The organism is Streptomyces sp. NPDC014995, assembly GCF_043080745.1.
In the GTDB taxonomy this organism is placed as follows: Bacteria; Actinomycetota; Actinomycetes; order Streptomycetales; family Streptomycetaceae; genus Streptomyces.
The window spans coordinates 1-57,200 of the sequence record NZ_JBIBVX010000012.1; the positions used below are offsets into that span (position 1 = coordinate 1).

Sequence of the window (57,200 nt, forward strand, 5' to 3'; positions counted from 1 at the left end):
ACTCCGGCGGATAGTGCTTCATGACCACGGGACATCCGTTCTCCTGGACTCAAGATCCAAGTGTCTCGGGTGTCCAAGATCCGGGGTCAAGCCCCGTTTGCCCTCGGCCGAGGCCGGCAGCCTGCTGACGCTGGGGAGTCAGGGGGAGAACGACGGGCCGGCCGAGCCTGCCTATCGAGGACCTGATGGGCCCAGTGATCGGCGTCATGCTGTTGGCGGTGGGCATCGAGACCTACCGCAAAGGTGGATCCATGGGCTGGCCCATCGCAGGGGCGGTCCTGCTTGTGATCAATCTCTGGGTGGCCTGGCGCCGCCTCGCCAGGCGCCGGAGAGCAACCCCGCGCCGTAGCGACGCCACGCAACCGCAAGCTTCTGATATCCACGGCTGACATCAACGACGCCGGATGGGGGTGTACACCAGCACCCCTGTCCGGCTGTCGCACCAGTCGACGACAGCCGTCTGAGCGGGCTCGGATCGAACTCCTGAAGCGGGTGTCGCAAGTTCGAATCCTGCCGGGGGCACCAGGCAAAAGGCCCGGGACCGATCATGGTCCGGGGCCTTTTGAACGGCAGCCGTTGACGGCAGTCGCCTCAGCTACCCGACTAAGGCTTCACGTTCGACGTCGGCGATCCTTCGGGATTGCAGAGGCGCCACCTGCCGTCGACCCCAGCCGTCGCGCAGACGCCTCTGCACGCGCCGCTGCTGCCGGGCACGGAGGGCTGCGCGGCGCTGGTGACGTCCCGGGTGCGGACGAAAAGCGCTCCCCCGTCGAGCGTGAGCCCCCTGCCGCTCTGGTGACGGGGGGCTCCCCACAGCTGAGGTTGGTGCCTGGCGTCGGAGCATGAGACGTCGAAGCGGCTCCTCGCGGCCTGAGCTCCAAACAAAGACGCCCCCAGACCGCACCAACCCGCAGCCCTCAGCGGCCGTCTGCGGACCCGTCGTCTTCCTCAGCCTCTTGAGTTTCGGCAGGTATGCGGCCACGCGGGTTGCCTATCCCTACAGCTTCGGCGGATGCCTTGCCACGCCCGCTTCGACTTGGGTCCTCGTCAGCTTCGGCGGGTACCTTGCGACCCGCGTCTGTGAAACGTTCTTCCGGATCTCTCTTGCTCATGACGGACCTCCTCAGGAGCTGATCCGATGGGCCTTACACACGTGAGATTCGCACGGCAGATGAATCACTGCATGTCGATCACGGATGTGGCTGCCCAGAGGCCTGCCCCGGCCGTACCCAGGTACGGCCAGGGCCTCTCTGTGTGACTTTTAGACGCTGGGCAGGCGGCGTTTGAGCAGCCGGTCCATGTGGCTGATTGCTTCCCGCTGCGTGTCGTGCACGACGTGCGTGTACACGTCCATCGTGATGCTGATCCGGCGGTGCCCCAGGATCTCCATGATGACCATCGGTGCGACACCGGCCGTCGTCAGCAGCGTCGCGTACCCGTTCCGTGCGTCGTGCAGCCGGACCACCCGCAGCCCCGCATCGGCCGCAACCCGCGTGAAGGACCGGTAGACGTTCCGCGGCTCGACCGGTCGGCCGTTCCGCGTGGCGAAGACGTAGCCCTTCTCTGACCACTCAACCCCGGTGCGCACGAACGCCTCCCGTTGCCGCAGCCGGTGCCAGCGAAGCGGCGCGAGCTTGCTGTCAGCCCACCCCGTTATCCCGTAGCCCTACAGCAGCCAGGCGATGACCATCAGGTCGAGGACGAGCAATGCCGTGCTGACGCCAACCTGCTGGCCGGTCGACGGTTCACCCCCGGGCCTCATGCTCACCACATCCCCTCCGCAGGCGACGATCTGTTGATCGCATGCGGCCGAGCATGCTGGCTTGGCGGGTGTTGGATCCCTCGTCGTTGGACGCCCTCGGCTTGGCCGATCCCGTCGTTGAGGTCCTGCTCCGGGCGCCCGCGGCGGACGTGGCACGCATGCGTGAGGTGCTGCCGCGCATCCTGGCGCACGGGCGCCCAGACGCCCGCCCAGGACTGATCAAGCTGTAGCGAGCACAGCAGCGGGGTACGGCAACCACAACAGCCGATTAAGGTGCCGCGCGTGACCGCGTCTGCTGACCGCGTGAGCAGTAGAGAAGACCTCGTGTCCTTCGTGCGTGCCCTGCACCGCAGCCAAGCCGAGGAGGGCGACTCGTGGGAGAACCGGGACCTCGCTGGGTTCCTGGAGGCCCTGGCTGCGTGGATCGACGATGCGGACGGCTGGTACGGCAATGCCGGCCGCGAGTTGCCCGTCAACGGTGACTGGCGTTTCTTTGCCCGGGCCCTGCGGGCGGCGACGGTGTACGAGTAGGACCCGCACGCCTGGCCGGCGTCCGGCGAGGTACCGCTCACGGAACCGTTCAGACAGCGTCGAAGGACGGCTCGAGTACGGCCTGAGCCACCGAGTAGGGCCGGAAACCGGGATCGGTGAGGATCCGGTACAGGAACTCCGTGGCGGGCATCTCGTAACGGTCCCACTCCTCGGCGTCCTCCATCCTGGCGAGGACCGGCCACGCGTCCACCGCGCCGTCCGTGACCTGCCAGAAGAACATGTCGGCCGCACGCGAAGTTCCCCATGGAATCAGGCCGCCTGTCGTCCCGGGCACGTGGATCGGATACGGCGCGAACGGGCCGGCCAAGGGGTCGTCGTCCTCCAGCAGAACGCGCCACATCCTCAGGAGATCCGTCACGCGGGTCCCGTCGGCGCACCACACCGACACCACCTGCGAGAACTCGCCGACGCCGAAGGCCTCGCACAACTGCTTGTAGTCACTGGGCAGTTCGGTCCCCATCTCTGCTTCGATCTCCGCCCAGGGCTGCGCGGCGTCCCGCGTGTCCCGACCCGTGACCCGGAGGAGGGAGTCCACCCAGGACCCCTCTGGCGGTGCAGCCGGCGACGGTGGAGCCTGCTCCGCCACGAGCACCACCAGTTGTTCGCCGTCACCGGCACGGACCGCGCCGCAGCCGATCCACCGACTGCCCGACGCCCACCCGCGCAACTCGACCATCTCCCCGGCGAAGGGGGCAAGGAGCGGCAGCCCGGTCCGCTCGGTCACCGTCGGATCGACGTAGCCGCCCATGGCGAGGTTGCGCGGCCGTCCGTACCGGCGGCTGAATTCCTCGAGGACAGTGGGCAGGTCGACTGCGTCGGAGGCCATCAGGCACACATGCCCCGATGGGTGCCCACGCTCGCTGCACACCAACTCCCGTCCGCCCGGCCGGACCAAGGAGGTGACGGCCGTGAGCAGTTCCTTTTCGTCCATGGCCAGAGAGTGAAACAGAGTGGCCCAGAGTGAAACACAGGTCACGGACAACGAGCCGGGACCGCCAACCCGGTGACTTCCACGGCTCCTCAACGAGGACGAAGGACGAGGAAGGGCACCGGACACAGCGCCCTCCTCCGGGTCGAGAAGGCTCGCCAGAGTCCGTCGGGCAGGGCAGGGCAGGGCAGGGCCGGGCCGCCTGCGGATGGAACTCCTGGGGCGGGTGTCGCGGGTTCACATCCTGCCGGGGGCACCAGGCACGGTGCCCTGGATCAATCATGGTCCGGGGTCTTCGGCTTCCGCTTCGGGTCGGCCGGTCGAAGGCCCGATCAGTCGTCGCCGGTCGTCTGGCGGCCGCCCTCGGGGATGACGAGTGGGGTGCCTGCGACCGGGCATGCGATGACCGTCGCCGGCAGGTCGAACACGTCCTGGACGAGTTGTGGGGTGACGATCTCGGACGGCGGCCCGGCGGCCATCACCCGGCCGGCGCGCAGGGCGACGAGGTGGTCGGCGTAGCGGCAGGCGAGGTTGAGTTCGTGCAGCACCATGACGACCGTGCGGCCCTCGGTGCGGTTGAGGTGGGCGACGAGTTCGAGGACGTCGACCTGGTGGGCGAGGTCGAGGTAGGTGGTCGGCTCGTCCAGGAGGAGGACGGGAGTGTCCTGGGCCAGGGCCATGGCGATCCACACGCGCTGGCGCTGACCGCCGGACAGCTCGTCCAGGGAACGGTCGGCGAGGGCGGCGGTGCCGGTGGCCAACAAGACGCGGTCGACGACGGCTTCGTCGGCGGAGGACCACTGGCGCCACCAGCGTTGGTGCGGGGTCCGGCCGCGGGCCACCAGGTCGCGGACGGTGATGCCGTCCGGTGCGGTGGGGGTCTGCGGCAGCAGGGCGAGCTGGAGGGCGAGTTCGCGGGCCGGGAAGTCGGCGAGGTCATGGCCGTCGAGGTGGACGGTCCCGGCGGCGGGCTTGAGGAGGCGGGCCAGGGCGCGCAGGGCGGTGGACTTGCCGCAGGCGTTGGGTCCGACCAGGGCGGTGACCTTGCCCGCGGGGATGTCGAGGTCGAGTCCGTCGGCGACGACGCGGTCGCCGTAGGTCAGACGGAGCCCGGATCCGTCCAGCGAAGTCCCGCGCTTGACAGGCGCGTTGGGCGTGGCGGTCATGTCAGCCTCCCTTTCCGGCCCGGTTGGCGCGGGCGAGCAACAGCAACAGGTACGGGGCGCCGACGGCGCCGGTGATGATGCCGACCGGCAGTTCGGTCGGGGAGAAGACCAGGCGGGCGGTCAGGTCGGCGAGCAGCAGGAGCACGGCGCCGGTCAGTCCGCTGAGGAGGAGCGGGATCCCGGCGGTGCCGGCGAGGCGGCGGGCGATCTGCGGGGCGCCCAGCGCGATGAAGGCGACCGGTCCGGCGGCGGCGGTGGCGAGCGCGGCCAGGCAGGTGGCGAGCAGCAGCAGCGCGATGCGGGCCCGGCCGATGCGGATGCCGAGCGTGAGGGCGGTGTCGTCGTCGAACTGGAGGAGTTGGTAGGCGCGGGCCAGGGCGACGGTGAGGGGGACGAGCAGCAGCAGCGCGAGGCCGACCCATTGGACGTGGTCGTAGGAGCGGCCGTTGAGGCTGCCGGTGAGCCACACCATGGCGCGGGCGGCCTGGTCGATGTCGGCGCGGGCCAGCATCCAGCGGGTCAGGGCGGCGAGGGCGCCGTTGGCGGCGATGCCGACCAGCACGAAGCGGTAGCCGGTGATGGTGCCGCCCCGCCAGGCCAGCAGGTAGATCACCGTGGCGGTGGCCAGCGCACCGGCCAGCGCGCCGAACGGGACCGCGCCGAAGGTGCCCGACCCGGCCGCGGTGACGCCACCGATCAGGATGGCTCCGACGGCGCCCGCCCCGGCGCCGGCGGAGATGCCGATGAGGTCGGGGCTGGCGAGCGGGTTGCGGGTGACGGCCTGGTAGACGGCGCCCGCGGTTCCGAACGCGGCACCGACCAGCAGGGCGGTGAGCGCGCGGGGCAGCCGCAGTTGGTGCACGATCAGGTCGGCGTCACCGGACCCGGTGCCGAACAGCGCGCCGAGTACGTCGGCGACGGGTAGGGAGAAGGTGCCCAGCGACACCGAGGCGACCAGCGTGGCGAAGCCGGCCAGCACCAGCGCGGCGGCGGTGGCGGCGACGCGTGGGCGCAGCCGCGCCCCGAGGGGCCCGGACTCCAGGTGCAGCGGTCTCATCGGGTGTGCTCCTTGAGCTTGCCGCGCTTGACCAGGGCGGCGAGGAAGGGCGCGCCCACGAGTGCGGTGACCACTCCGGCCTCCAGTTCGCCCGGCCGGACCACCATGCGCCCGATCACGTCGGCGCCGAGGAGGAGGACCGCGCCGCCGAGTGCGGAACAGGGCACCAGCCAGCGGGCGTCGGGGCCGGTGAAAGCCCGTACGACGTGGGGCACGACCAGGCCGACGAAGGTGACCGGTCCGGCCGCGGCCACCGCGGCGCCGGTCAACAGGACGACCGCGACGGCGCCGAGGGCCCGGGTGGTGCGGGCCCGGGTGCCCAGGGTGGTGGCGAGGTCGTCGCCGAGGGCGAGCGCGTTGAGCCGGCCGCTCAGGGCGAGTGCGAGCAGCAGCCCGACGACGATGAACGGCAGCAGCTGCACGGCGAGTCGGGCGTCGCGTCCGGCGAGGGAGCCCACCGCCCAGTAGCGGTACTGGTCGAGGGTGCGGAAGTCGAGCAGTACGAGGGCGTTGGTGAAGGCGTCCAGCAGGACGGTGACGGCGGCGCCGGCCAGGGCGAGTTTGGCGGGGGTGGCGCCGCCGTGTCCGGTGCCGCCGACGGCGTACGCCAGCAGGCCGGCCAGTGCCCCGCCGAGGAAGGCGAACCACACGTACTGATAGGAGCTGGTCAGCCCGAGCAGCCCGATGCCGGCGGCGACCGCGAAGGCGCCGCCCGCGCTGACGCCGATGAGGCCGGGGTCGCCCAGCGGGTTGCGGGTGATGTCCTGTGCGACCGCCCCGGCGGCGCCCAGTGCCAGGCCGACGAGCAGCCCCAGCAGGGTGCGCGGCATGCGTAGTTCGCGTACGACGACGGCGTCGCCGTCGGTGCCGCCGCCGATCGCGGACAGGACGTCGGACAGGGGCACGGCCTTGGTGCCGATCGCCAGCGAGGCGCAGCCCACGACGGCCAGCGCGGCGAGCAGTACGGCCGGTACGGCGAACCGCGCGGCGGGACGCCGGGGCGGTTTGGCGGGCGGAGCGAGGGAATCCGCGGGGGCGGCGGCAGGCGTCACAGACACCCGGACAAGGTAAGGCATGCCTAAGAAATACTTTCGGCCACCCCCTGTGATCTTCCTGTACACCGCATGGTTATGCTCACCCAGTCCTTACGCAGGTAAGCCTTGCCTAACCATCCGCTCTGGGAGCCTTCATGTTCACCCGCACCCCTGCGCGCCGTGGCCGGATCGGCGCGCTCCTTCTCACTGCGGCCCTGACCGCGGGCCTGACCGCATGTGGCGGCCCGGACGGCTCGGCGGCCACGACGGACAGCGCCGCGGCCGCCGGCGAGAAGTCCGCCGGCTTCCCGCGCACCATCGAGCACCACAAGGGCAGCACCGAGATCAAGGCCAAGCCGCAGCGGATCGTGGCCCTGGACAACAGCCTGGTCGAGGCGGTCGTCGCGCTCGACGGCAAGCTGGTCGGCGGCATCGGCGCCTACCGTGACCAGAAGGAGTTCCCGCCCTACCTCGGCGACGCGGTCAAGGACACCAAGGACGTCGGCCCGCTGGAGAGCCCGAACCTCGAGGCCGTGGCCGCCCTGAAGCCCGACCTGATCGTCTCCGCCACCGTCCGCCACGACGACCTCTACGAGCAACTCGGCGAGATCGCCCCCACGGTCTTCGTCGAGACCACCGGTCCGCTCTGGAAGGACAACATCACCCTCCTGGGCAAGGCGCTCGGCGAGGAGGCCAAGGCCGAGGAGAAGCTCGCCGCCTACGAGACCCGGGCGAAGAAGATCGGCGACGCGATCAACGCCAAGGAGGGCGACCCGACCGTCTCCATGGTCCGCTTCCTCGACGGTCCGACCCGCATCTACCTGCGCAAGACCTTCAGCGGCATCATCCTCGAGGACATGGGCCTGGCCCGGCCGAAGAACCAGCAGGACCCCGAGCTGTTCAACCTGGAGATCAGCGAGGAGCAGATCGCCCAGGCCGACGCCGACGTCATCTTCTACAGCTCCTACTCCGGCGGCGAGGAGCGCAAGGAGAAGTTCTTCGCCAACCCGCTGTGGAAGCGCCTGACCGCCGTCAAGAACGGCGCCGTCCACGAGGTCAAGGACGAGATCTGGATGACCTCCGTCTCCCTCCAGGGCGCCGACCTGGTCCTCGACGACATGGCCGACATCTTCGAGGTCGACCCGGCGAAGTAGCGGCCCACGCACGGCCGGCGCCTCACCCGGTGTGTCCGCCACTCACCCGGTGTCCGAAACTCACCCGGTGTCCGCCCCTCGCCAGGAGGGACGGACACTCGGCTCGGTGGTCGTCGGGCGGACCTGCCCCGGAGCCGTGGGAACGGCTCGTGTCGGGTCACGCGGCCCTGCCGTGCCGCGCCCATGCCCGCGCCCCCGGTGACGGGACCCGTCCCGTCACCGGGTGGACGAAGTACCCTCCGCTCTTCCGCCCGTAATTCCGGCCCGCGCCATGGCCGCTCCGGCTGCGGGGCGACGTACGGTGGAGGTACCGAGGGCATCGCGCACACCGGCCGCAGCGCCGGGTCGTCCTCGGCGAGAGACGAACCCAGGGCCGCCGCAGCGGTCGGCGCGGAGACGGGTCGGCATCATGTCCGCCGCGGTCGAAGCACCTCCACGCGAGCCCGTCATGGCCGCGCCCCACCGCGTGTCCGTGCCGGCCCGCGCCCCTGTCGAGGGGAGGCGTGATGGCACTTTCCCGGCTGGACATCCACCGACGGAACCGGGGAGAGGGAGCGCTCGTCACGCTCGCCGGTGAGATCGGACCGGCGACGACGCCGCTGCTACGGGCGGCACTGGAGCAGTGCCTGCGCGACGGCGTCACCTTCATCGACGTCGACCTGACCACCGTCGGCTCCTGCGATGCCAGGGGCCTGGACGTCTTCCTCTCGGCGTCACGGCGGGCCGGACGGGTGCACGCCTCCCTGCGGCTGCACCACCCCTGCGCGCAGATCACCCGGCTCCTCGCCCTCACCGGCTCCACTCCCCTGCTCATGGAGGCCCACACGCCTCCCGCGCCGGCCGCCCCGGCCCCCGACTCCCTGGAAACAGCCCCCTCCAGTACGGCGATCCCCGGGGGGATGTGGACGCCTGATGCCCCTGCTCGCGGGCCGGTACCAGTAGCAGTACCGGTCCCGGTCACGGTCCCGGACCTCACGGACGGGATCCGCCTGCGTCGGCTGACCCGCTGGCAGGCCGAGGACATGCGGGAGGACATCGCGGACCTGGCGGTGGCGTCGGTCGCGGGCACCCCGAGCGAGAGGTACCAGGACCGGGACGACTTCCTGCGCCGTCTGGCCGTCAGTGCCCGGCGCCCCGGTTTCGCGCTGCTGATCGCCGAGACGACGGTGCTGGTCGGTTGTGCCTTCGGGTTTCCGGTGGACCCCGGCGGCCCGGGCCGCCAGGGGTTCGACCGTACGCTGCAGGAGGGCATCCAGCGGCTGACCTCCTGCGCCCGCTTCGTCGTCCTCACCCAGGTCGTGGCACATCCGCACGCCCAGCGCCGCGACATCGCCCGCCGCCTGCAACGGCGTCTGCTCGCCGACCGGCACGCCGCCCTCGGAGTCGCCCTGCTCCATCCGGCCGACCGGGCCGGACACGCGGCTTTCCAGTCCTGGGGCTGGCGGAACATGGGAGAGATCGTCGGACTGCCCGGCCCTGTCGCCCCCTGCCTGCTGATCCTGCCCCTGGCAGGCCGGTCACCGGCCGACCCGTCACCGGCAGGCCGGTGATCAGGACGACTGTCGCGGTCGATGAGCCGACGGCCCGGGCGAGCGCCCTTCGGCAGCCGGCACCGACAGCCGAGCCGAGCCACGTCGATCACCGCGCCGCGCAAGGCCCGCGCGCGATAATCAGGGCATGGCCTCACCGTCCTCCGTGTCCCAGTCGCGGCGCGCGCAACACGCCCGGCGGCTGCCCCGGGAGCTCACCGGGCTCCGCGGCCCCGCTCACGGGACGGTTCGTCCGCCCTCGTATCCGGCCCGGTCCGGGGTCACGGATTTCCGGGAAGCCGCCTTCAGCGAACTGTCACCGCACGCCCGGGCCGTTGCGTGGAACTGACCGGTCCGCACCAGCGTCTCCTGGCCGACGTCCTCGCCGTGGGCGCCGACTATCCGCTCGCGCTCAGCGGCAGCCACGCCGTCCAGGCTCACGGCCTGGTGGAGCGCGTCAGCCAGGACGTGGACGTCGCCACCGAGAACCCGGCCGCGATGGAGGACATCGCCACCACGGTCCGGGCCGGCTTGGAGGAACGGGGATGGCTCGTCCAATCGTCGGAGACCGACCCGCTCTCCGCCCGACTGATCGTCAGCGACCCGGCCACGCGTGAGGAGTGCGAGGTCAACGTCTTCAAAGAGGTTCTCTGGCGCCCACCGGTCCGTACGGAACCGGGTCTGGCCCTCTCCCTCGAAGACGCGGTCGGCACCAGGGTCCGCGCGCTGGCCGACCGTGGTCTCGCCCGCGACCTCGTCGACGTACACGCCGCCTCCGCACACTGGAGCCACCCCGAACTCGAAGAACTGGGCCGGCGCCACGCCCCCGAGACCTTCGACCTCACCGACGTCCAAGCCCGCCTGGTCGGCGCGGACTGGATCGACGACAGGGAGTTCGCCGCCTACGGGCTCGACGACCGGGCCATCGCCGAACTCCGCCGGTGGGCGCAGGACTGGGCGGACGACATCGCGGAGCGACTCCTCGAATCGTCTCCTCCGGAGGAGGAGTGAGGCTCCGGAGGAGAACGAGGCCCCCGCAGCAGGACTGACGTCTTCGGAGGAGGACAAGGTCCCCGCAGCAGGACTGACGTCTCCGGCACCGGTCCCCCGAAGGAACTGTCCGTCCGGTCCTGGCCCCGGAGCCCGGAGCCCGCAGCCGGAGCACGCAGCCGGAGCCGCGTCCGCAGTAGCGAAACGACCACCAGCGACACGCCCCGGCATCGAGGCCCCCGGTCAGTTGCCGCGCAGCCGGGCGAGCGTGGCGTCCAGGTCGGCCCGGCGGGGGCGGTTGTGGGGAAGCCTGGCGAGCATGGCCGCCATTCCGCAGGTGTCGGTCAGGGCGGAGAAGACCAGGCCGGCGGCGATGCCGGCGGACAGCAGCTGGAAGGCCGGGTGGACGACCAGGCCGAGCAGGAGGCCGAGCAGAACCACGGAACCGGCGGTGAGCCGGACCTGGCGTTCCATGCTCCAGGTGGCCTTCGTGGTGCCCGTGGGCCGGTGCAGGTCGTGGCCCTGGGCCGCCCATGCGCTGGTGCCTCCGGCCAGCGTGGCGGTGGTGATGCCGTTCTCGGCGAGGACGCGGCAGGCGTTCTCCGAGCGGGCGCCGGAGGCGCAGACGACGAGGATGTCGCCGCCCTCGGCGGCGGTACGGATGTCGGTCAGGGCCCGGTCGAGCTGGTCGAGGGGGATGTTGAGGGCGCCGGGCAGGTGGCCGCCCGCGTACTCGCCGGGGGTGCGCACGTCGATGACGGTCAGCTCGTGGAGGCGGGAGTGGGCCTGGCGGGGGTCGAGGGTGGTGGGCGTGGTCATGGCAGGTGTCTTCCTCTTGGTGTGAACGGGACCTGACGAGTTGTTGTGAACGTGACCTGAGGGGGCCGGGTCGATCGGAACGGGCGGGTGTCGCTCGTCGGGAGCGGCAGCGGCAGCGGCAGCGGCGGCAGCAGCCGAGGGGCCGTCGGCCGGAACTCGGACACTCACCAGCTCAGCCGCTCACCACTCACGCACTCACCCACTCACCCACTCACCCACTCACCCACTCACACGAGTACGTCGATGAGCATGAAGGCGGCCACCGCGAGCAGGACGTGGGCGAAGAGCCTCTGGAGCGTCTCGCCCTCGACCTTCCTCGACAGGCGTTTGCCGTCCCAGGCGCCCAGGATCGCAGCCCCGGTGAAGGGCGCGATCACCGCCCAGTCCAGGTGGGTCCCGGTGCCGGCGCGAGCGGTGAGCGCGGCCAGCGAGTTGATCGTGACGACCAGCAGGCTGGTGCCCGCTGCGGTGCGCATGGCCAGGCCGAGGACGTCCACCAGGGCGGGTACGGCGAGGAAGCCGCCGCCCACGCCCAGGAACCCGGTCACCGCGCCCAGTCCGGCTCCGGCGGCACCGGCCCTTCCGGGACGGACGGGGCCGGACGACTCGGTGCGCCCGGGACGCAGCATCCGCAGGGCCGCCAGTCCCGCGACGACGGCGAAGGCCGTGGTGAGCACAGGCTGCGGCAGCTGGTCGGCGGCCGCCCCGGCAAGCATCGCGGGCACGATACCCGCGGCGGCGAAAAGCAGCCCGGTGCGCCAGGCCACGGTGCCGTCCCGGGCATGTCCGGTCAGGGCCGTGACCGAGGTGAGCGTGACGATGATCAGGCTCGCGGTGGTCGCTTCCGCCGGGGTGAAGCCGAGGAGGTAGATCAGGGCGGGCACCGCCAGGACACTGCCGCCACCGCCGAGGCCGCCGAGGGCGAGGCCGATGACGGCGCCCGCGACGAGTGCGAGAACCAGACCGGTCATGCCGGGGAGCCGCTGTTCCCGCGTTCGTCGACCACCGGGTGACCCGCGGCGGCCCACGCCCGTATGCCGCCCAGGACGTCGACGGCCTCGACGCCGCGTGCGGTCAGCAGGGCGACGGCATGCCGCGAGCGGTTGCCGCTGCGGCACATCACCACCAGCGGCCGGCCCTGGACGGTGGTCGGCAGCGCCGCCCCCGTGACCAGCCGGGACAGCGGGACGTGCACGGCACCGGGCGCATGCCCGGCGTCCCACTCGGGCCTCTCCCGTACGTCCAGCAGGACGGCCCCGGCGTCATCGCCCGCGGTACGCCGGAGGGCCTCGTCGACCGTCACACGGTCGACGCCCAGCGGGACGCCGGTGGCTGCGCGGGGGTCTCCCCACCGGTCCTCACCGTGTCGGAACAGGGACATGCTCGACCTCTCAAAAGCTGGGAAATGGGTTCGGCCGGTGGGTCGGAGAAGGGTTCGGCCTCGGAGAAGGGGTCGGCCGGTGGATTCGGAGAAGGGTTCGGCCGGTGGCGGCCCGGCTCAGCCGGTGACCACGTTCAGTCCGGCCTCGGCGGCGGCGGCGAACCCGTCGTCCACGGCCACCACGTCGCGGCCCGCGGCATCGAGCAGCGAGGCGGCGATCCCGGCGCGCATACCGCCGGCACAGTGCACCCACACCGTGCCCGCCGGTACCTCGTCCAGCCGCTTGTGCAGGTCGTGGACCGGGATGTGCACGGAGCCCTCGATGTGCGCGGCGGCTCGTTCCGAGGCCCGTCGCACGTCGAGGACGACGACTCCGTCCGTGCCCCGCTCGGCCAGCCCGGCGAACGTGGAGCGTGGGAAGGAGGCCGGCCGGACTCCCTCCGGCACCCACTCGTCCGGTGTGCCGGTGGCGGCGGCCGCGGGGCGGTCGATGCCGACCCGGACCAGCTCGCGCTGGGCCGCCGCCAGTTGCTCCGGGGACTCGGCCAGCAGCGTGACCGGCCTGCCCCACGGGATCATCCAGGCCAGGTACGTGGCGATCCTGCCGTCCGCCTCGAAGTTGAACGAGCCGGCGACATGCCCCTCGGCGAACGCGATGCGGCTGCGCAGATCGACCACCCACTCACCGGCGGCCAGCCGGGCGGCGATCTCCTCGGCGTCCGCGACGGCCGGCGGGGTCAGGTCCACCGGGGCGGGGCCGGCGGCATTGGCCGGTCCCATGTGCGTGTAGTAGGCGGGGACGTCGTCGAGTTCGGCCAGCAGGTGGGCGACGAAGGAGTCCACGTCCGCGGTCAGCGCCACGTTCACGGCCTTCTCCTTGCCGATCGTGGTGGCGTCGCCCTCGGCCTGCGCCGAGGAGCAGAAGCTGCCGAAGCCGTGCGTGGGCAGGACGGGCGTCTCGTCCGGCAGCTCGGCCGCCAGCCGGTGCGCCGAGGCGTGCTGGGCGCGCGCCAGTCGCTCGGTCAGACGGGGTTCGACCAGATCAGGACGGCCCACGGTGCCGATCAGCAGGGAACCGCCGGTGAACGCGGCCACCGGCAGGCCTGCCTCCTCCAGCACGTAGGAGGTGTGATGGGGGGTGTGCCCCGGGGTGGCGACCGCCCGCAGGGCCAGTCCCGCGTCGATGTCCGTCACATCGCCGTCGGCCACCGGCACGCGGGCGAACGACACGCGCGCCGCGGCCGGCACCAGATAGGCGGCGCCCGTCACCCGGGCCAGTTCCGGACCGCCGGTGACGTAGTCGTTGTGGACGTGGGTCTCCACCACGTGCGCTATCCGCACTCCGCGCCGGGCGGCGGCCGCCAGCACCTGGTCGATGTCCCGCGGCGGGTCCACCGCCACGGCCGTGTGCCTGCCACCGGCCAGGTAACTGCGGTTGCCCAGCCCCTCGAGCTCGATGGTGTCTACGAAGAACATCGGGACACTCCCTTCCTCGGAAATTACCCCCGGGGGTATACGAATCACCGTAGCACGGGTACCCCCGGGGGTATTCAGAAGAGAGGTGGGGGCGAGAGAGTGCGGACGAGAAGGCGGCGGGGCGGGCGAGAGAGCGGGGGCGGCTTTCGCGCTTCGCCGCCCGAGTACGGCCGCCGGGTAAGATACCCAGCGGGGTATACCGGAGGAGTGCGCGTGGAACTGGAGATGGCGGCGGACGAGCTGAAGGCGGTGGTCAACCGCCTGCGTCGGGCGCAGGGCCAGATCGCCGGGGTGATCAGGATGATCGAGGAGGGGCGTGACTGCGAGGACGTGGTCACGCAGCTCGCCGCGGCGTCGCGCGCCCTGGACAAGGCGGGTTTCGCGATCATCGCCACCGGCTTGCAGCGCTGCCTCACCGACTCCGAGATGGCCGCCGACGGAGACCGGGAGCAGATGCGGGCCCGGCTGGAGAAGCTCTTCCTGTCTCTCGCCTGAGCCGGTCCGGGGCGTCGCGGGGGTGGCGGTCCCGCACGTGCGACCCCTGACGGGGCACGGCGCATCACCGCCCTGACCCCGACGGGCGTCACCGCTCGCCGGGTCCCGCCGTCGCCGGCGAGCGGGCGGTGACCGCGACCATCGAGGTGTCCGGCTCCTACGACGGCGGCCTGAAGCGTTTCCGCGGCGCCGGCGACCTGAGCACGGGCGGCCAGGGGGGATCGGGGACCGCTGTTCGAGCTCGCCGACGGCGCTGTGCTGAAGAACGTGATCCTCGGCGCCCCGCCCCCGTCCCCGCCCCGACGGCGTGCACTGCCTGGGGAGTTGCACGCTGCGGAACGTGGTGGGAGGACGTCGGCGAGGACGCGGCCACCTTCAGAGGACGCGGCCACCTTCGAGGGCACATCCGCCTCGGCCGGGTATCCGGTCGACGGCGGCGGCGCGCGTATCAGCGACGTGCGGGTGACGAGCCCGGGGAAGGTCCTGGCGGGTGTCGACGCCAACCACGGCGACAGCGACACGATCTCGGGCGTGACCTTCGTGGGCGACGGCGGCAGGAGCATCACCGTGTGCGAGCGGTTCCGGGGCGACGACACCGGCGCGGAACCGCGCGAACTGGGCAGTGGCCCGGACGGCACGCACTGCCGCTACAGCGCCTCGGACCTCACCCACCGCTGACCGGCGGCGCGCCCTCCCCCGCGTTCGCGTACGCGGCCGAACGCCGCCAGGACGAAGGTGATGCTGATCAGCAGGGACCAGGCACCGAACTTGTCCACGCCGACCGGTTGCCAGCCGTCCATCTGGTAGGGATAGCGCCACGCGCCGACATAAGTGGCGAGGTTCTCCGCCACCCACAGGAAGAAGCCGATCAGGACGAACGACAACGCCAGCGGCATCCGTCGGCGCACGCCTCTGACCGTGTACCGCACCCAGGTACCCGCGGTGACGGTCAGGAGCAGCGCGGCCAGCGGCCACCGTGCGTCGGGCAGCCAGTGGTGGCTGAAGAAGTTGACGTAGATGGCCGCGGCCACGAGTGCGGTCGCCCGCGGGCGGTAGCGGACGAGTTCCAGGTCGAACAGGTGCCAGGCACGGCAGACGTAACTGCCGACGGCCGCGTAGAGGAAGCCGCCGTACAGCGGGACGCCCGCGAATTTCAGGACGGCCGGCTCCGGGTAGCTCCACGAGCCGAGCGACACCTTCACCAGCTCGAAGGCCAGGCCGATGACGTGACAGGCGGCGACGACGGCGATGTCCCGTCCGTTCTCCCAGCCCCGCATCCAGAACAGCAGCGTGAGGAGCACCCCGTAGGCGACGAGCAGGTCGTAGCGGGCCACGGGGAGATGGGACGGCAGCACCGTGGACGCCGCCACCCCGGACAGCAGGGCGATGGCGAACGCACAGGCCCGGGTCTGCGTCCAGGCGAAGTCGAGCAGCTGGCGAACCGGTGAGGACAACGGGGTGAGCGCACTTGAAGTGAACATGGTGCCCTGTAGGACGGGCCTGCCACCCCTCCGGGTTGCGGCCCGGCCGCATCCCACCCCGAGGTCGCCCCGTAGGGGTCATCGGCAGCACCGAGCGGCGTCAGTGCCCGGCGCCGACTTCAGCGGGGCTCCGGGCGGGGCGCTGGGGGCGGCGCCCGGCCGCGGCCAGGGTCAGTGTGACCGCCATCGACGCGAGCGCCATCACGGTGATCGCCGTGGCCGGGGAGGTGAGTTGGGCCGTCGCGCCCGCCAGGCCCGCGCTCACCCCCTGCATGGTGAGCATTCCGGCGGAGTGCAGGCCCAGGGCGTGGCCGCTGAGTTCGGACGGGGTGAGGGCCATCAGACGCTCCTGCTGCACCAGACCCGCGCCGAAGCCGACGGAGGCCACGGCGGCGCAGAACGCGGCGAGCGGCAGGGCCGGGCCCAGGGCGAAGACGACGTACGGGACGGCGAGCAGCAGGAGGAGAGGGGTGGCGGCACGGGTGCGGACGGCGGGCGGCAGCAGACGGCCGACGGTGAGGTCGCCGACCAGCATGCCCAGTGCCGCGCACGCGAACAGGGTGCCCGCGGCGGCGGGGTCGTACGGCACGAAGAGTGCTTCGCAGCCGACGACCAGGCCGTTGGGGAGCCACAGGCCCAGGTAGGCCAGTCGGCGGGGGCGGGAGGACCACAGGAGGGCGTTGGTGCGCCAGGTCGCGGCGACGGAGGGGCGGCCGGTGGCGCGCGGCGGGCGGGCGGTCAGGCCCAGGCGGGCGGCGACGGCGGCGGTCGCGTGGAGGAGGGCGGCCAGGAGGAGAACCCGCTGCGGGGAGAGGGCGGTGACCAGGGCGCCGCCGGCGGCGTAGCCGGTGATCTGCATGAGGCCGCTCATCATGTTGAAGACCGAACGGCCGGGCAGGTAGCCGTCCTTGGTGAGGATCTCGTTCAGCAGTCCCCAGCGGACGCCGCCGCCGAGGGCCGCGACCAGGCCCTGGGCGAGGACGACGGCGAAGACTGCGGCGACCGGGAGGCCAGGGGCGGCCAGGACGGTCGTGATGGTGGCGAAGGCGAGGGAGAGACCGGCGAGGGCCGTCCTCGGAGGCAGACGGTCGGCACCGGAGAGGAAGAAGGTCGCGCCGAGGACCTGGGCCAGGGACGGGCCGAACATGCTGACCGCGGACAGGAGCGGGGAGTCCGTCGCGCGGTAGACGAGAGTGCCGAGGGCCAGGCCCGCGGCCGTCTGGGCGGCGGTGTGGGCGGCGGTGGAGAGGAGGAGGGGGCTGAACTCCGGGGTGCGGAGGAGCTGTCGGTAGCCGGTCATGCCCGGAGTCTCGGGCGGGGCCGGGAGCGGCGGTTATTGTTTCGCCGGGGCGCGAAAGGTCGTACGGGTCTTACGGGCTGAACGGGTCGTAAGGGTCTACGGGGTCGTGCGGGTCCACGGGTCGTACGGGTCAACAGGTCGTGCGGGTCCACGCGTTGCCGGGATTGCAGGGGTCGTAGGGGGGGTGCCGCTGGTGGGGTGGTGGCAGGTGAACGCCGACACCCTGGCGGGGAGCCGGTTCCTGATCTCGCCGTTCGCCGAGACCTTCGCGAGTCTGAAGCTGCTGCACTCGGGGGTGGCCGCGCATCCCGGGGAGGGGACGTGGCTGCGGGCGCATCTGCCCGGCTACCGGGAGCGGCTGGCCGCCGACCCGGTCACCGCGTCGCTCGTACGGGCCGGGCTCGGACGGGACTGGATCGCGGACTTCCTCACGCCCACGCCGCGGGACGGGGAGAGCTTCCAGGAGGTCCTCGCCCGCGTGCGCCTGACCCGCCCCGCCGACGCGCACGCGCATCTGCGGACCTCCCTCGCCGGCGCGGCGTTGCCGGCGGCTCTGGAGCGGGACGATCTGGGCGAGCGGGCCGCCGGGCTGCTGGAGTACGTGTGGGAGGCCGCCGTACGGCCGTACTGGGAACGGCGGCGGCGGGTGCTGGAGGCGGATGTGGTCGCGCGGACCGCGCGGGTGAGCCGGGGCGGGTGGGCGGCCGTCCTGGACTCGTTGCGGCCGGGGACGCGGTGGCTGGGGGAGAGCCGGTTCCAGATCAATCCGCATGAGTATCCGCCTCGGGAGATCTCCGGGGCGGAGCTTTTGTTCGTGCCGGTGACTCCGCGGACGGGGTGGGTGTCGTGGGAGGGGCGGGAGCGGTATGCGGTGGTGTATCCCTGCGTGGGGCCGCTGGCGTGGGGTGCGAGTGACCGGCCGGTCCCGGCGGGGCTGGGAGCGCTGTTGGGGGCCGGGCGGGCGAGGGTGCTCGTCCTTCTCGGCAGCCCTTTGAGCACGACCCAGTTGGTCGCCCTGACCGGGCAGGGGCTGGGGTCCGTGGGGCGGCATCTGCGGGTGTTGCTGGACGCGGGGTTGGTGGAGCGGCGGAGGGCTGGGCGGTCGGTGCTGTATTCGCGGACGGGGGCGGGGGATGCGGTGGTGGAGGCGAGTGGATCGACGGTTCGAACGCACCGGCGTACGGCAGCACCGCCCCCCGGGGGAACCATGGCTTCTCCGTGGCGGGCTAGCATCCCCGGCATGACTACAGATGCCGGTGCCTCTCCCCTCGATGTCGAGATCGGCGCCCTCAAGGGTGGGTCCGCGGGGCTCTCTCAGTACGTCGGACAGGTCGTTCTGATGGTGAACGTGGCCTCCAAGTGTGGGCTGACGCCCCAGTACTCGGGCCTGGAGCGGCTCCAGGAGCGGTATGCCGAGAAGGGGTTCACCGTGCTCGGGGTGCCCTGCAACCAGTTCCTCGGGCAGGAGCCGGGGAGCGCCGAGGAGATCGCGGAGTTCTGCTCGGCGACGTACGGCGTGACCTTCCCGCTGACCGAGAAGGTCGAGGTGAACGGGGAGGGCCGCCATCCGCTGTACGAGCGGCTCGTCGGGTTCGCCGACGGCGAGGGGCACAGCGGCGACATCCGGTGGAACTTCGAGAAGTTCCTGATCGGGCGGGACGGCAGCGTCGTCGCGCGGTTCTCGCCGCAGACCGAGCCCGAGTCGGCGGAGGTCGTCGCCGCGATCGAGGCCCAGCTGGGCTGACCCCCGCTTGACCTTGCCCCTGGGGCAGGGACGAGCGTCTCCCCGCCGGGCGGAGAAGGCCGCCCGGCGACGGAGGATGACGTGGTGGACGTACGGGACGACGAACTGCTCACCATCGGCGCGTTCGCGGCGCGGGCCCGCCTGTCGGCCAAGGCGCTGCGGCTGTACGACCGGCTGGGGCTGCTCGCCCCGGCGCACGTCGACGAGGCCAGCGGTTACCGGTACTACCGCGCCGGTCAGGTGGACCGGGCGCGTCTCGTGGCCATGCTGCGCCGGCTGGACATGCCGCTCGCCCGGGTCGCCGAGGTGGTCGGCGCGGCGGACGGCACCGAGGCCGCCGGCCTGCTCGCCGCCTACTGGGCGGACGTCGAGGCACGGTTCGCGGCCGGGCGGACGCTCGCCGAGTACCTCCGTGGACGACTGTCGGGGAGGAGCTCCGAGATGTACGGCACGTTCGCGGTCGAGACGGTCGACGTACCCGCGCAGGTGGTGATCACCGAGAAACGGCACACGCTGGCGGACGAACTGCCCGCCTGGATCGGCGCGTCCCTGGGCCGGCTGGAGGAGGGCGCGGCGGCCTGCGGCGGCGTTACGGGGGCGCCGTTCGTCGTCTACTACTCCGAGGTGTCCATGGAGAGCGACGGGCCCGCCGAGTCGTGCGTGCCGGTCGCCGACGAGGCGGCGGCGCGGGCGTGGGCGGCGGAGCAGGGCCGGGGCCGGGACGTCTCGGTCCGGGTGGAGCCGGCGAGGCGGCTCGCCCGCACGCGGATCGCCAAGGCACAGGTCGCCCATCCCCAGATCCTGGCCGCGTTCGAGGCGGTGGAGGCGTGGATGAACCGGGAGGGCCTGGAGTACGACGGCCCGTGCCGGGAGATCTACTTCGCCGACTGGGATGCGGCGGGACCGCAGGACCCGGTGTGCGACGTGGCGTTCCCCGTGCGGTGATCAGGTGGCGCGCGGGGAACCAGCCGAGCCCCCTCGGCAAGGACGGCGAGCTCGTCGAGAGGGCTCTTTCGGTGGTGCGTGTACAGGTGTCAGCCGTGGCATGGGGCGAGGATCGGGGAGATCCTCGTCCTACGCCTTGACCGAGGCGACGAAGAGGTTCCACGCGTCGGCGGGGAAGTCCAGCACGGGCCCGTCCTCGACCTTGGAGTCCCGTACGGCCATGGCCGCGACGACCGGCGACTTGACCTCGACGCACGCGCCGTTGCCGGTCGAGTAGGTGGACTTGGTCCAGGTGTCCGTGATGCCCTGACGGATTGCCATTTTTGCTCCGTATTGCCAGTGTGATGAGTTGCTGTCGCCGTACGCGGGGCACGACTGCGGCCCACGGCACGGTTTCCGCCAACGGTGTTGCTCGATGGCGTGATCGACGCTACTCGCCAACATCGGCTGACGAAGGGACTATTCACTCGACTGGATGGCATATTCCAGGTGGGTCTTCCCTCGCGGCCGGATGAGGGTGTACGGTGCGGCACCTTCCCGGCCAGGGGGCCGATGCAGACCCGGCGACGGACCCGCGGGAGACCGGCAGCGACCCGGCAGAGATCCGGCGACGGACCCGCGGGAGACCGGCAGCGACCCGGCAGAGATCCGGCGACGGACCCGCGGGAGACCGGCAGCGACCCGGCAGAGATCCGGCCTAGCGGGCGTACTCCTTCGCGATGTCGGCGATGAACTGGCGGGACTGCTCCACGTTCAGCGCCTGCGCCCGCAGGTGTTCGTACATCACGCTGTACTTCTGGACGTCGTTCGGCTTCTCCAGGTAGAGGTCGCTGGTGACGCCCTCGATGTAGACGACGCTGGAGTCGGACGCATCGGGGAACTCCAGGATCGCGTACTGGCCGTTCAGGCCCGGGTGCGCGCCCATGTCGAAGGGGATCACCTGCACGGTGACGTGCGGCAGTTGGGACTGCTCGACGAGGTGCTCCAACTGGTCGCGCATGAGGGAGCGATTGCCGACGACCCGCCGCAGGGCCGCCTCGTCCATCACCGTCCACAGGCGCAGCGGGTTCTCCTCCGCGCTGATTCGTTCCTGCCGACGCATGCGCACCTGCACGCGCTTCTCGATCTCGGTGGGCGCGGTCTCCGGCAGCGCTCCCGAGATGAGCGTCTCGGCGTACTGACGGGTCTGCAACAGGCCCGGCACGACCTGCGGGTCGTACACGCGCAGGCTCGCCGCGTCCGTCTCCAGGCCGATGTAGACGCTGTAGGGGACATCCCCGAAGGCATGCCACCAGCCCTGCTGCCGGGAGTCCTTGGCCATCTGCATCAGCGACTCGACGATCCGCTGGTCCTCGACCTCGTAGACCCCGCACAGATCGCGCACGTCGCGCTGGCTGATGCTGCGGCGGCCGTTCTCCAGGCGGCTGATCTTCGACTGGGACACGAGCAGGCGGTCGGCGACCTGTTCGGCCGTCATGCCCTTGTCCTCGCGGAGCTTGCGCAACTCCTGGCCCAGCCGGCGCCGCCGGACGGTGGGATTGACATTGGACGCCACGGGACGTGCACCTCCGGCTGCGTGCCTGTAACTAACACTTTCCGTATCTGCTGTTGAGCAGACTGCCACCAAGGTGCTTCCTACCGCTGGAAAACGGTGGATATGCGGCCGGTACGCGCCAGCTGGGCGTTTCTCCCACTCACCCCCGGACATGCGTCCGCGCGGGGCGGCGGCGCCGTGTGTCCCGGGGGACGTACGGCGTCACCACCCCGCGCGGGCCGCGGCGGCTCCCGAACGGGTCTTGCGGGTCTTGCGGGTCTTGCGGGTCTTGCGCGTCGTACGGGGCGTAGGGGACGGCCTGGTGGATCACGTCCCTCACGGGTCTTACGGTCCTACAGGTCTTACGGTCCTACGGGTCTGACGGTGCTGCGGGTCCTACGTGCCTCACGTTCCTTGAGGCGGTAGGGGTCCTACGGGCCGTTCGGGCCACTCGGGCCACTCGGGCCGTACGGGTGCGTCGTGGAACTGCGGCTCAGTGGGCCACGACGCGCGCCATCGAGCCTCGGTGCGGCTGCGCCGGAACGCCACGGGCGGGTTCCGGAGCGGACCTCGCTCCCGGTCCGGCCTGGCGGCCGGTCTGGGCCGGGCTGCGGCGAGGCTGGGCCACGGCGCCGTTCTGAACGTCCATCACGGCGTGCGCCACGAGCCCGCCCATGGGGTCGTGCCGAATCAGGTCCCGCAACCGGGATCGCGACGAGCGTCCTTCGTTACCCGGGTACAGATGCTTGCCGAGGCCGACCGCGTGCGCCAGCGCGGCGAGCGCCGCGGTCCGCGGGTCCGGCGGTACGCCGGTGCGGATCGCGGAGTCCAGTCGGGCTCTGATCTCCCGGCTGATCTCGGTCTCCGTCGCCTGGTAGCGAGTCGTCGGCAGCACTCCGCACATCTGGCCCGCCACGGCATGCACCATGCCGCACCGCTCCAGATGCGAGAGGTAGGTCTGGCGCAGCCCGAGACGCGGCCCGCCAATCCAGTGGACGGCCCGAACCGGAGCGCCACGCCTTCGCAGCAACTCCAACGCGCAGTCCAGTGTCGGATCTCCAGTCGGCCGTGGGGACACCACGGCGATACGATCCCCGTCTGGGGCTATCCGTCCGGCCAGCGCCAGCTCCACTAGCTGTGCTCCGGCCAGACCAAGGTCGAGCGACTGCGGCTGTGCAGTGGTACCCGTGGCCGGGTCCAGTGCCAGCAACAGAAGCTCCTCCGGAAGTGTTCTGCGGCTCCTGCCCATCCATGCCTCCCCGCGTGGATGAATGACAGGGTGACCCCTCTCACATTCATCTGTCGAGGGTGCGTGACCGGTTCGTAGTGGAACCAGTAGGTATGTCGTTCTCGTCTACCGCAGGAGCCAAGCCCTCTACACAGGACACTGGTACATGGTTCGGACAGCGTCGTACGGCGGTGTCCCGGGCGGCGGTTCATGGGTTCGGCAGGCGCGCGGTGGGCGTGCGGCACATGGAGGAGGCATCGGTGGCGGGCGAGTCCCCCGACAGGTCGAAGCAGCGCGAGTCGTCGGCAGAACCGACGTCGGGGAGCGCGGGCACGGTTCCCGAGGCACGGGATCCTCGGGTACCGGTGACGCGGGAGAGCGAGGCGTCGACTCCGGCGCGCGGCGGGGTGGATACGGCCACTCGGGTGTTCTCCGTACGGGATCTGAAGACCGGGGACCCGGCCGGGGACTCCGACGAGCGTGACGAGCCCGAGCCCGAGCCCGAGGCCGCCGAGGAGCCCGAGGAGGCCGCCCAGGGCGCTTCCGAGGCGGCCGGGGACTCCGACGGCCCCGACAGCGCGCAGAGCCCCGACAGGGCCGCCGAAGCCCCCGAGAACCGGGACGAGCGCCTGCGGGCGGCTGTGGCCCAGTGGGTGACCTCGGCGGACGAGAAGACCGACGAGAAAGCCGGCGATAAGGCCGACAAGGCGGCCGGGGAGTCCGAGAAGGCCGACGAAGCGGCCACCGATGACCGGGCCGAGACCGAGGACGCAGCCGAGACCGAGGACGCGGCCGAGGCTCAGGGGAAGGCCGACGAGGACGCCGACGCCGAAAGCTCCACCGACGCCGACACCGAGCCGGAGGACGAGGCCGAGCCCGCGTCGAAGCCCGCGCCGAAGTGGGCGGTGGACTCCGACGAGGACGCGGACTCCGGGGCCGTCGGCAAGGACGACTTGCCGAAGCCCGAGCCGAAGTCCGCCGTCCCGAAGTCCGACAAGCCCGACCACGAGGACGACGAACACGACAAGGGCGACGAGGACGACGAGCCCAAGGGTGACTCCCCCGTCGACCAGCCCACCGCCGTCTTCAAGGCCGTACGGCCCGTCAAGCCCGCCGTCGACCAGCCGACGGCCATGCTGAAGCTGGGTGGCGCCGCCAAGGCGGCCTCCCCGGCGACGGACACGAAGGCCGACAAGGCCGACGAGGACCAGAAGCCCGGCAAGGACGAGAAGCCCCAGAAGGGCTCAGACCAGGACAAGCCCGCATCCGCGTCCGAGACTGAGGCCAAGCCCGAGCCTGAGCCCAAGTCTGAGGCCCGGCCCAAGCCCGAGCCCGAGGTCGAGCGGACCAGTAAGTTCGTCGCGCTCAAGCCTCTCGACGACCCCGCCATCCGCAGGCCGAAGCCGTCGGGGCCCGCGCAGCCCGCCGCCCCGGCCGACTCCACCGCCGTCGTCCCGCAGATCGGTCCCGAGCGGACCACCCAGCAGCCGCTGCCGCCGAAGCCGCCGCTGGATCTGCTGGCCGAGCTGACGAACACCCCGCCGCCCCCGCCGACTCCGCTGCGCACGCTGGCCCGACGGGTCAAGATCTGGACGCCGCTGGTCATCCTGCTGGCGATCGTGTTTGCGATCGTGCAGGCCGTGCGACCGCTGCCGGCGACCGCGCTGACGCTCACCGCGAAGGACTCGTACACCTTCGAGGGCGGCAAGCTCACGCTGCCGTGGCCGGACGAGGGCCAGGGCGCGATGGACGTCAACGGCCTCGGCACGATGGACGCCTTCGGGGAGCAGAAGCCGGTCGCCATCGGGTCCGTCGCCAAGGCGATGACGGCGTACGTCGTCCTCAAGGACCACACGCTGAAGTCGGGCGAGGAGGGGCCGAGCATCCCCGTGGACGCCACCGCCGAGAAGGAGGGCGGCTACGACCAGCAGGGCGAGTCCACGCTCAACACCGTCAAGGAGGGCGACAAGCTCACCCTGCGTCAGGCGATCTCGGCGATCATGATCCCGTCGGCCAACAACATCGCGCGGCTCCTGGCGCGTTGGGACGCGGGCACCGAGGCGGACTTCATCCAGAAGATGAACGACGCCGCCCGGGACCTCGGGATGACGAACACGACGTACACCGACGCCTCCGGGCTGAAGGAGACCACCGTCTCCACCGCCGAGGACCAGGTGAAGCTGGGCAACGAGCTGGTGAAGATGCCCGCGCTGGTGGAGATCACCAAGCTGCCGGAGTGGACCGACCCGTCCGGTCAGAAGTGGCGCAACTACAACACGCTCGTCCCCTACAACAACGCCATCGGCATCAAGACCGGTTCGACCACCAAGGCCGGCGGCAACCTGCTGTTCGCCGCCACCCAGGAGGTCGGCGGCGAGACCGTGACCCTGGTCGGCGCGGTCCTCGGCCAGCACAGGTCGCCGATCATCGACACGGTCAACGCGGTCAGCAAGACCGCGCTGCTCGCCGCCCAGGACGGGCTGGTCTCGGCGAAGATCCTCAAGAGGGGCGACGTCGTCGGGTACGTGGACGACCAGATGGGCCACCACACCCCGGTCGTGGTCACGAAGGACGTCACGGCGGTCGGCTGGGCCGGGCTGACGACGAAGCTGTCGTTCGCCTCCGGGGACGTCCCGCACACGGCGAAGGCCGGTACCCAGGTGGGGACGCTCACCGTCGGCGACGGCTCCGGCGGCGCGGTCGAGGTGCCGGTCGCGCTTCAGGAGGACCTGGTCGAGCCGGGCTTCTCGGACAAGCTGACGCGCATCGGCTGAGCCACGCGCCGCGTACGACCGTCCCGCACCCCGCCAGGGCAGCCGCCCGGCGGGGTGCGTGCTAGCGTCACGAAACGGGACAGGTCGGCGGTCGCGGCGACGCGGCCGTGAAGCGGGCGCGAACGGGACGCGGCCGAGAACAGAAGACGGGACACGGGGAGTGCCTTCAGGTGGCCACTGCGGAGCCGACACGCGCCGACAACACCGGTCCGGACCCGGACACCGGCCCGCGGGTACGCCTGCCCGCACCTCAGTCGGGCGACCATGACCGCGCCGACGACCGCGCCGACGGTCACACCGGCGACCGGGCCGGCGGCCACGACCGCGGGCGCGACGCGGGCGGGCGGGAAGCCGTCGCCGGGGACGCCCCGGCGCCCCGGGCGTCCCAGGCCGCCCCGGGACCCGTCCCCCCGGTGTCGCGCGTGAGCGCCGTCGCCGAGCGGGTGGGCGGATGGCTCCGGCGCCATCTCGTGCTCTCGATCACAGGCCTCTCCGGTGTACTGCACCTCCTCTGGTTCTTCACGTTCGCGAACAGCGGCGGGGATCTGGCGGCGCAGGACGCGTGGGCCGAGTTCGTCGGCCGGCACCCCGACTCCGCGTACAACCTCGCCTGGTACGGCGGGATGCACCCGGTGTCGTACAGCGTGGTGTCGCCGTACCTGATGTCCGTCCTCGGTGTGCGGACGACGATGATGATCGCCGGGACGCTCTCGGCGGGGCTGCTGACGCTGGTCCTGCTGCGCTGCCGGCCGGTGCGGAACCCGGTGTGGCCGGCGCTGGCGGGGGTCTTCGCGCTGCTGTGCAACGCGGCGTCGGGACGGGTGACGTTCGGACTGGGCAACATGTTCGCGCTCGGCGCGGTCGCCGTGGTGTTCTGCTGGCCGTACCGCTGGCGCTACAAGCGGTGGGCGAAGGCGCTGTGCGCGGCGCCCCTCGCCGCGCTCGCCACCATGGGGTCGCCGGTCGCGGGCCTCTTCGTGGGTCTGGTGGCGGTGGCGCTGTTCCTCCAGAAGCGGCGGCCGGGCGCGTGGGCGCTGGGCCTCGCCCCGAGCGCGGTCGTCGCCGTCTCCGCCTGGCTGTTCCCCTTCTCCGGCACCCAGCCGATGTCGTTCGGCTCGGCGTCGCTGCCGCTGCTGTTCTCGGTCATCGTCTACGCCGTCGTGCCGCGCGACTGGCGGACCGTACGGATCACGGCGGCGGTGTACGGGCTCGCGGTGCTGCTGGTGTGGGTCATCAGCTCGCAGATCGGGTCCAACATCACGCGGCTGTCGATGCTGTTCGCGGGCGTGGTGCTGATGGCGGCGCTGCCGTTCGCGGTGCCGCGCAGCCGCAAGTGGTACGTGATCGTGCTGTCCTCGCTCCTCTTCGTCGGCTGGATCGGCTACAAGTCGGTCGACGACATCGTGCGGACGACGCCGGCCGCGTCCTGGGCGCGTGAGCTGGCCCCGCTGGTCAACGAGTTGCAGGAGGTCGGCGCGGAGAGGGGCCGGGTGGAGGTCGTCCCGGCCCGCTCGCACCGCGAGGCGTCCGCGCTCGCGCCCTACGTCAACCTGGCCCGCGGCTGGAACCGGCAGGCCGACATGGAGCGCAACCCGCTCTTCTACGACGACACCCTCAACTCCGCGAACTACCACCAGTGGCTCCAGCGGTGGGCCGTGCACTTCGTGGTCGTGCCCAAGGACGAGCCCGACGGGGACGGCGGGCAGCGGGAGCGGGAGCTGGTGCAGCGGGGGCTGCCGTATCTGAAGCAGATCTGGGGCGACGCCAACTGGCAGCTGTTCCGGGTCACCGACCCGGCCCCGCTCGCCGAGCCGAACGCGGTCGTGCAGCTGGCGGCGCAGGGTGAGATGACGATCGACGTGCGCAAGGCGGGGCGGATCCTCATCCGGATCCCGTACTCGCCGTGGCTGAGCATCGTCGACGCGGACGGCAAGAGCCTGGAGCCGCCGCAGGAGACGGAGGCGTCCAAGGACCGGCCCGAGGGCGAGCCGAAGACGTACGAGAACGTCAACGGGTGCCTGTTCGAGACGGAGGAGGACGCGGAGGGCGACAAGTGGACCATGCTGGTCGCTCCGAAGGCGGGGACGTACCGGCTGGCGGCGCCCTACCAGGTGCCCCGGGGCACGCCCTGCCCCGACGAGCTCAAGTGATCACCGGAGCCGATCGACGTACCGGTCGGTCCCCGGCACCGTCGGGATGAACGGGGCCGCAAGTTCCACCCTGCCCAGGCCCGACTTCGCCACCGCCTCGCCCAGGCCGGCGAAGTGGGGCTGCCAGCAGTCCCCCGGGTCGGTCTCCAGGAACCACAGCAGGGTCAGGCGGGTGTCGACGCCCTCGACCTGCTTGACGTAGGTCATGCGGTCGCCGGGGAGGGGGGTCGGGCGGAAGACGGTCACCAGCGCGGCCGGGGAGGCGGCGAGGCGTTCGGGGAGGTGGCGGGTGCGGAGCCACTCCAGGAGTTCGGCGCGTCGCGCCGGGGACTCGGTGTCGATCACCTCCAGGACCAGGCCGGCGTAGGGGTGGTCCAGGGCGTGGACGTCGCGGGGGCCCGCCGCGCCGTCCCGGTAGACCGTGGCCTCGTGGTCGTGGAACGCGGTGAAGACGTGGGTGCGGTCCCGGTAGACGCGGGCATCCCGGTTGAGGCGCCTGTTGATGGCGACCGTCCAGCGCATGTGGTCGTCGTAGCGGCCGGCGGTGATCCAGTAGGTGGAGAGGTAGCAGCCGGCGGTGACGGGCCGGGCGACGGCCGACGTGTCGGGGTGGCGGAGGAGCTGGAGGTCGCGGGTGGCGACCCAGCGGCGGCCGGCGTACATCCAGGGCATGGCCATCGCGCCGGCGTAGTAGTGGTCGTCCTCGTACCAGCGGTTGTAGGCGTACTCGTGGCCGGGGTGCGGTTCGACCAGGGTGATCAGGGCGTGGCCGGGGTGGACCCCGTAGGGGCCTACGGCGGCCAGTTCGGCGTACGTCTCGCTGCGGGTCTCCTCGGACACGGCCTTCCCCTTCCGTCCTCCTGCGGTCGCCCATACTCTGACGCTCCGTCAGATGATGCGCCAGAGCCGGGAGGTCCCGCGATGTCCCCGATGTCACTGCTCGCCGGCAGGACCGTCGTCGTCTCGGGAGTCGGCGCCGGGCTCGGTCACCAGGTCGCCGCGGCGGTCGTCCGGGACGGCGGGAACGCGGTGCTGGGGGCGCGGACCGAGGCCAACCTGGCCAAGAGCGCGGCCGAGATCGATCCGGACGGCAGGCACACGGCGTTCCGGGCGACCGACATCACCGACGAGGGACGGTGCGCGGAACTGGCGGAGCTGGCGAGGGAGCGGTTCGGGGGGATCGACGCGGTGGTGCACGTGGCGGCGTTGGACTCCTGCTTCGGCGGGCTGGAGGACGCGGACTTCGCGACCTGGCAGTCGGTGATCGACGTGAACCTGCTGGGTTCGCTGCGGATGACGCGGGCCTGTCTGGGCGGTCTGAAGGCGCGGGGCGGGTCGGTGGTGTTCATCGGGACGCAGTCGGCGGTGGCGGCGCCCTCACAGGTGCGGCAGGCGGCGTACGCGGCCTCCAAGGGTGCGTTGACCAGCGCGATGTACTCGCTGGCGCGGGAGCTGGGGCCGTACCGGATCCGGGTGAACACCGTGCTGCCGGGGTGGATGTGGGGGCCGCCGGTGCGGGCCTACGTGCGGTTCACGGCGGCGACGGAGGGGGTGGCGGAGGAGGCCGTGCTCGGGCGGCTGGCGGAGCGGATGGCGTTGCCCGAGCTGGCCACGGACGCGGATGTGGCGGACGCGGCGGTCTTCCTGGCGTCGGACCGGGCCCGGGCCATCACGGGGCAGTCGTTGCTGGTCAACGCCGGGGAGTTGATGCGATGACCGACTGGTTCCGGCCAACTTCCGCTCCGGCCAGGCGTTCAGATACATAAATCCAGGTCATCACGGAGAACTTTTTTACGTGCTCTTGACCTTCCGCTTTCTTGCCGCGGGCATGCCACCCAACTCAGAGTTCACATGCCTGACCCTGGCGGCGGACCCTGGAAGGGGGCACATGAACGGTCTCGACTGGGCCGTGCTCATCGGCTACTTCGGCGTGATGGTCGCCATCGGCGTCTGGTCCCACAAACGGGTCGACAACGTCAGCGACTTCTTCACCGCCGGCGGCAAGATGCCGTGGTGGCTGTCCGGCATCTCCCACCACATGTCGGGCTACAGCGCGGTGATGTTCACGGGCTACGCCGGCATCGCCTACACGTACGGCGTCACCTCCTTCATCACCTGGTCCTTCCCCATCGCCCTCGGCATCGCCATCGGCTCCAAGCTGTTCGCGCCCCGCATCAACCGGCTTCGGTCCCGACTCCATGTCGCTTCCCCGCTGGAGTACCTGAAGAACCGGTACGACCTGAAGACGCAGCAGGCGCTGGCCTGGTCCGGGATGCTGCTGAAGATCGTGGACGTGGGCGCCAAGTGGGCGGCCATCGCGACCCTGCTGTCCGTGTTCACCGGCATCTCGCTGAACCAGGGCATCCTCATCACCGGCACCATCACCGCCGTCTACTGCACGATCGGCGGCCTGTGGGCGGACGCGCTGACCGAGCTGGGCCAGTTCGTCATCCAGCTCCTCGCCGGTGTCGCGATGTTCGTCGCGGTCGTCATGGAACTCGGCGACCAGGGCCTCGGCATCGTCAGCGCCTGGGACGAGCCGGCGCTCCAGGGCCACGAGAAGCCACTGGTCGGCCCCTACGGCACGGTGTTCCTGCTGGCGTTCCTCTTCATCAAGCTCTTCGAGTACAACGGCGGCATGCTCAACCAGGCCCAGCGCTACATGGCCACCCCCAACGCGAAGGAGGCCGAGCGGTCGGCACGGCTGTCGGCGGCGCTGTGGCTGGTGTGGCCGCTCGTGCTGTTCTTCCCGATGTGGATGTCGCCGCTGCTGGTGGAGTCGCAGAAGCCGGACGGCTCCGACTCCTACGCCCTGATGACCGAACAGCTCCTGCCGCACGGCCTGCTGGGGCTCGTCATCGTCGGGTTCTTCTCCCACACGATGGCCATGTGCTCCTCCGACGCCAACGCCATCGCGGCCGTCTTCACCCGGGACTGCGCACCCGTGGTGTGGGCCAGGGCACGGACGTGGAGCGAGGGCCAGGGCCTGCGCGTGGCCCGCGTCGCGACGGTCGTCTTCCTCGGCCTGTCCATGGCGGCGGCCACGCAGGTCAACTCGCCCGCGTTCCAGGACATCATCACCGTCGTGATCAAGTGGGTGGCCGGGCTGATGGGCCCGATGGCGATCCCGATGATGCTCGGCCTGCTGCGGGTCTTCCGCCGCTCCGGCCCGACGGCCGCCCTGGTGAGCTGGTCGATGGGTCTGCTCGCCTTCTGGCTGGTCAACTACCCGATCAACTGGAACGTCGAGGGCGGGGTGCCGTTGCAGTACCAGGTGTCCGTGCCGCTGGCGGTGTCGCTGGTGCTGTACATCCTGGTCGGCTTCGTGAAGCCGGAGGACACCCCGGAGCGACTCGCGATCATCGAGCGGATCAACTCCGACGGGGACGGCGACTTCTCGGGTGCGGCGGCGGCCGTACCGGAACCGAGGGACGCGGTGCCGACGCCCGTGAAGGACTAGTGCCGCAACAGGCACCGTTCGCCCCGTCGGGCAAACGGTGCCTGCCGCGGCACTAGCACCCGTCCGGGCGCGCCATGGTCTAGGCGCTCCTCGGGTAGCGGGCCAGCCAGCCCGGGGACGCTCCCGCGGGGCCGTGCAGGGCCGGGCCCTGGGTCATCTCCATCGCGAAGTCGTCGGCCAGTTCCAGCAACGTGGGACGGCCCTCCAGCTCGGCCAGCCAGGCCGGCGGGAGGGCCGTCTCGCCGTGCAGGGCGCCGAGCAGGCCGCCGGCCAGGGCGCCGGTCGACGCGGAGGGGGCGCCGTGGTTCACCGCGAGGCGCAGGCCGTGGCGGACGTCCTCGGCGACCAGGGCGCAGTAGACCGCGGCGGACAGCACCGCCGGGGCCGTCCCCGCCCCGGCCAGTTCCTCCACCCGCGCCGGGCCGGGCAGCCCCTGCCGTACGGCGCCCAGCGCGTGCTGCAACGCCTCCGACACCGGCTCGTGCCCCGGGCGCGCGGCCAGCAGGGCGAGGACCCGCTGCACCGCGCCGTCGAGACTGTCGCCGCGGGCCAGCGCGTGCACGGTCACCGCGTACGCGCCCGCCGCCAGGTACGCGGTGGGGTGGCCGTGGGTCTGGGCCGCGCACTCGACGGCCAACTGGGCGACGAGCTGCGGCTCCCAGCCGACCAGCAGCCCGAAGGGCGCCGAGCGGACGGTGGCCTCCGGGCCGGCCTCGCCGGTGTTCTTGGGCTTCTCCAGGGTGCCCATCGTGTCGTCGCCGAGCCCGAGCAGCAGGGCGCGGGTCGGGTCCCGGCGGACGTACAGCCACTCCTCGTGGGCCAGCCAGCCGTCGTCCTTGCGGCGCAGGTCCGGGCCCCAGTCGCGCTGGGTGGCCGCCCATCTCAGATACGCCCGGTGCAGATCGGTCGGCGGATGCCAGGCGCCGGTGTCACGGCGGACCTGGGCGCGGATCAGGCCGTCCACGGTGAAGAGGGTCAGCTGGGTGAGGTGTGTGACGGCGCCGCGGCGGCCGTAGGCGGGGGCGAGGTCGACGAGTCCCTCGGGCCCGTGGGTCTGCCGGATCTCCTCGAGGCCGAGTCCGTCGACGGGGGCCCCGAGCGCGTCGCCGACGGCGGCGCCCAGCAGCGTGCCGCGCACCCGGCTGCGGAAGTCCTGCTGTTCGGTACGGCCCCAGACGGCGCCGGCTGTCGCACCCACCAAGTCCTCCCGGGCACCGTCCGTACGTACGACGCTCGTCACTGTAATCGAGCGAGGACGCGGCGTTGAGGCGTGATCGGGACGACCCTCGGCGGGGCGGGCGCTATGACCTGACTGGGGGTGTTCTGCGACGGGGGCGGGTGGTGAGAGGGAGGTGAAGGTTCGGGGAGTCCCCGCCCCCCGTTCCGGAAGACTCCCCCGGTTCCGGAAGACCCCGCCTCCCGCTCCGAAAGGCCCCCGCCTCCCCTTCGTCCCGCCTCGCCCCGGCGGCCTGCACTCTGGCTCAATGCGCACGGGACGCGCCCACCCCACGGGGAAGATGACCGGCATGACGAACCCCACCTCACGTGCGCTTTACCTCACCGCGACGCTCCTCACCGCCACCGTCGCCCTCTACACCGCCCTCGTCGCCTTCGGGAACATCACCGACTTCGGGACCAACCAGCAGTTCGTGAGACATGTCCTCGCCATGGACACGACGTTCAAGGACGAGGACCTGATGTGGCGGGCCATCACCAGCAAGGGTCTTCAGGACGCCGCGTACGTCGCGATCATCGTCTGGGAGACCGTGGCCGCGCTGGTGCTGATCGCCGGAACCTGGTTGTGGATACGGCGGGACCAGGACCGCGCCCGGCGCGTGTCCACGTACGGGCTGCTCATGCTGATGCTGCTGTTCGGCGGCGGGTTCATCGCGATCGGCGGCGAGTGGTTCGCGATGTGGCAGTCGGGCGACTGGAACGGGCTGGACGCGGCGACCCGGGTGTTCGTCCTCAGCGGGATCGTGCTGCTCGTGCAGTACCTGCCGTTCGGGCAGGCGCCCGCGCGCACGGAGTGAGGCGCTACTCGACGACCCGCACGTTCGTCCCCGTCGCCCCGAACGCCCACAGCGCCGACCCGTCGGCCTTCGGCATGCGGATGCCGCCGGTCTGCGCGCCGGAGGCGGGGGGCGGGGAGGAGCCGTCGACCGCGTTGGAGAAGGCGATGTTGACGCCCGACCTGGCCGAGAAGTAGATGATGTGCTCGATCTCGACGCCGTCCGAGCCCGTGGTGGCGTCCTTGCGCAGGGACACCGTGTAGCTGCCGGGAGCGGGGTCCACCGTGCCCGGCCACACCGTGAACGTGCGCCGGGCCTCGTCGTCCGCGTCGACCAGCCAGACCCGCCGCTGCCCCAGCGAGTAGACGATGCGGCGGCCCGTGCCGGAGCCGTCCGGCACGGGCGCCGCCGTCGGGGTCGCCGAGGCGGAGGAGGCGGGCGTCGCCCCCGCCGCGGCCGACGGGGAGGGCCTGGCCGCCGACGCCGTCGGATGCGGGCCCTTCTCGGCCTGCACCGTCAGAGCACCGACCACGACGATCGCGCCGGCCGTCAGACCGGTGACCCAGGCCCACGAGGGAAGCCGTCGGGCAGCCACGGGCACGCCTCTCCTCAGTCTCCAGCCCCCGGTACCGGGGGTCGGATCATCGTACTGTGAGGCGCCTGTTCCCCGGCTCTCAGTCCAGCACCGGCAGCAGCTCCGGCAACTGGCCGTCCGAGGCCCGAGCCGCCCGTTGCCGTTCCTGCGGGACCTCTCCGTAGAGGGTGGTGCGGGGCTTGGCCGGGCGGCCCGCCGCCTGTGCCACCGCGATCAGGTCCTTGACCGACTTGTAGGAGCCGTAGGAGGAGCCCGCCATGCGGGAGATGGTCTCCTCCATGAGTGTGCCGCCGAGGTCGTTCGCGCCGGAGCGGAGCATTTCGGCCGCGCCTTCCGTGCCCAGTTTCACCCAGCTGGTCTGGATGTTGGGGATGTGGGGGTGCAGGAGGAGGCGGGCCATGGCCGTGACCGCCCGGTTGTCGCGGATGGTCGGGCCGGGGCGGGCGATGCCCGCCAGGTACACCGGGGCGTTGGTGTGGATGAAGGGGAGGGTGACGAACTCCGTGAAGCCGCCGGTGCGTTGCTGGATGCGGGCCAGGGTGCGCAGGTGGCCGAGCCAGTGGCGGGGCTGGTCGACGTGGCCGTACATCATCGTGGACGAGGAGCGGATGCCCAGTTCGTGGGCCGTGGTGATCACCTCGATCCAGGTCGCCGTCGGCAGCTTGCCCTTCGTCAGGACCCAGCGGACCTCGTCGTCGAGGATCTCCGCCGCCGTGCCGGGGATGGAGTCGAGGCCGGCCTCCTTCGCGGCGGTCAGCCACTCGCGCAGGGACATGCCGGTGCGGGTGGCGCCGTTCACCACCTCCATGGGTGAGAAGGCGTGCACGTGCATGCCGGGGACGCGCTCCTTCACCGCCCTCGCGATGTCGAAGTACGCCGTGCCGGGCAGGTCGGGGTGGATGCCGCCCTGCATGCACACCTCCACCGCGCCCACGTCCCAGGCCTGCTGGGCGCGGTCGGCGACCTGCTCCAGGGAGAGGGTGTAGGCGTCGGCGTCCGTGCGGCGCTGGGCGAAGGCGCAGAAACGGCAGCCCGTGTAGCAGACGTTGGTGAAGTTGATGTTGCGGGTGACGATGTAGGTCACGTCGTCGCCGACCGTCGACTTCCGTACGTCGTCGGCCACGTGGCACAGGGCGTCCAGCGCCGGGCCGTCCGCGTGGAGCAGGGCCAGCGCCTCGTCGTCGGTGAGCCGCGTCGGGTCGTCGGCCGCCGTGCGCAGGGCCTGCCGTACGTCCGTGTCGATGCGCTCCGGTGCCATGCCGGGGGCGGCGGCCTCGCGCAGGGCGCCCCAGTCGCCGTACACCTCGTCGAAGTCGTCACGGCGGTCGGACGTACGGCCGTCGGTGTCGATGGTGCGGTGCAGGTCCGTACGGCCGAAGGCCTCGAACGCCTCGTCCGGCTCCTGCCACGGGAGCCCTCGCGGGAGGGCCCCGGACCGGGCCAGGCCCGTCTCCGGGTCGGCGAGGGCGCGGACGTGCGGGAGGAGGCGGGGGTCCAGCCAGGGCTCGCCGCGCGTGACGAACTCCGGGTACACGCAGAGGCGTTCGCGCAGCTCGAACCCGGCGGCCCCGGACCTGGCGGCGAGTTCCTCGATCTGCGGCCAGGGGCGTTCGGGGTTGACGTGGTCGATGGTGAGCGGGGAGACGCCGCCCCAGTCGTCGATGCCGGCGCCGATGAGGCGTTCGTACTCGCTGTCGACGAGGTTCGGCGGGGCCTGGAGGCAGGCGGACGGGCCCATGATGTGACGGGCGACGGCCACCGTGGCGACCAGCTCGTCCAGTTCCGCGTCGGGCATGCCGCGCATCGCGGTGTCCGGCTTGGCGCGGAAGTTCTGGATGATCAGTTCCTGGATGCCGTGGTAGGCCCGCGAGATCTTCCGGAGGGCGAACAGCGACTCCGCGCGCTCCTCGTGGGTCTCGCCGATCCCTATGAGGATCCCGGAGGTGAAGGGGACGGAGGAGCGGCCGGCGTCCTCCAGGACGCGCAGGCGCACGGCGGGCTCCTTGTCCGGGGAGCCGTGGTGCGGGCCGCCGGGCTCCGACCAGAGGCGGGTGGCCGTCGTCTCCAGCATCATGCCCATGCTCGGCGCGACGGGCTTGAGGCGCTGGAAGTCGGTCCAGGTCATGACTCCCGGGTTCAGGTGGGGCAGCAGGCCCGTCTCCTCCAGGATGCGGACGGAGATGGCGCGAACGTAGGCGATGGTGTCGTCGTAGCCGTGCGCGTCGAGCCACTCGCGCGCCTCCGGCCAGCGGTCCTCGGGCTTGTCGCCGAGGGTGATGAGGGCTTCCTTGCAGCCGAGGGCCGCGCCCTTGCGGGCGATGTCGAGGACCTCGTCGGGGGACATGAACATCCCGTGCCCGGCGCGCCGCAGCTTCCCGGGAACGGTGACGAAGGTGCAGTAGTGACACTTGTCCCGGCACAGCCGGGTCAGGGGGATGAAGACGCTCTTCGAGTACGTGATGACGCCGGGGCGCCCGGCTGCCTCCAGACCCGCGTCGCGCACCCGCGCGGCGGACGCGGCGAGGTCGTCGAGGGCCTCGCCGCGGGCCTGGAGCAGAACGGCCGCCTCACTGACGTCGAGGGCGACGCCGTCCCGGGCACGTTTGAGGGCGCGACGCATGGAGTTCTCGGTGGGGCCGGTTCCGGGGGTCGCGGAGGTCGTCATCCTTCGAGCATACGATCACGGTTTCCGGGCGTGGGGCGTGACCAGCGGCGGGGCCGGTCCGGGCAGGACGCGGCCTAGAGGTACTCCGCGTACCCGTCCAGCGCCCGCAGCACCTCCGCCTCCCCCGCCGGGGGGAGCTGCACCACGACCTCCTCGATGCCGAGTTCGGCGTAGTGGGCGAGCTTGCCCGGGCTCGGGTGGACCGCGTACGGCACGACCTGGAGGTCGGCGGGCTCACGGCCCGCGTCGGCCCAGGCGGCGCGCAGCACGGGCAGGGACTCCGACAGGCCCCGTCCGCCGATGGGCAGCCAGCCGTCGGCGTACTCGCAGATGTGGGAGAACAGCTTGGGGCCGGCCGCACCGCCGATCAGGGTGCGCGGGCCGACGACCGGACCCCGCGGCTTGCGGACCGGCTTGGGGTGGGCCTCGCTGGCGCGGACCGAGCCGAAGGGCCCCTCGTGGGCGGTGGGCTCCTCCGACCACAGCGCGCGCATCAACGCCATCCGGTCCCGGACGAGTTCGCGCCGGGTACGCCACTCGACTCCGTGGTCGGCGGCTTCCTCGACGTTCCACCCGTAGCCCAGGCCGAGGGTGAACCGCCCGCCGGAGAGGTGGTCCACGGTCGCGATCTGCTTGGCGAGGTCGATCGGGTCGTGCTGGGCGACGAGCGTGATGCCGGTGCCGAGGCCCAGCGTCTCCGTCACGGCCGCCGCCTGGCCGAGGGCGACGAAAGGGTCGAGGGTACGGCCGTACTCCCGGGGCAGGTCGCCGCCGGCGGGGTAGGGCGTGGTCCGCTCCACGGGGATGTGCGTGTGCTCGGGCAGGTAGAGACCGGCGAAGCCCCGCTGCTCCAGCTCACGGGCGATGCGGGTCGGGGTGATCGTCTCGTCGGTGAGGAAGATCGTGACGGCGATGCGCATGGCGGGCCTTTCGACGACGGCTCTTTCCCGGGGCACGGGCGGGCGGACTGACGCCTCATCTGTACCTGCGGAACGGACATCTGTCCATACCGACTGGTCGGCATCCTCCACGGCCGGTGCACGCCCGCTCCACGGACGGCGGCCGGCTCACCACTCCCCCGCCCCGCCCCCGCAGTCCGCCCACAGCAGCTTCCCGCCTCTCGACGCCCCCGCCGCCTTCGCCGCGCTCCTGGCCTCCGTCAGGGAACGGTGATCTGCGCCTCGCCCGGGGCCAGGTCCGCCACCACCGCCGCGTGGTCCGACGGCCACACCCCGCCCACGGGGCCGTCGCCCGCCCGCCGGATCCGCCGGACGTGGCCCTCGCCGAGCGGGCCCGGTGGGCCCACGTGGATGTAGTCGATGCGGGCGGCGGGCTCCAGCACGCGGGCCGTGTACGGGTTGTCGGGGGTCCAGGTGGCGGCGGGGGCGGACGGGTCGGCGTACTCCCAGGCGTCGTAGAGGACCTGGCCGGGTACGGCCGGCGCGGTCCGGTAGCCGCCGAAGAGACGGATCTCGTCGGAGTCCGGCAAGGCGTTGAAGTCGCCGGTGACGACGGGCGGGAAGTCCGTGCCGCCCCGGTGCCGGGCGACCAGTTCGGCGAGCGCGGTGACCTGGCGGCAGCGCACCGCGGAGGCGTGCAGGGCCGAGGTGAGGTGGGTGGTGAAGAACGGGATGTCGTGGCCGGGGGCGGCGAGGCGGGCGTAGAGGGCCGTGCGGCCGTCTGCCAGTTCGGACGGCGCGGGCAGCGCCAGCGTCTCCTGCTCGGTCACCGGCCAGCGGCTCAGGACCGCGTTGCCGATGTCGACCGACGGGTCGCCGATCCGGCGTTGCCACCGCTCGGGGTCGGGGGACGGGGCCCAGGTCCAGTGCAGGTCGAGTTCGCCGGCGAGCCACTCGGCCTGGTTCTCGCCGCCGGCCGACCACACCTCCTGGAGGCCCACGACGTCGGGGGCGAGATCGCGCAGGACGGACAGGACCGCCTTCTGCCGGTCCCGCCACGGACCGAAACGCCACCACAGGTTCCAGGTCACGACCCGCATCCGCAGCCACCCGCCCTCGTACGCGTGCAGGTCCCCATTGAAGCAACAGTTCGAGCCCGTTGGGTGAAGGAGTGGGGCGGATCTCGGTAGTCGGGGGCTCCGCCGGGTGGCAGGGTGGGGGGACGCGTCCCCGGCCACCCGTCATCGGAAGGCACAACGGATCATGTCCCGTCTCGACGACCTCCGCTTCCGCGCCGCGACCGCCTTCCAACGGCGCGTCGCCAACCCGCTCACGCGCCGTCTGCCGTTCCACACGCTCCTGGAGACCACCGGACGCGTCTCCGGTCTGCCGCGTCGCACGCCGTTGGGCGGGCGGCGCGTCGGGGACTCCTTCTGGCTCGTCTCCGAGTTCGGGGAACGCTCGCAGTACGTCCGCAACATCAAGGCCGACCCGCGGGTGCGGGTGCGGATCCGCGGGCGGTGGCACCCGGGTACGGCTCATCTGCTGCCCGACGACGACGCCGTCGCCCGGCTGCGTTCCCTTCCCCGGTTCAACAGCGCGGGCGTGCGGGCGTTCGGGACGAGTCTGCTGACGGTGCGGGTGGATTTCGACGCGTAGGACCCCCTCGACGCTCAGGACCCCTCACCCCGGCCAGACGATCGCCTGCACCTCGCTGTACGCGTGCAGCGCGTACGACCCGACGTCCCGCCCCACCCCGCTCCTCTTGAACCCCCCGAACGGCGCCTCCATGTTGCGGCCGACGGTGTTGATGCCGACGCCTCCGGCGCGCAGGCGCCGGGCCACCCGGAAGGCCCTCGCCACATCGCCCGACCAGACGTAGTCGATCAGGCCGTAGTCGCTGTCGTTGGCCAGGGCGATCCCCTCGTCCTCCTCCTCGAAGGGGATGACGACGACCACCGGGCCGAAGATCTCCTCCCGGGCCACCCGCATCGCGTTGGTGCAGTCGGCGAGGAGGGTCGGGCCGACCCAGAAGCCCCGGTCCGGCAACGGGCGTCCGGAGCCGCCCGCGACGACCACCGCGCCCTCCTCGCGGCCCAGTTCGACGTACGACTCCACCCGGTCCCGGTGCTCGGCCGAGATCAGCGGACCCACGACCGTGTCCGGCTCCCTCGGATCCCCCACCGGCAGCCGGCCGGCGTACGCGGCCAGCCCCTCCACCACCCGCTCGTACACCCCCCGCTGCGCCAGCACCCGTGTCGGCGCCGTGCAGATCTGGCCGCTGTAGAAGGAGAAGGTCGTGCCGATGCCCGCCACCGCCGAGCCGAGGTCCGCGTCGTCGAAGACGAGGGCCGCGCCCTTCCCGCCCAGCTCCATCAGCTGCCGTTTCATGCCCCGCCCGCACACCTCGGCGATGCGCTGCCCCACCGCCGTGGAGCCGGTGAAGCTCACCATGTCGACGTCCGGGGACGCCACGGCCGTCTCGCCCACCTCCACCGAGCGGCCGGAGACCACGTTCACCACCCCGCGCGGCACGCCCGCCGCCTCCAGCGCCTCCGCCATCCGGTAGACCGACAGGGGGTCCTGCGGGGCCGGTTTCACCACCACGGTGTTGCCCATGGCGAGGGCCGGGGCGACCTTGCCGGCCGTGTTCGCCCACGGGTTGTTGTAGGAGGTGACGCAGGTGACGACGCCCACGGGCTGGCGCACCGCCAGCGCGCCCATCACCCCCGCCCTGCCCATCGGTCCGGCCTCGTTGATCTGCGGCGGGATCGCCCACTCGGCCGGCTCCACGCGCGCGTACCGGCGGAAGCGGGCCGCCGCCACCCCCACCTGCATCCCGCGCGCCGTACCGGTCGTGGCGCCCGTCTCCGCCCGGGCGAGTTCGGCGTACGGCACCAGGTGGCCGCGGATGAGGTCCGCGGCCCGCGCCAGCACCGCCGCCCGCTCCTCCGGCGCCGTACGCGACCACGGGCCGAAGGCCTCGCGGGCCGCGGCGCAGGCCGCGAGCACCTGCTCCCTCGAGGCTTCCGGCGCCCACCCGACGGTCTCCTCGGTCGCCGGGTCGGTCACCGGGTAGTGGCCGGCGGCCGGGTCGACCCACTCGCCGGCCACGAAGAGCCGCTGCCCCTCGCTCACACCGGTCCCGCCGGTCCCGTCGGTCTTGTCCGTCACTTCGTGGCCACCGTCCGCGTGTCCCGGCCCGAGCGCAGCACACGGCCGGGCACCTCGCCCGTCACCACGTCGTTCCGGATGGCCGCGACGCCGTTGACCCACACCGCCCGCACGCCGATCGCCCGGGAGTCCAGGCGCGGACTGTCGCCGGGCAGGTCGTGGACCAGGGTGGCCCGGCCCGCGTCGATCCGTTCCGGGTCGAAGAGGACCAGGTCCGCGTGGAAGCCCTCCGCGATCCGGCCCCGCCCGCCCAGGCCGAACAGCCGCGCCGGGTCGTCCGTCAGCATCTTCACCGCCTGCTCCAGGCCGACCAGCTTCCGGCCGCGCAGACAGTCGCCGAGGAACCGGGTGGTGTACGGGGCCCCGCACATGCGGTCCAGGTGGGCGCCGGCGTCGGAGCCGCCCAGCAGCACGTCCTCGTGCCGCCAGGTCTCCGCCCTGAGCGCCCAGGACGCCGGGTCGTTGTCCGTCGGCATGGGCCACAGGACCGTCCGCAGGTCGTCGGCCGCGCAGACGTCGACGAGGCAGGCGAAGGGGTCCTGGCCGCGTTCCGCCGCGATGTCCTTCACCACCCGGCCGGTCAGGCCGCGGTTCGCCGCGCTGTACGTGTCGCCGATGACGTACCGCCCGAAGTTCGTCAGCCGCCGGAAGACGCCCGCCTCCCGGGAGCCGGCCCGGCGCAGCATCTCCGCCCGTACGGCGGGGTCGCGGAGCCTGGCGATCCGCTCGGGCACCGGCAGGCCGAGGATGTCGCCCCAGCCGGGGATCAGGTTGAGGGCGCAGAAGGTGCCCAGGGACATGTTCATCGGGGTCAGGATGGGCATCGTCAGGGCCACCACCCGGCCGCCCGCCTTCCTGGCCCGCTCGCTCGCCGCGAGCTGGCGCGGGACGCGCTCGGGGACGGCCGCGTCGACGGTGAGGACGTTCCAGTTCAGGGGGCGGCCGGCGGTCGCGCTCATCTCCACGAACAGGTCGGTCTCGGCGTCGCTGAACTGGTCCAGGCAGCCCGCGACGATCGCCTCGATCTGGGTGCCCTCGTGCTCGCCGACGGCCTGTGACAGGGCCAGCAGTTCGGCCGGCCGCGCGTGCCGGGAGGCGACCGGCTGCCCGTCGCCGTCGGAGTGGGTGGAGGACTGGGTGGTGGAGAAGCCCCAGGCGCCCGCGTCCATCGCCTCGTGCAGCAGCCGGACGATCCGCGCGAGCTGCTCCTCGCTCGGCTGCCCGCCGACCGCCTCCGGGCCCATCACGTACCGCCGCAGCGCGCAGTGCCCCACCATGAAGCCCGCGTTGACGGCGATCCGGCCCTCCAGGGCGTCCAGGTACTCGCCGAAGGAGTGCCAGTTCCAGGGCGCCCCCTCCTCCAGGGCGACCAGGGACATGCCCTCCACCTTGGACATCATGCGGCGCGTGTAGTCGGCGTCCTCGGGGCGGTCGGGGTTGAGCGGCGCGAGGGTGAAGCCGCAGTTGCCGGCGGCGACCGTGGTCACGCCGTGGTTGAGGGACGGGGTCGCGTACGGGTCCCAGAAGAGCTGGGCGTCGTAGTGCGTGTGCGGGTCGACGAAGCCGGGGGCGAGGACCAGCCCGGAGGCGTCCTCCCGGGTACGGGCGGCCTCGGCGACCCTGCCCACGGCGGCGATCCGGCCGTCCCGTATGCCGACGTCGGCGGTGCGGGCGGGCGCGCCGGTGCCGTCGACGACGGTCGCGCCTTTGATGACGTGATCGAGCATGGACCTTGCCTCCTTGAACTCCGGCGCGGTGGACGTGCGTCAGGGGCGCGGGGCGGTACCGGCCTGCGGCCGCGCCGCGTGGGCGCGTCCGGCCCCGGACGGCCCGCACCCCGCGACGGTGATCAGGCCCCTTGGCGGAACCGCGTCGTCCGGTGGACGGGGTCCGTGTCGATCTTCGGGATCACGTGCTCCCCGATCAGCCGGATCGTCTGCAACGTCTCCTCCTTCGGCACCCCCACCGGCAGCCCGAAGCTCAGCTGGTCCGCGCCCGCCTGCTCCCACCGCTTGCACTGGCGCAGCACCTCGTCCGGGTCGCCGCAGATCAGCAGCTCCTCCTCGACGAGGAGTTCGACGAACTCGGCGGTGTACTCGGGCAGTGTCTCCGGCCAGGCGGGGAAGCCCTCGGGGCGCGGGAAGGTGTCGTGGTAGCGGAAGACCAGCGACGGCAGGTAGTGCAGCCCGCCGTTCACGGCGATCTCGATCGCCTCGTCGTGCGTGGGCGCGCAGATCGCGGTCGTCGTCACCATCACGTTGTCGTTGACGAAGTCCCCGACGGGCTCGGCGTTCACGACGGCCGTCTTGTACTGCTCGAGCACCCACTCCATGTCGGACACCTTCTGGATGCTGAAGCCGAGCACTCCGAGCCCCTTGCGCGCGGCCATCGCGTACGACGGCGGCGACCCGGCCGCGTACCACATCGCGGGGTGGGACTTTCCGTACGGCTTGGGCAGCACCTTCCTCGGCGGGAGCTGCCAGTGCTTGCCCTGGAAGCCCTCGTACTCGTCCTGGAGCCACATCTTGGGGAACTCCGCGATGGTCTCCTCCCAGATCTCCTTGGTGTGGTTCATGTCGGTGATGCCGGGGAGGAAGCCGAGGATCTCGTGGCTGCCCGCGCCGCGTCCGCTGCCGAACTCGAAGCGGTTGCCGCTGAGGTGGTCGAGCATGGCGACCTTCTCGGCGACCTTGACGGGGTGGTTGACCTGGGCGAGCGGGTTGAAGATCCCGGAGCCGAGGTGGATGCGCCGCGTCGCGTGGGCGAGGTAGCCGAGGAAGACGTCGTTGGCGGAGAGGTGGGAGTACTCCTCGAGGAAGTGGTGCTCGGAGGCCCAGGCGTACTTGAAGCCGGAGCGGTCCGCCTGGATGACGTACTCGGTCTCCTCCATCAGCGCCTTGTGCTCGGCGAGCGGGTCGGTCTCGGCGCGCTTGCCGACGTATCCCTGTACAAAGAGCCCGAATTCCAAGGAGGTTCACCGTCCCCAGTTATTTCTGACGCATCGTCAGATTGGCTTGCCGCCGACTGTGGCACCGGCCGCGTGGACCGTCAATAGCTGACTAGGCGTCAGATGACGCTCACCCCGGCCAGCCATCCCCCGTCGATCACGAACGGCTGCCCGGTGATGTAGGAGGAGTCGTCGCAGGTGAGGAACAGCGCCAGCCGGGCCACCTCCTCCGGGCGGCCGATCCGGCCCAGCGGCACGAGCTTGCGGTACAGCCCGTCCAGGGCCTTCGCGGTCTCCTCGGCGTCCCCCGCCGGGTCCAGGACGGCCGGATTGGACATCGCGGTGTCGATGGCGCCGGGGCACATCGCGTTGACCCGGATGCCGCGCGGCGCCAGCTCCAGGGCGGCGACCCGGGTGAGCCCGAGGATCGCGTGCTTGGTCGCCGCGTACGCGCCCACCGCCGCCATCCCGGTCAGGCCGGTGTACGACGCCGTGTTCACGATCGTGCCCCCGTCGGCCATCACCGGCGCCACCGTCCGCACGCCGAGGAAGCAGCCGACCTGGTTGACCCGTACGACCTCCATGAACTCGTCGAGAGGCGTGTCGGTGAGGGAGTTGAAGCGCAGGATGCCGGCGTTGTTGACCAGGCCGTCGACGCGGCCGTACGCCCGCTGCGCCGCCTCCGTCGCCTGCCGCCAGCCGTCCTCCTCGCGGACGTCGAGGTGGACGTAGAGCGCGCCGATGTCCTCGGCGAGGGCCCGCCCCTGCTCGTCGAGGACGTCGGCGACGACGACCCGCGCCCCCTCCGCGGCGAAGAGCCGCGCCTCCTGCTCGCCCTGCCCGCGTGCGGCGCCGGTGACGATGACGACCCGGTCGTCCAGCTTGCCCATGGCTCTCCTCAGTGGGTGTCCCTCAGGTGCGGGGCGACCTCGGCCCCGAACGCGTCGATCTGGTCGGTGAGTTCGGTGCGGCCGCGGCAGCGGAAGCGGACCTGGATCTGGTCGACGCCCATCGCGCGGTAGGCGCGGAGGGAGTCGGCCAGCCGCTCCGGGGGCCCGCTGAGGGTGCGGCGGCCGACGTCCCAGGCGGGGTCGCCGACGTGGAGGGGCTCGGTGATGGCGCCGACGGTGAAGGGGGTGTCGCGGCCGGCCTCCTCGCGCAGGCGCCGGATCCGGTCGATCCGCGCGGGCAGGCGCTCCCTCGGGTCCCCCTGCGGCAGCCAGCCGTCGCCCTTGAGGGCGGCCCGGCGGACGGCGGCGGGGGACGACCCGCCGACCCAGAGGGGGACGTGGGCCTGGGCGGGGCGGGGCCGCTGGCCGAGGTCCTCGAAGTCGTACCGCTTCCCGTGGTGGGAGGGGAACTCCTGCGGCCCGAGGGCGGCGCGGAGGGCGTCGATCGTCTCGTCGAGGACACTGCCGCGCTGGGCGAAGTCGACGCCGAGGGCCTCGAACTCCTCGGGGACGTGCCCGGCGCCGACGCCGAGGACCAGCCGGCCGCCGCTGAGGTGGTCGAGGGTCGCGTACTGCTTGGCGGTGAGGAGGGGATGGCGCAGGCCGACGACGGCGACGTGACTGAGCAGGCGGACGCGTTCGGTGACGGCGGCGAGGTGGGCGAGGGTGGCGACGGGGTCGTACCAGACGGTGCCCATGGCGTCGGCCAGGCGGCGCGGGACGGCGACGTGGTCGCAGCAGGCGACGTAGGCGAAGCCGGCCCGGTCGGCGGCGCGGGCCACGGCGACGAGGTCGGCGGGGCCGGCGTCGGCCTCCCAGGGCTCGGCGTAGAGGGCGGACCGGGACTGGACGGGGAGCTGGATGCCGTACTCCAGGCCGCCCGCCCGGCCGTTCTCCGGGGCGGTCGTCAGGCCGCTCTCCGGGGCGGTCGGGCCGTCGTGCGAGCCGGTCACCGCCTCCCACCGGGCCACAGGCCCTCCTTCGTGAGGCCCAGCAGGTCGATGGCGTTGCCTCGGACGATCCGCTCGACGACGTCGGCGTCCAGGTGGCCCATCTGCGCCTCTCCGACCTCCTTGGACTTCGGCCAGGTGGAGTCGGAGTGGGGGTAGTCGGTCTCGTACAGGACGTTGCCGGCGCCTATGGAGTCGAGGTTGCGCAGTCCGAAGGCGTCGTCGAAGAAGCAGCCGTAGACGTGCTCGGCGAACAGCTCCGACGGCGGGCGGTGGACCTTGTCGGCGACCCCGCCCCAGCCGCGGTTCTCCTCCCAGACGACGTCGGCGCGTTCCAGGATGTACGGGATCCAGCCGATCTGGCCCTCCGCGTACATCACCTTGAGGTTCGGGAAGCGCTCGAACTTGCCGCTCAGCAGCCAGTCGACCATCGAGAAGCAGCAGTTGGCGAAGGTGATGGTGGAGCCGACGGCGGGCGGGGCGTCGGCGGAGGTGGACGGCATACGGCTGCTGGAGCCGATGTGCATGGCGATGACGGTGCCGGTCTCGTCGCAGGCGGCGAGGAAGGGGTCCCAGTCGTCGGTGTGCACGGAGGGCAGGCCGAGGTACGGGGGGATCTCGGAGAAGGCGACGGCGCGCACGCCGCGTTCCGCGTTCCGCCGCACTTCCCCGGCCGCCAGTTCGGCGTCCCACAGGGGGATGAGGGTGAGGGGCACGAGACGGCCGTGGGCCTCGGGGCCGCACCACTCCTCCACCATCCAGTCGTTGTAGGCGCGGACGCAGAGGAGGCCGAGTTCGCGGTCGGCGGCCTCGGTGAAGGTCTGGCCGCAGAAGCGGGGGAAGGTGGGGAAGCAGACGGCGGACTGGACGTGGTTGACGTCCATGTCGGCGAGGCGGGCGGGGACGTCGTAGGAGCCCTTGCGCATCTGCTCGTAGGTGATGACCTCCAGCCTGATCTCGTCCCGGTCGTAGCCGACGGCGGTGTCGAGCCGGGTGAGGGGGCGGTGGAGGTCCTCGTAGACCCACCAGTCGCCGACGGGGCCGTCGTCGCTGCCCGGCGTGCCCATGACGGGCTTGAAGCGGCCGCCGAGGAAGGTCATCTCCTTCAGCGGGGCGCGGACGACGCGGGGGCCGGTGTCGAGGTACTTCTTCGGCAGGCGGTCCTGCCAGACGGTGGGGGGTTCGACGGTGTGGTCGTCGACGGAGATGATCTGCGGCAACGGGGTGGCGGGGTGGATGTCCGTGGTCTCCATGGGGGCACGGTAGCGCTGATCTGACGGTCCGTCAGCTACCGCTGCACGGTGGCCGGGCGACCTCCGCGCGGCCTGTGCGCGGTGTCCGGTGGGCGGGTGTGGGCGAACGTGTGCGAAGAGCGTGTGGCGGGTGTGTGGACTCCCGAGAGCCGGCTTGTGATCGGCGTCTCTCACGGCTGACGGTTCCGGCATGGACAGGGCAAACTGACCTGGTTGTTCGGAATGCCTAGGGAGACCCCCATGGACGACCGTGTACCGCGCGTGCCGGAGCAGAGGCGTCCCGGCTCCTCCTCCTCGGCGGAGCCGGCGATGTTGCGCTTCGACGTGCTCGGCCCGGTGCGCGCCTGGCGCGGCGAGGAGTCGCTGGCCACCGGTTCTCCCCAGCAACGTGCCCTCCTGGCCGCCCTGTTGCTGCGCGAGGGCCGGACGGCGACGGCGGCCGAGCTGATCGACGCGCTGTGGGGCGAGGAGCCGCCCTCGCAGGCGCTGGCGGCGGTGCGGACGTACGCGTCGCGGCTGCGGAAGGTGCTGGACCCCGGCGTCCTGGTGAGCGAGTCGGGCGGGTACGCGGTGCGCGGGCTCGGCGAAGGCGCCCTGGACCTGGCGGTGGCGCAGGAACTGGCGACGGAGGCGGAGAAGGCGCGCGGGGCCGGGGACCTGTGCCACGCGCGGGAGGTGCTGAACCGGGCGCTGGCACTGTGGAACGGCGAGGCGCTGGCCGGGGTGCCGGGCCCGTACGCGGAGGCGCAGCGGGTCCGCCTGGAGGAGTGGCGGCTGCAACTCCTCGAATCCCGGCTGGACATGGACCTGGAGCAGGGCTGCCACGCGGAGGCGGTCTCCGAACTGACGGCGCTCACGGCGGCGCACCCCCTGCGCGAACGCTTCCGTGAGCTGCTGATGCTGGCGCTCTACCGCAGCGGCCGGCAGGCGGAGGCCCTCGCGGTGTACGCGGACACCCGGCGGCTGCTGGCGGAGGAGCTCGGCGTCGACCCGCAGCCCGCCCTGCGCGAGCTCCAGCGCCGTATCCTCCAGGCCGACCCGGACCTCGCGGAGCCGTCCGCCCCGGCGGCCGAGCCGACGTCGGCACCGGTGCGCCCGGCGCAACTGCCGGCGACCGTCCCCGACTTCACCGGCAGGTCGTCCTTCGTGGCCGAACTGAGCGAGGTGCTGGCGGGCGCGTCCGGTCCCGAAGGGGCCGGGAGCGGCCGGGTGATGGCGGTGTCCGCGCTGGCGGGCATCGGGGGCGTGGGCAAGACGACGCTGGCGGTGCACGTGGCCCACCGGGCACGCTCGGCCTTCCCCGACGGGCAGTTGTACGTCGACCTCCAGGGCGCGGGCGGGAGGGCCGCCGAACCGGAGACGGTCCTCGGCTCCTTCCTGCGGGCCCTGGGCACGGCGGACTCGGCGATCCCGGACTCCCTGGAGGAACGGGCGGCGCTCTACCGCTCGGTCCTCGACGGCCGGCGCGTCCTGCTCCTGCTGGACAACGCCAGGGACGCGGCCCAGATACGTCCGCTGCTGCCCGGCACGGCAGGGTGCGCGGCGCTGGTCACCTCCCGGGTGCGGATGGTGGACCTGGCCGGGGCCCATCTGGTCGACCTGGACGTCATGTCCCCCGACGAGGCGCTGGCCCTGTTCACGAAGATCGTGGGGCAGGAGCGGGTGGCCGCCGAGCGGGAGGCCGCGCTGGACGTCGTCGCGGCCTGCGGCTTCCTCCCGCTGGCGATCCGTATCGCCGCGTCCCGCCTGGCCGCCCGCCGCACCTGGACGGTGTCGGTGCTCGCGGCGAAGCTGGCGGACGAACGGCGCCGGCTGGACGAACTCCAGGCCGGGGACCTGGCCGTGAAGGCGACGTTCGAGCTGGGCTACGGCCAGCTGGAGCCGGCCCAGGCCCGGGCGTTCCGCCTGCTGGGCCTGGCGGACGGACCGGACATCTCCCTGGCGGCGGCCGCGGCGGTGCTGGACCTTCCGGTGGAGGAGACGGAGGACCTGCTGGAGTCGCTGGTGGACACGTCGCTGCTGGAGTCGGCGGCGCCCGGCCGCTACCGCTTCCACGACCTGGTCCGGCTCTACGCGCGTGCGTGCGCGGAACGGGACGAGTGGCCGCCGAGCGAGCGGGGGGCGGCGTTGTCGCGGTTGCTGGACTTCTACCTGGCCACCGCGGCGGGGGTCTACGCCATCGAGCGGCCCGGGGACCGGCTGGTGAACCATCTGGAGGGGACCGAGTACCCGCGACTGGGCTTCGAGGACCGTCATCGGGCCCAGGACTGGCTGTACTCGGAGGCGAACTGCCTGCTGGCCTGCGTACGCCAGTCCGTCGGCGGTGACGTCCTGCGCAGGGCTGTCGACCTTCTCTGGGCGAGCAAGGACCTGGCGGAGTCGGGCGCCAACGCCAGGGAGTACGAGGCGGCGGCACGCACGCTGTGCGACGCGGCGCGTGACATGCGGGACGCCCGCGCGGAGGGCCGGGCGCGGACGGCACTGACCCACGCGCACGTCGTCGCGGGCCGCTTCAAGGAGGCCGACGACGAGGCCCGGCAGGCCATGGAACTGGCGGCCCGGGCGCGTGATCCCCTGCCCGGTTGCTGCGCCCCGAACGACCGCGGCATCATCGCCATCTACGAGAACCGGCACGCCGACGGCGAGCGCTACCTCCAGCAGGCGATCGACAACTTCCGGGCCGACGGCAACGACGTCGGCGAGGCGAGCGCGCTCTGCAACCTGTCCCGAATTCACCTGGCCACCGGGCGCACCTCCAGCGCCATCGAACTCGCCCAGCAGGGCATCGACATCTACGACCGCATGGGCCTGACCCTGCGGCTGGCCAACGGCCGCTACGCACTCGGCATCGCCCTGACGCAGGCCGGCCGGCTGTCGGAGGCACTGGAGCAGCTCACCGAAGCGCTGGCCCTGTTCCACGACAACCGCCAGCCGCTGTGGGAGGGCGTCACGCACTTCCGGATCGCCGAGGCCCATCTGGCGGCACAGCGCCCGACGCTGGCCGCCGGCCACGCGGAGCAGGCGATCGCCCTGCGGGGCATCGGCGGGGAATGGCGGCGCGGGACGGTCCTCACCGTCCTGGGCAAGGCACTCGCCGCCGTCGGCCAGTCGGACCGGGCCAGGGCGTGCTGGCAGGAAGCCCTGTCCATCTACGAGCGGTTGGGATCCTCGGAGGCGACGGAGGTCCGTACGCTGCTGGCGCCCGCAGCGGCGGCCTAGGTGTAGTGACCCGCGGGGTCGTTCACCCGGCTGACGGGGGGCCGGCCTCCGCGAGCGACACGACCCGGCCCCGGCTCCGGCACCGTTCATCGTTCGTTTATCGCCACGCGGCAGGCTTGCCCCAGTCGATCCGTCGCGTCGGGGGGCAGACGGATCGTGACGAGGCCGCACCGTTAGGGTGATCGGCCCGGCAGTACCGCCCGGCGGCCCTCGGGGGAGCCGCCGGGCGGTGCTCCATCCGTTCTAGCCCGTACTTCGCTGGAGTTGACACCATGAGCCAGGCCGAGAAGAACGACGATGTCGTCAAGCCGTTGGACAACCACGCCTCCGTCGTCGAGGAGGGTGTCCTCGCCGCCGCCACCGAGAAGCGGCCGGAGCCCGAGTCCGAGGTGACCACCATGGACAACCACGCCTCGGGTGGCACGGTCAAGCTCCTCGACAACCACGCGTCGGACGAGACGGCCTGAGCGACATCCCGACCGGGGGACCGGCCGCGGCGGCACGGAGGGGAGCCGCCGCGGCCGGGGTGTGTCCGCGCACCCGCCACGGCGCGGAGCGCACACCGCGCACGTGTCACGCCAGTCCCCGCAGCTCCCCCTTCACCACCTTCCCGCTCGCGTTCCGCGGCAGTTCCGCCACGAAGCGCACCGCCCGCGGCACCTTGTAGTTCGCCATCTCCCGGCGTGCCCAGGCGATCAGGTCGTCGCCCGTCACCACGGCCCCCGGCCGCCGGACCACGTACGCCCTGCCGACCTCGCCCAGCCGCGCGTCCGGGACGCCGACGACCGCCACGTCCGCCACGTCCGGGTGCAGGCCCAGCAGTTGCTCGATCTCCGCCGGGTAGGCGTTGAAGCCGCCGACGATGAACATGTCCTTGACCCGGTCGGTGATGCGGAGGTTGCCGGCCTCGTCCAGGACGCCGACGTCCCCGGTCCTGAGCCAGCCGTCCTCGCCCAGGACCTCCGCCGTCGCCGCCGGGTCCTCGTAGTAGCCGCGCATGACGTTGAAGCCGCGGACCAGGACCTCCCCGGGCACCCCCGGTCCCCGTACCGCCCCCTCGGCGTCGACGACCCGCACCTCCGTCCCGGGGATCGCGCGCCCCGACGTCGACGCGATCACCGACGGCTCGTCCCCCCGGCGGCACATCGTGACGACACCGCTCGCCTCCGACAGCCCGTACGCCGTCAGCACGGTCGAGACGCCCAGCTCGCCCCGCAGCCGCTCCACCAGCCGCAGCGGCACCACCGCCGCGCCGGTCACCACCAGCCGCAGCGCCGAGAGGTCGTAGGTGTCCCGGGAGGGGTGGTCCAGCAGCGACTGGTGGAGGGTCGGCGGGCCCGGGAGGACCGACACCCGTTCCGACGCCACGTTCGCCAGGACGGTGTTCACGTTGAACACCGGCTGGGGGATCATCGTCGCGCCCCGCATCAGGCAGGCGATGACGCCCGCCTTGTAACCGAAGGTGTGGAAGAAGGGGTTCACGATCAGGTAGCGGTCGCCCCGGCGCAGCCCGGCCAGGCCGGACCAGATCCCGTACGCCCGCAGCGTCTGCGCGTGGGTGATCACCGCGCCCTTCGGGCGGCCCGTCGTGCCCGAGGTGAAGACGATGTCCGAGGGCAGGTCACCGGTCACCGCGTCCGCCCTCGACCGCGCCTGAGCCGCTCCCACGCCCTCCCCGCCGGCCAGGAAGTCCTTCCACGTGCGAAAGCCCGGCGGCGCGTCCTCGGACAGGACCACCACCGTCTCCAGCGCCGGCAGCCCGCCCAACGGCCCCTCCCCCGGCCCCTCCCCGGCCGCCCGCCGCAGCGACGCCACGTACGACGTCCCCAGGAACGTGCCCGTCACGAACAGCAGCCGGGCGCCACTGCGGGCCAGGACATCCGCCGCCTCCGCGCCCTTGAAGCGGGTGTTCAGCGGCACCAGCACCGCCCCCGCCGACACCGCCCCCAGCGCCGCCACCATCCAGTCCAGGGAGTTCGGGGCCCAGACGGCGACCCGGTCGCCCGGCTCCACCCCGTGCGCCAGGCAGGCCGCCGCCGACCGCTCCACCCGCGCGCCCAGCTCGCCGTAGGTGATCCGGGTACGGCCCTCCACCACCGCCTCGACGTCCGCGTACCGGTTCGCCGCCCACCGGACGAGTCCGGGGATCGTTCCCCACTCCGCGTCACCGCGCACGACGGCCTCCCCACTCCCGATAGCTGACTGACCGTCAGATTAGCTGTAACCTGACGCACTGTCAGCCGCCCCTTGCGGTACGTGGAGGTGCCCCAGCATGACCGGTCTGAAGGACGCCACCGCCGTCGTCGGCATAGGCCAGACCCCCTTCGCCAAGCACCTCCCGGAGGACGAGAAGACCCTCGCCTGCCGTGCCGTCCTCGCCGCGCTCGACGACGCCGGCATCGCGCCCGGCGAGGTCGACGCCCTCGCCTCCTACACCATGGAGGAGACGGACGAGGTGGAGCTGGCGAAGGCGGTCGGCCTCGGGGACCTCACCTTCTTCAGCCGCGTCCCCTACGGGGGCGGCGGCTCCTGCGCCACCGTCGCCCACCTCGCCTCCGCCATCGCCTCCGGGCAGGCGACGGTGGGGGTCGCCTGGCGGTCACGGAAGCGCGGCAGCGGGCCCCGGCCCTGGACGAACACCGCCGTGCAGCTGCCCACCCCGGCCCAGTGGACCCGGCCCTTCGGCCTGCTGCGGCCCGTCGACGAGATCGCCATGCTCGCCCGCCGCTACATGCACGAGTACGGCGCCACCCGGGACCACCTCTTCAACGTCGCCCTCGCCTGCCGCAACCGCGCCAACCAGAACCCCGCCGCCGTCATGTACGCACGGCCCCTCACCCGCGAGTCCTACATGACCGCCCGCTGGATCAGCGAACCCCTCTGCCTGTACGACAACTGCCTGGAGACGGACGGCGCGCTGGCCTGCGTCGTCGTGAGCCGCGAGCGCGCCCGGGACTGCCGCCACCGGCCCGTCTACGTCCACTCCGCCGCCCAGGGCCTGCCCGCCCAGCACCACGGCATGGTCAACTACTGGAACGACGACCCGCTCACCGGCCCCGCCTGGACCGCCGCCCGGCACCTGTGGAAGCACGCCGACTTCACCCCGCAGGACGTCGACGTCGCCCAGATCTACGACGCGTTCACCCCGCTCGTCCCCCTCTCCCTGGAGGGGTACGGCTTCTGCGGCCGGGGCGAGGGAGGCGCGTTCACGGAGGGCGGCGCGCTGGAGACCGGCGGGCGGCTGCCCCTCAACACCGGCGGGGGCGGGCTCAGCGAGGCGTACGTCCACGGCTTCAACCTCATCAACGAGGGCGTGAAGCAGCTGCGCGGGACGAGCACGGCCCAGGTGCCGGGCGCCGCCACCTGCCTGGTCACCGCCGGCGAGGGAGTCCCGACCTCCGCCCTGCTGCTGAGGAGTTGAGATGCTCGAGCCCCTCGTCGACACCGACGGCGCCCCCTTCTGGCAGTACGCCGCCCGGGGCGAACTGCGCGTCCAGAGCTGCGCCGGCTGCGGCGAGCCCCGCTTCCCGCCCCGGCCCTGCTGCCCGCACTGCCAGTCCTTCGCGAGCGAGTGGACCCCGGTCTCCGGGCAGGGGCGGATCTGGTCCTACGTCGTCCCTCATCCGCCCCTGCTGCCGGACTACGCCGAGCACGCGCCCTACAACGTCGTACTGGTGGAACTGGCCGAGGCACCGAGGATCCGGCTGGTCGGGAACCTGGTGCGGGAGGCCGGGGCACCGCTCGGCTCCGTGCCGTCCGAGCGGCTGCGCATCGGGGCCCGCGTGCGGGCCGTGTTCGACGTGGGCGGACCCTCCCCGTGCCTTCCCCAGTGGGTGCTGGAGCGGCCGTGAGCCTGCGGACCAGCACCGACGAGGACACCGGCGTCGCCGTCGTCACCCTCGACCGGCCGGACCGGCTCAACGCCATCGACCTCGGCATGGCCCGCGAACTGACCGCCACGTGGCGCGCGTTGCGCTTCGACGACTCCGTGCGGGCCGTCGTCCTCACCGGCTCGGGAACGCGCGCCTTCTCCACCGGGATCGACCGGGACGTCGTCGTACCGCAGCCCGGCTCCCCCTACATGCAGGACGACCCGCTCCTCACCATCGGGCCGAAGGCGAACGACCTGTGGAAGCCGGTCGTCGCCGCCGTCGAGGGGATGGCCTGCGGAGGCGCCTTCTACCTGCTCGGGGAGTGCGAGTTCGTCGTGGCCGGCGCCGACGCCGTGTTCTTCGACCCGCACACCACCTACGGGATGGTCAGCGCCTACGAGTCGGTGCTCATGGCCCAGCGGATGCCGTACGGGGAGGTGGCGCGGATGATGCTCATGGGGACCGCCGAGCGGATCTCCGCCCGGCGGGCGTACGGGATCGGGCTGGTCTCCGAAGTCACCGAGGCGGGCGGGGCGTTGGCCGCCGCCACCGCCTGTGCGGCCGTCGTCGCCGGGTATCCCGCCGCCGGTGTCCAGGGCACCGTACGGGCTCTGTGGGCGGCGAGGGAGGCGGCGTGCGCGGCCGGGTTCGCGCAGGCGCCGCATCTCATCTCCCTGGGGAACCTGCCGGCCGAGCGGCAGGCGGAGCTGTTCGCCGCCCGGCGGAGCAGCGGGTTCCGGGTGCGGTGAGGCCCCGTCAGTCGGCCGGTGCGTACCGTTCCGGTTCGCAGTGCTCGACGTCGGCCGCCAGTCCCGAGTGCGACAGGGGAATCCGTACCTCCCGCGTCGCGTTCGCGGCGACGAACTCGTCCACGGTCCGCAGGTCGACCTGCCGGGAGTCGGCGGCCAGGAAGGTGACCGTGACGGTGAAGTAGGCGCCGCGGGCGTTCGGGTTGGCGATCTCGACCGTGGCGTACTCATCGGCCTCGGTCGCGCAGCTCACCAACGTGACCTTGGCGTCGCGCAGGGTCTGGGAGGTGCCCCCGGAGGACCTGCCGGTGCCGTTCGAGGTGTCGTCGGTGTCGTCGTGGTCCTGGCCGGAACTGCTACAGCCGCCACCGCTCTTGCCACTGCCGCTCTTGCCGCTGCCGCTCTTGCCACTGCTGCTCTTGCCACTGCCGCTCTTGCCGCTCCCCCCGCTGCTCCCCGTGGAGAACCCGGTCAACGCGAGCACCACGAGTGTCAGCACGGCTGTGAGCCGCAGGCCGCTCCTCCGTCGCTTCATGCGGCCACCCTAGAGAGGGCCTGTCACGGCCATGTCACCACCTGGCGATGGCCGCGTACCCGGCGTAGCGTCTGCGGTGAGAGAGGCGACCGAGCCGCTCCCCGACACGGCGGCCGCCGTCTGGATCCCCTTCCGTGCGCCCGGTACGACGGCCGTCGGCGGCCGGCGCGCTCAGGCCGTCCGCGCGGTCCCGGTCCCCTTCTCCGCGTCCAGCGCGTACACGCACCGGTCCTTGCTGCACGCGTACACCACCCCGTCCCGGACCACCGGGGAGCCGGTGATCTCGCCGCCGGTGGCGAGCTTCCAGCGCAGGCGGCCGTCGTCGGCCTTCAGGGTGTACAGGAGGTGGTCGGTGGAGCCGAAGTGGATGCGGCCCTCGGCGACCGTGGGCGCGCCCACGATGTCGCCACCGGCCTGGAAGCGCCACTTGGGCGTGCCCGTGACCGCGTCCAGCGTGTAGAGGCCCTTGCCGCTGCCGACGTGGACGTGGCCCCCGGCGACCAGCACCGGGTCGATGGAGGCGCGGGCCTCGGTGGCGATGCGCCAGCGGTCGCGGCCGTCGGTGGCGTCGAGGGCGTAGACCGTGCCGAGGTAGTCGGCGAGGTAGACGCCGCCGCCCGTGACGGCCGGGCCGGGGACGAAGGCGGGCGGGGAGAGGAACACCGCCGGGGCCTCGAAGTGCCAGCGCACCATGCCGCTCGCCGTGTCGACGGCGAGGACACGGGTGCCGGCGGAGATGTAGGCGTAGCCGTCGGGGGCGGAGGTGACGCGGACCGGGACGCCGCCGCAGGAGGCCGTGTCACCGATGGGGTACGACCAGCGCTCGTCGCCGGTGCGGGCGTCCAGGGCGCGCAGACGGGCGTCCTGCCAGACGTAGACCGTGCCCTCGTGCAGGGCGGGGCCGGCCTCCGGGGACTCGAAGTCGTTCTGGCAGCCGGTGACCTCCCACAGCTTCCGGCCGGTGGAGGCCTCCCAGCCCTGCACCCCGCCGCCGCGGGTGCCGGTGACGACCGTGCCCCGCTCGGCCTTGAGGCAGTACACCCAGGCGTCCGTCGGCAACCGCCACAGGTCGGTGCCCTCGCGGGCGTCCAGGGCGAACAGGGTGGGGCCGTCGGAGGCGTGGATACGGCCGTCCGCCACCGCCATCGACCAGGCCACGTCCCGCGTCTTGAAGCGGCGGCGGCCGGTGGCCACGTCCAGGGCGTGCACCTCGAAGGAGGTGACGTAGACGAGGTCGCCGTCGACGGCCGGGGTGCCCCAGACGTCGTTGGACATGCGGAAGCGCCAGGGGCGCCAGCCCGCCGGGGTCTCCGGGGGGGCCGGCGGGGCGGGCGGCACGGCGGCGGTGTCGGCGCCGTTGACGCCGGGGCGAAGCCGGGTCCAGTGGGCGAACAGGGCGGGCTCGGGCGCGGACGCCCTGACGGCCGCGGTGGCCCGGACGTCGGCGACGCGCGGGCCGGGGCCGATCGGGACGGCCACGCCGGCCAGCCGGACGGGGCCGGTGTCGGGGACGCCGACCGCGACCGACGCGGGCTCGGGCGCCGGGGGAGCCGGGATCACGGGGTCGCGCGAGGGCGGGGGCGGTACGGGCCGGGCCATGCCCACGCCACCGCCGCCGCCACCGCCCGCGGCGGGCGCCGACTTGGCGGGCGGACGGCCGCCACGACGGGACTCGATCAGGGCGACCGCCTTCTCGGGCAGCCACGCCGACGCCGTACCGCTGTCGTCGGAGCCGGAGCCGAAGAGGTGGGGGGCGAGCTGGGCCTGGAGGTCGGCGGGGCTGGGGCGGCCGGTGGCCTCCATCTGCATGCAGGACTCGATGAGCGGGCGCAGCTCGTCCGGCAGGCCCTCCAGGTCCGGGCCCTCGCGCAGCAGCATGAAGACCGTCTCGACCGGGTTGGCGCCGTGGAACGGGGGGTGGCCGGTGGCGGCGAAGACGAGGGTGGAGCCGAGGGAGAAGACGTCGCTGGCGCCGGTGACGCTGCGCGAGTCCTTGGCCTGCTCAGGGGACATGTAGGCGGGGGTGCCGACGGCGACGTTCGTCATCGTCAAACGCGTGTTCGACACGCCGGACGCGATACCGAAGTCGATCACCCGGGGGCCGTCCTCGACCACCAGCACGTTCGACGGCTTCAGGTCGCGGTGGACGAGCCCGGCGCCGTGGATCGACTGGAGGGCCTCCGCGACGCCCGCCGCCAGCCAGCGCACCGCCTGGGCCGGGAGCGGCCCGCACTCGTTCACTATCTCCTCGAGAGAGGGCGCGGGCACGTACGCGGTGGCCAGCCAGGGCACGGCGGCGCGCGGGTCGGCGTCGACGACCGCGGCCGTGTAGAAGCCGGAGACCGCCCGGGCCGCCTCCACCTCGCGCGTGAAGCGCACGCGGAAGAGCTGGTCCTCGGCGAGCTCGGTCCGGACCGTCTT

47 protein-coding genes and 2 pseudogenes (1 of these 49 running past the window's edge) are annotated in these 57,200 nt (G+C 72.3%); 20 read left to right on the plus strand and 29 right to left on the minus strand.

Annotated features, from left to right (window positions below; translation table 11 throughout):
- Window positions 1-1,261: 1,261 nt before the first annotated feature.
- Window positions 1,262-1,633, minus strand: a pseudogene (locus ACF1A1_RS23485) (tyrosine-type recombinase/integrase); the annotation flags it as partial.
- Window positions 1,634-2,065: 432 nt separating this feature from the next.
- Here ACF1A1_RS23485 and ACF1A1_RS23490 point away from each other — a divergent pair.
- The gene (locus ACF1A1_RS23490) at window positions 2,066-2,293 is read left to right on the plus strand and encodes a hypothetical protein (RefSeq protein ID WP_392002423.1); all 228 of its coding nucleotides are present in this window, start codon (window positions 2,066-2,068) and stop codon (window positions 2,291-2,293) included.
- 49 nt (window positions 2,294-2,342) lie between these two features.
- Here the strand turns inward: ACF1A1_RS23490 and ACF1A1_RS23495 are convergent, their stop codons facing one another.
- The 4 genes from ACF1A1_RS23495 to ACF1A1_RS23510 form a co-directional block, all read right to left on the minus strand.
- Complete coding sequence (locus ACF1A1_RS23495) at window positions 2,343-3,140, minus strand: hypothetical protein (RefSeq protein WP_392002424.1); 798 nt, start codon at window positions 3,138-3,140, stop codon at window positions 2,343-2,345.
- A 434-nt stretch (window positions 3,141-3,574) separates the two neighbouring features.
- Window positions 3,575-4,408 (minus strand): ABC transporter ATP-binding protein, encoded by an 834-nt coding sequence (locus ACF1A1_RS23500; RefSeq protein WP_392002425.1) that lies wholly within the window; start codon window positions 4,406-4,408, stop codon window positions 3,575-3,577.
- A 1-nt stretch (window position 4,409) separates the two neighbouring features.
- A complete protein-coding gene (locus tag ACF1A1_RS23505; protein ID WP_392002426.1) occupies window positions 4,410-5,465 on the minus strand; it encodes a FecCD family ABC transporter permease in 1,056 nt (351 codons plus the stop codon).
- Window positions 5,462-6,541, minus strand: coding sequence for a FecCD family ABC transporter permease (locus ACF1A1_RS23510; RefSeq protein ID WP_392002427.1), 1,080 nt, complete (start codon window positions 6,539-6,541; stop codon window positions 5,462-5,464). Before ACF1A1_RS23510 ends, ACF1A1_RS23505 begins: the two co-directional genes overlap by 4 nt.
- 113 nt (window positions 6,542-6,654) lie before the next feature.
- Between ACF1A1_RS23510 and ACF1A1_RS23515 the strand changes: the two genes are divergently transcribed.
- The 3 genes from ACF1A1_RS23515 (at window position 6,655) to ACF1A1_RS23525 (ending at window position 10,193) form a co-directional block, all read left to right on the plus strand.
- A complete protein-coding gene (locus ACF1A1_RS23515; protein WP_392002428.1) occupies window positions 6,655-7,653 on the plus strand; it encodes an ABC transporter substrate-binding protein in 999 nt (332 codons plus the stop codon).
- A gap of 506 nt (window positions 7,654-8,159) precedes the next feature.
- Entirely contained in the window at window positions 8,160-9,203 is a 1,044-nt protein-coding gene (locus ACF1A1_RS23520) for an STAS domain-containing protein (RefSeq protein WP_392002429.1), read from the plus strand.
- A gap of 318 nt (window positions 9,204-9,521) precedes the next feature.
- Entirely contained in the window at window positions 9,522-10,193 is a 672-nt protein-coding gene (locus ACF1A1_RS23525) for a nucleotidyl transferase AbiEii/AbiGii toxin family protein (RefSeq protein ID WP_392002431.1), read from the plus strand.
- Window positions 10,194-10,415: 222 nt separating this feature from the next.
- Here the strand turns inward: ACF1A1_RS23525 and ACF1A1_RS23530 are convergent, their stop codons facing one another.
- The 4 genes from ACF1A1_RS23530 to ACF1A1_RS23545 form a co-directional block, all read right to left on the minus strand.
- Window positions 10,416-10,991, minus strand: coding sequence for a rhodanese-like domain-containing protein (locus ACF1A1_RS23530; RefSeq protein WP_392002433.1), 576 nt, complete (start codon window positions 10,989-10,991; stop codon window positions 10,416-10,418).
- Between the two features lie 227 nt (window positions 10,992-11,218).
- Window positions 11,219-11,962 (minus strand): sulfite exporter TauE/SafE family protein, encoded by a 744-nt coding sequence (locus ACF1A1_RS23535; RefSeq protein WP_392002434.1) that lies wholly within the window; start codon window positions 11,960-11,962, stop codon window positions 11,219-11,221.
- Window positions 11,959-12,372, minus strand: coding sequence for a rhodanese-like domain-containing protein (locus tag ACF1A1_RS23540; RefSeq protein ID WP_392002436.1), 414 nt, complete (start codon window positions 12,370-12,372; stop codon window positions 11,959-11,961). The genes ACF1A1_RS23535 and ACF1A1_RS23540 overlap by 4 nt, the downstream gene beginning before the upstream one ends.
- A 117-nt stretch (window positions 12,373-12,489) precedes the next feature.
- Window positions 12,490-13,848: a rhodanese-like domain-containing protein gene (locus tag ACF1A1_RS23545; protein ID WP_392002437.1), complete on the minus strand. Its 1,359-nt coding sequence runs from the start codon at window positions 13,846-13,848 to the stop codon at window positions 12,490-12,492.
- A 213-nt stretch (window positions 13,849-14,061) separates the two neighbouring features.
- Here ACF1A1_RS23545 and ACF1A1_RS23550 point away from each other — a divergent pair, with 213 nt between their 5' ends.
- Window positions 14,062-14,343, plus strand: coding sequence for a metal-sensitive transcriptional regulator (locus ACF1A1_RS23550; RefSeq protein WP_392002439.1), 282 nt, complete (start codon window positions 14,062-14,064; stop codon window positions 14,341-14,343).
- Between the two features lie 462 nt (window positions 14,344-14,805).
- Window positions 14,806-15,021 carry a hypothetical protein gene (locus ACF1A1_RS23555; RefSeq protein WP_392002440.1) on the plus strand — a complete coding sequence of 72 codons (216 nt, stop codon included), beginning with the start codon at window positions 14,806-14,808 and terminating at the stop codon, window positions 15,019-15,021.
- On the opposite strand, the gene ACF1A1_RS23560 is transcribed toward ACF1A1_RS23555, so the two are convergent.
- Window positions 14,991-15,824 (minus strand): DUF817 domain-containing protein, encoded by an 834-nt coding sequence (locus tag ACF1A1_RS23560; protein ID WP_392002441.1) that lies wholly within the window; start codon window positions 15,822-15,824, stop codon window positions 14,991-14,993. The two genes, ACF1A1_RS23555 and ACF1A1_RS23560, sit on opposite strands and share 31 nt — an antisense overlap.
- A 100-nt stretch (window positions 15,825-15,924) precedes the next feature.
- Window positions 15,925-17,124 carry an MFS transporter gene (locus ACF1A1_RS23565; protein WP_392002442.1) on the minus strand — a complete coding sequence of 400 codons (1,200 nt, stop codon included), beginning with the start codon at window positions 17,122-17,124 and terminating at the stop codon, window positions 15,925-15,927.
- A 193-nt stretch (window positions 17,125-17,317) separates the two neighbouring features.
- Between ACF1A1_RS23565 and ACF1A1_RS23570 the strand changes: the two are divergent.
- From ACF1A1_RS23570 to ACF1A1_RS23580, 3 genes and pseudogenes are all read left to right on the plus strand, one after another.
- A pseudogene (locus tag ACF1A1_RS23570) lies at window positions 17,318-18,277 on the plus strand (winged helix-turn-helix domain-containing protein); the annotation flags it as partial.
- A gap of 54 nt (window positions 18,278-18,331) precedes the next feature.
- Entirely contained in the window at window positions 18,332-18,868 is a 537-nt protein-coding gene (locus ACF1A1_RS23575) for a glutathione peroxidase (protein ID WP_392002874.1), read from the plus strand.
- 84 nt (window positions 18,869-18,952) lie between these two features.
- Complete coding sequence (locus ACF1A1_RS23580; RefSeq protein WP_392002876.1) at window positions 18,953-19,813, plus strand: MerR family transcriptional regulator; 861 nt, start codon at window positions 18,953-18,955, stop codon at window positions 19,811-19,813.
- A 129-nt stretch (window positions 19,814-19,942) separates the two neighbouring features.
- Here the strand turns inward: ACF1A1_RS23580 and ACF1A1_RS23585 are convergent, their stop codons facing one another.
- The 3 genes from ACF1A1_RS23585 to ACF1A1_RS23595 form a co-directional block, all read right to left on the minus strand.
- Window positions 19,943-20,134: a DUF397 domain-containing protein gene (locus tag ACF1A1_RS23585; RefSeq protein WP_392002444.1), complete on the minus strand. Its 192-nt coding sequence runs from the start codon at window positions 20,132-20,134 to the stop codon at window positions 19,943-19,945.
- A 376-nt stretch (window positions 20,135-20,510) separates the two neighbouring features.
- Window positions 20,511-21,368, minus strand: a complete 858-nt coding sequence (locus ACF1A1_RS23590; protein WP_392002445.1) for a helix-turn-helix domain-containing protein — start codon at window positions 21,366-21,368, stop codon at window positions 20,511-20,513.
- A 472-nt stretch (window positions 21,369-21,840) separates the two neighbouring features.
- Window positions 21,841-22,596 (minus strand): GPP34 family phosphoprotein, encoded by a 756-nt coding sequence (locus tag ACF1A1_RS23595; protein WP_392002446.1) that lies wholly within the window; start codon window positions 22,594-22,596, stop codon window positions 21,841-21,843.
- Window positions 22,597-22,820: 224 nt separating this feature from the next.
- Between ACF1A1_RS23595 and ACF1A1_RS23600 the strand changes: the two genes are divergently transcribed.
- Window positions 22,821-25,349, plus strand: coding sequence for a D-alanyl-D-alanine carboxypeptidase (locus tag ACF1A1_RS23600; RefSeq protein ID WP_392002448.1), 2,529 nt, complete (start codon window positions 22,821-22,823; stop codon window positions 25,347-25,349).
- 170 nt (window positions 25,350-25,519) lie between these two features.
- Complete coding sequence (locus tag ACF1A1_RS23605) at window positions 25,520-27,499, plus strand: MFS transporter (RefSeq protein ID WP_392002449.1); 1,980 nt, start codon at window positions 25,520-25,522, stop codon at window positions 27,497-27,499.
- Here ACF1A1_RS23605 and ACF1A1_RS23610 read toward each other — a convergent pair whose 3' ends face one another.
- Window positions 27,500-28,339 carry a hypothetical protein gene (locus ACF1A1_RS23610; RefSeq protein ID WP_392002451.1) on the minus strand — a complete coding sequence of 280 codons (840 nt, stop codon included), beginning with the start codon at window positions 28,337-28,339 and terminating at the stop codon, window positions 27,500-27,502.
- Window positions 28,340-28,429: 90 nt separating this feature from the next.
- On the opposite strand from ACF1A1_RS23610, the gene ACF1A1_RS23615 reads away from it, so the two are divergent.
- The gene (locus ACF1A1_RS23615) at window positions 28,430-29,215 is read left to right on the plus strand and encodes an SDR family oxidoreductase (protein WP_392002878.1); all 786 of its coding nucleotides are present in this window, start codon (window positions 28,430-28,432) and stop codon (window positions 29,213-29,215) included.
- Window positions 29,216-29,387: 172 nt separating this feature from the next.
- Window positions 29,388-30,959: a sodium:solute symporter family protein gene (locus ACF1A1_RS23620; protein ID WP_392002453.1), complete on the plus strand. Its 1,572-nt coding sequence runs from the start codon at window positions 29,388-29,390 to the stop codon at window positions 30,957-30,959.
- Window positions 30,960-31,038: 79 nt separating this feature from the next.
- Here the strand turns inward: ACF1A1_RS23620 and ACF1A1_RS23625 are convergent, their stop codons facing one another.
- Complete coding sequence (locus tag ACF1A1_RS23625) at window positions 31,039-32,157, minus strand: ADP-ribosylglycohydrolase family protein (RefSeq protein WP_392002454.1); 1,119 nt, start codon at window positions 32,155-32,157, stop codon at window positions 31,039-31,041.
- Window positions 32,158-32,485: 328 nt separating this feature from the next.
- On the opposite strand from ACF1A1_RS23625, the gene ACF1A1_RS23630 reads away from it, so the two are divergent.
- On the plus strand, window positions 32,486-32,992 hold the full coding sequence (locus ACF1A1_RS23630) for a DUF2165 domain-containing protein (protein ID WP_392002880.1): 507 nt from the start codon (window positions 32,486-32,488) through the stop codon (window positions 32,990-32,992).
- Window positions 32,993-32,996: 4 nt separating this feature from the next.
- Here the strand turns inward: ACF1A1_RS23630 and ACF1A1_RS23635 are convergent, their stop codons facing one another.
- From ACF1A1_RS23635 to ACF1A1_RS23650, 4 genes are all read right to left on the minus strand, one after another.
- Window positions 32,997-33,572 carry a hypothetical protein gene (locus ACF1A1_RS23635; RefSeq protein ID WP_392002456.1) on the minus strand — a complete coding sequence of 192 codons (576 nt, stop codon included), beginning with the start codon at window positions 33,570-33,572 and terminating at the stop codon, window positions 32,997-32,999.
- 73 nt (window positions 33,573-33,645) lie between these two features.
- Entirely contained in the window at window positions 33,646-36,231 is a 2,586-nt protein-coding gene (locus ACF1A1_RS23640; RefSeq protein ID WP_392002457.1) for a bifunctional FO biosynthesis protein CofGH, read from the minus strand.
- A gap of 74 nt (window positions 36,232-36,305) precedes the next feature.
- On the minus strand, window positions 36,306-37,151 hold the full coding sequence (locus ACF1A1_RS23645; protein WP_392002458.1) for an LLM class F420-dependent oxidoreductase: 846 nt from the start codon (window positions 37,149-37,151) through the stop codon (window positions 36,306-36,308).
- A 239-nt stretch (window positions 37,152-37,390) separates the two neighbouring features.
- Window positions 37,391-38,230 (minus strand): endonuclease/exonuclease/phosphatase family protein, encoded by an 840-nt coding sequence (locus tag ACF1A1_RS23650; protein ID WP_392002459.1) that lies wholly within the window; start codon window positions 38,228-38,230, stop codon window positions 37,391-37,393.
- Between the two features lie 163 nt (window positions 38,231-38,393).
- On the opposite strand from ACF1A1_RS23650, the gene ACF1A1_RS23655 reads away from it, so the two are divergent.
- On the plus strand, window positions 38,394-38,789 hold the full coding sequence (locus ACF1A1_RS23655) for a nitroreductase family deazaflavin-dependent oxidoreductase (protein ID WP_392002460.1): 396 nt from the start codon (window positions 38,394-38,396) through the stop codon (window positions 38,787-38,789).
- Between the two features lie 24 nt (window positions 38,790-38,813).
- Here ACF1A1_RS23655 and ACF1A1_RS23660 read toward each other — a convergent pair whose 3' ends face one another.
- The 6 genes from ACF1A1_RS23660 to ACF1A1_RS23685 all read right to left on the minus strand — a co-directional run bounded on the left by ACF1A1_RS23660 (window position 38,814) and on the right by ACF1A1_RS23685 (window position 46,404).
- Complete coding sequence (locus ACF1A1_RS23660; protein ID WP_392002461.1) at window positions 38,814-40,304, minus strand: aldehyde dehydrogenase family protein; 1,491 nt, start codon at window positions 40,302-40,304, stop codon at window positions 38,814-38,816.
- Entirely contained in the window at window positions 40,301-42,031 is a 1,731-nt protein-coding gene (locus tag ACF1A1_RS23665) for an amidohydrolase family protein (protein ID WP_392002463.1), read from the minus strand. Before ACF1A1_RS23665 ends, ACF1A1_RS23660 begins: the two co-directional genes overlap by 4 nt.
- Window positions 42,032-42,153: 122 nt before the next feature.
- Window positions 42,154-43,272, minus strand: a complete 1,119-nt coding sequence (locus tag ACF1A1_RS23670) for an LLM class flavin-dependent oxidoreductase (protein ID WP_392002464.1) — start codon at window positions 43,270-43,272, stop codon at window positions 42,154-42,156.
- Window positions 43,273-43,370: 98 nt separating this feature from the next.
- Window positions 43,371-44,141, minus strand: coding sequence for an SDR family NAD(P)-dependent oxidoreductase (locus ACF1A1_RS23675; protein ID WP_392002466.1), 771 nt, complete (start codon window positions 44,139-44,141; stop codon window positions 43,371-43,373).
- Between the two features lie 8 nt (window positions 44,142-44,149).
- Window positions 44,150-45,076 carry an LLM class F420-dependent oxidoreductase gene (locus ACF1A1_RS23680; protein ID WP_392002881.1) on the minus strand — a complete coding sequence of 309 codons (927 nt, stop codon included), beginning with the start codon at window positions 45,074-45,076 and terminating at the stop codon, window positions 44,150-44,152.
- Window positions 45,077-45,150: 74 nt separating this feature from the next.
- Window positions 45,151-46,404 carry an amidohydrolase family protein gene (locus ACF1A1_RS23685; protein ID WP_392002468.1) on the minus strand — a complete coding sequence of 418 codons (1,254 nt, stop codon included), beginning with the start codon at window positions 46,402-46,404 and terminating at the stop codon, window positions 45,151-45,153.
- A 240-nt stretch (window positions 46,405-46,644) separates the two neighbouring features.
- On the opposite strand from ACF1A1_RS23685, the gene ACF1A1_RS23690 reads away from it, so the two are divergent.
- Both ACF1A1_RS23690 and ACF1A1_RS23695 read left to right on the plus strand, forming a co-directional pair.
- Window positions 46,645-49,623, plus strand: coding sequence for a BTAD domain-containing putative transcriptional regulator (locus ACF1A1_RS23690; protein WP_392002470.1), 2,979 nt, complete (start codon window positions 46,645-46,647; stop codon window positions 49,621-49,623).
- A gap of 272 nt (window positions 49,624-49,895) precedes the next feature.
- A complete protein-coding gene (locus ACF1A1_RS23695; protein WP_392002471.1) occupies window positions 49,896-50,090 on the plus strand; it encodes a hypothetical protein in 195 nt (64 codons plus the stop codon).
- Between the two features lie 106 nt (window positions 50,091-50,196).
- On the opposite strand, the gene ACF1A1_RS23700 is transcribed toward ACF1A1_RS23695, so the two are convergent.
- Window positions 50,197-51,798 (minus strand): FadD3 family acyl-CoA ligase, encoded by a 1,602-nt coding sequence (locus ACF1A1_RS23700; RefSeq protein ID WP_392002472.1) that lies wholly within the window; start codon window positions 51,796-51,798, stop codon window positions 50,197-50,199.
- Between the two features lie 97 nt (window positions 51,799-51,895).
- Between ACF1A1_RS23700 and ACF1A1_RS23705 the strand changes: the two genes are divergently transcribed.
- Genes ACF1A1_RS23705 through ACF1A1_RS23715 form a run of 3 tightly spaced genes read left to right on the plus strand, consistent with a single transcriptional unit; the run spans window position 51,896 to window position 54,244 of the window.
- On the plus strand, window positions 51,896-53,044 hold the full coding sequence (locus ACF1A1_RS23705; protein WP_392002474.1) for a lipid-transfer protein: 1,149 nt from the start codon (window positions 51,896-51,898) through the stop codon (window positions 53,042-53,044).
- A gap of 1 nt (window position 53,045) precedes the next feature.
- Window positions 53,046-53,474 carry a Zn-ribbon domain-containing OB-fold protein gene (locus ACF1A1_RS23710; protein ID WP_392002475.1) on the plus strand — a complete coding sequence of 143 codons (429 nt, stop codon included), beginning with the start codon at window positions 53,046-53,048 and terminating at the stop codon, window positions 53,472-53,474.
- Window positions 53,471-54,244 (plus strand): enoyl-CoA hydratase/isomerase family protein, encoded by a 774-nt coding sequence (locus ACF1A1_RS23715; protein WP_392002477.1) that lies wholly within the window; start codon window positions 53,471-53,473, stop codon window positions 54,242-54,244. Before ACF1A1_RS23710 ends, ACF1A1_RS23715 begins: the two co-directional genes overlap by 4 nt.
- 7 nt (window positions 54,245-54,251) lie before the next feature.
- On the opposite strand, the gene ACF1A1_RS23720 is transcribed toward ACF1A1_RS23715, so the two are convergent.
- On the minus strand, window positions 54,252-54,779 hold the full coding sequence (locus ACF1A1_RS23720; protein ID WP_392002478.1) for a hypothetical protein: 528 nt from the start codon (window positions 54,777-54,779) through the stop codon (window positions 54,252-54,254).
- Between the two features lie 171 nt (window positions 54,780-54,950).
- Window positions 54,951-57,200, minus strand: partial view of a PQQ-binding-like beta-propeller repeat protein gene (locus tag ACF1A1_RS23725; RefSeq protein ID WP_392002480.1) — the 3' portion only. Its footprint extends 129 nt past the window's final position; the window shows 2,250 of its 2,379 coding nt (coding positions 130-2,379); its start codon lies beyond the right edge, outside the window — the gene reads right to left on this strand; it ends in the stop codon at window positions 54,951-54,953.

Coding starts and splice junctions, on each gene's coding strand:
- ACF1A1_RS23585 (WP_392002444.1), bottom strand. CDS start 20,134: ATGGCAATCCGTCAGGGCATCACGGACACCTGGACCAAGTCCACCTAC.
- ACF1A1_RS23675 (WP_392002466.1), bottom strand. CDS start 44,141: ATGGGCAAGCTGGACGACCGGGTCGTCATCGTCACCGGCGCCGCACGC.
- ACF1A1_RS23600 (WP_392002448.1), top strand. CDS start 22,821: ATGGAGGAGGCATCGGTGGCGGGCGAGTCCCCCGACAGGTCGAAGCAG.
- ACF1A1_RS23520 (WP_392002429.1), top strand. CDS start 8,160: ATGGCACTTTCCCGGCTGGACATCCACCGACGGAACCGGGGAGAGGGA.
- ACF1A1_RS23650 (WP_392002459.1), bottom strand. CDS start 38,230: ATGCGGGTCGTGACCTGGAACCTGTGGTGGCGTTTCGGTCCGTGGCGG.
- ACF1A1_RS23560 (WP_392002441.1), bottom strand. CDS start 15,824: ATGTTCACTTCAAGTGCGCTCACCCCGTTGTCCTCACCGGTTCGCCAG.
- ACF1A1_RS23535 (WP_392002434.1), bottom strand. CDS start 11,962: ATGACCGGTCTGGTTCTCGCACTCGTCGCGGGCGCCGTCATCGGCCTC.
- ACF1A1_RS23655 (WP_392002460.1), top strand. CDS start 38,394: ATGTCCCGTCTCGACGACCTCCGCTTCCGCGCCGCGACCGCCTTCCAA.
- ACF1A1_RS23530 (WP_392002433.1), bottom strand. CDS start 10,991: ATGACCACGCCCACCACCCTCGACCCCCGCCAGGCCCACTCCCGCCTC.
- ACF1A1_RS23705 (WP_392002474.1), top strand. CDS start 51,896: ATGACCGGTCTGAAGGACGCCACCGCCGTCGTCGGCATAGGCCAGACC.
- ACF1A1_RS23595 (WP_392002446.1), bottom strand. CDS start 22,596: ATGGGCAGGAGCCGCAGAACACTTCCGGAGGAGCTTCTGTTGCTGGCA.
- ACF1A1_RS23500 (WP_392002425.1), bottom strand. CDS start 4,408: ATGACCGCCACGCCCAACGCGCCTGTCAAGCGCGGGACTTCGCTGGAC.
- ACF1A1_RS23545 (WP_392002437.1), bottom strand. CDS start 13,848: ATGTTCTTCGTAGACACCATCGAGCTCGAGGGGCTGGGCAACCGCAGT.
- ACF1A1_RS23665 (WP_392002463.1), bottom strand. CDS start 42,031: ATGCTCGATCACGTCATCAAAGGCGCGACCGTCGTCGACGGCACCGGC.
- ACF1A1_RS23565 (WP_392002442.1), bottom strand. CDS start 17,124: ATGACCGGCTACCGACAGCTCCTCCGCACCCCGGAGTTCAGCCCCCTC.
- ACF1A1_RS23575 (WP_392002874.1), top strand. CDS start 18,332: ATGGCTTCTCCGTGGCGGGCTAGCATCCCCGGCATGACTACAGATGCC.
- ACF1A1_RS23515 (WP_392002428.1), top strand. CDS start 6,655: ATGTTCACCCGCACCCCTGCGCGCCGTGGCCGGATCGGCGCGCTCCTT.
- ACF1A1_RS23495 (WP_392002424.1), bottom strand. CDS start 3,140: ATGGCCTCCGACGCAGTCGACCTGCCCACTGTCCTCGAGGAATTCAGC.
- ACF1A1_RS23640 (WP_392002457.1), bottom strand. CDS start 36,231: ATGACGACCTCCGCGACCCCCGGAACCGGCCCCACCGAGAACTCCATG.
- ACF1A1_RS23510 (WP_392002427.1), bottom strand. CDS start 6,541: ATGCCTTACCTTGTCCGGGTGTCTGTGACGCCTGCCGCCGCCCCCGCG.
- ACF1A1_RS23630 (WP_392002880.1), top strand. CDS start 32,486: ATGACGAACCCCACCTCACGTGCGCTTTACCTCACCGCGACGCTCCTC.
- ACF1A1_RS23540 (WP_392002436.1), bottom strand. CDS start 12,372: ATGTCCCTGTTCCGACACGGTGAGGACCGGTGGGGAGACCCCCGCGCA.
- ACF1A1_RS23720 (WP_392002478.1), bottom strand. CDS start 54,779: ATGAAGCGACGGAGGAGCGGCCTGCGGCTCACAGCCGTGCTGACACTC.
- ACF1A1_RS23710 (WP_392002475.1), top strand. CDS start 53,046: ATGCTCGAGCCCCTCGTCGACACCGACGGCGCCCCCTTCTGGCAGTAC.
- ACF1A1_RS23685 (WP_392002468.1), bottom strand. CDS start 46,404: ATGGAGACCACGGACATCCACCCCGCCACCCCGTTGCCGCAGATCATC.
- ACF1A1_RS23695 (WP_392002471.1), top strand. CDS start 49,896: ATGAGCCAGGCCGAGAAGAACGACGATGTCGTCAAGCCGTTGGACAAC.
- ACF1A1_RS23615 (WP_392002878.1), top strand. CDS start 28,430: ATGTCACTGCTCGCCGGCAGGACCGTCGTCGTCTCGGGAGTCGGCGCC.
- ACF1A1_RS23645 (WP_392002458.1), bottom strand. CDS start 37,151: ATGCGCATCGCCGTCACGATCTTCCTCACCGACGAGACGATCACCCCG.
- ACF1A1_RS23505 (WP_392002426.1), bottom strand. CDS start 5,465: ATGAGACCGCTGCACCTGGAGTCCGGGCCCCTCGGGGCGCGGCTGCGC.
- ACF1A1_RS23690 (WP_392002470.1), top strand. CDS start 46,645: ATGGACGACCGTGTACCGCGCGTGCCGGAGCAGAGGCGTCCCGGCTCC.
- ACF1A1_RS23620 (WP_392002453.1), top strand. CDS start 29,388: ATGAACGGTCTCGACTGGGCCGTGCTCATCGGCTACTTCGGCGTGATG.